This is a genomic window from Streptomyces sp. NPDC047841 (assembly GCF_040704085.1).
GTDB classification, from domain to species: domain Bacteria; phylum Actinomycetota; class Actinomycetes; order Streptomycetales; family Streptomycetaceae; genus Streptomyces; species Streptomyces argyrophylli.
This window is the reverse complement of sequence record NZ_JBEYRP010000025.1, coordinates 55178-101829: the sequence shown is the minus strand read 5'-3', so window position 1 is coordinate 101829 and position 46652 is coordinate 55178. Positions and strand designations below refer to the sequence as shown.

Here is a 46652-nt window from a genome sequence, read left to right as displayed (position 1 = left end):
GTCAGCCCGCCCCCTTGTGGATACCGCATGCACCGGTGATACCGCACAGGCGTCGACCCGTCAGCACCTACGACACCAGGAGTTCAACCTCAGTAACAAGTAGTAGGTGCGGGCGATCTCCACCAGCGCGCCGCGCCCCGTACAGGGCGGCGTACGGGATCGCGCGGCGCACGGCGTCTGGGAACGCCACCGTCGCCTTGCCGAGTTCTGTGTTGCTTGTGTTGCCGTTGCTGGCGCTCGCGGTGACGCGCGGGGCTTTCACACCGGTCCGGTAGGCGCGAAGCCAGGCGGCCCGCTCCAGTGTTACTGACAGTTCATGCTGGGAGGAGCAGTGCACGCCGGGCCGGGCCACGGCCATGAGTGCGTCGTCGGCAGCGAGTGAGGCGTCCGGCTGGTGCAGCCACGCGGACACGGTGTCCTCGACCTTCAGGAGCAGCGACCACGTTTCGGCGTCCTTGGCCGTGGTGGCCAGGCGTACGGCGCCTTGCACGATCGCGTAGGCCTGATCGTCCATGTCGAGCAGCGGCAGTTGGCACAGGGACTCGTACACCGCGTGCACGGACTGCGGGGTGGCACGCTGCTCTGCGCCGCGCACGGCGGCCTGCCCGGAGGTGAGCACATCGCGCAGGCCGCTGTGAAGTGGCGTGGTCCGGTCCTGCGCGGGAAGCCACTGGCGGCCGGCCAGGGTGGCGTGCTCCGGGTTGGTCCCGGTCACCAGGTCGTTGACCTGCAGCGTCTCCGGGCTCGCCCGGGTGACGACGACATCCGTACCGGACACGCGGAGCTTTCCGCGGCCCGCACGCTCGATGTACGCGTCGTCCGGCCGGTCGGCGATGGCCTGCAAAAACCTGGCAACAGCAGGGGTGAGATGAAGCATGAGAACTCTCCAAGTGGTGGCTGTGGCGGGAAGGGAATCGGCCGGCCGGGCGGTGGATGGCAGCCCGGCCGGTGCCGGTCGCTCACGGCGCACGAGAGCGGGTTCGTGGCGGGCGCTCCCGGCTGCTTACCGGGCGCACACGGCGCATGAACGGGGTCGGGTTTCGTGCGGGGCGCTCCGGCTGAACGCAGAATGCGGCAGGGCACGGTCAGCGCCACACCCCCCGGACGCCCGAGCCCGGTTGGGGGTGGGGGGTGGGAGTGTGCGGACGGCCCGCCTGCGGGCGCAGGGCCACGGCGCGGTGCGCGGGACCGCTTGGCCGACCGTTGTGGCGGATGCGGCCAGGTCAGGGGGGCGGCGGTGGGGGCGAGGCGCCGGAGCGCCTGACGGGCCGCCGCGTGCTCGGGGCGGCCCGTCGGGGGGGCTGGTCAGGCGGGTGGGCGGGATTCAGGCTTGGCACCCTCGCTGTTGCCGTCCCCGTTGTCTGCGTGTGCGTTCTTGGCGTCCGGGGGCGTGCTGCGGCCGGCGTGCCAGGCACACGCCTCGATCCCGGTGAGTACGGTCAGCGCCCCGTACAGGCTGGTCCACATCTGCGAGTCGTGCCGGATGTAGCTGGTGGTGGCGACCGCGAGGAACACGGCGGACAGCGCGTACAGGCGGCTGAACGAGCGGTTGTGGTTTTTACGCTGGGGGTGCTGGCCGCGCAGGACTGCGCTGAAGGACCGGCCGGGGTGCGGCTGGAGAGTCACGTCGGCGATGAAGGCGGCTCCTGGCAACAGTCATGCCGGACCCGAAGGCCAGCGGCCCTCATGCAGGACCGCGAAGAAGACAACGGGGCCACCAGAGCGGTGGCCAACCGGGGCCACAGGCGCCAGCGCAGCGGTCCTGCGCGACCTGCTCGGTGTGGTGCACCCGGCGCGTTGCGGCCCCGGTGAGGGCGACCCTGCCGCTTCGGTCCTGTTCGAATCGCTTGCGCTCACATAGACCGGGCCGCCTGCAGAAACCTGACGAGGTAGGGAATCCAGGTCCGCTCACTCGTGCAGGAACGCCGTCAACTCAGCAAGGGGAAGCGATCCGACCGGGCGCCTCGGCGATGTCATGGAGAGCGGAGCACCCGCGAAGTGACGGATGGTGCCGTACGCGCGATGCGGTGATGCACAAGGCAGCAATCGCAGGCTGAGCGGACGTGAGACCCGCGGATCTAGACATGGGGGAATACGACTGCCCGCCCGGGGCGTCACGGCAGCCGTCTACGCAGTAAATGGCAGCCCGCCCGATGTCCTGAAGTGAGGTAGTTGTGGCACATCCGGCTACCCGTCTCGGCTGTTCCCGCGTCCTACACTCACCGCCAGACAGGGTTCAACGGGCGACCTACACAGCGGATGCAGGGCCGTGGGAGGCATAGCCGGACGACGGTCCGCCATGCCCGGCACGTAACGACTCGCGGAAGGAAGACGTCCCGTGATGGGCAACGACTGACTGATGAACCACGCGGAAAAGAAGACCTCCGGCGGCACCGATACCGTCGCGGCGCGCATCGATCCCTGGACACCCACCGTCACCACCCTCCTGAACGAGATCGCCCGGCGGGCACTGCGCGCCCAGGTCTTCGTCGTCGGGTACGGCAAGTACCTACGCACCGGCCGCTGCCACTTGCGTCAGCTCTCCTTGAAGCAGAACGCCACCTATATGCAAGCCGCGATCAACCACCTCAACACCACGCTGCGACAGGCCGCCGAACATGAAGGTGCGGCCTTCGTCGACACCTGCCGGCCAGGCATCGGACATGACATCTGCGCCGCACCTGACGACCGCTGCATCGAAGGCCTGATCCCCAGCCGTCCGGCCGCACCTCTGCACCCCAACGCTGCATGAGCCCAAGCCATCGGCCAGGCCCTCGCCACGGCCGCGGACCGCCTGGGCCTGAGATTCGTGCGCCAGTACGCCGCCGCCAGCCACACCAGGTCCACCAGAGCCAGCCGCCGGAGCCGGCCGCTCTGCACACTACCTCCAGGCGCCGTACCCAAGCCGCCAGCCTGGCATCTGCTCGTCAGTCAGCCGCGGTGAAACGTTGGATCTACTTCACATCGCAGCTGAGGTCACACCCCACGCACGCCCAGCGAACGCATCACCTCACACATGGGTTACGGAGCAATTTCTTAGGTGGCCGGAGGGGCGATGCAACAGTAAGCGCCAGGGGGACCTCTTCGAAACCCCAGGTGTGCAAGCGTCACCTCTTCCTCTTCCGACCGAAGAGTGGTGCCCTTCCCCCTGAATTGTCGCGACGTAAAATCGAGGCGCCTTCGCGTGATGCGTTCGTGTAGCCGTCGGCCCTGGGCCTATCAAAAGCCTGGTTTTCGAGCCTACGGCGAGGCGAACTACTGCGGCCGCGGACGCACGTGTGGGGTCCCGGCGGCCGAATTATCCTGCCTATCGACCTCGGCCGAGCACAGGAGTATGTGGATGACTACCCAAGATTCACCTCGAGAATTGTCAGAGCAACACGGGTTCAGCGACGGAGTGGAGATCGTACACCGTATCTTCAAGAGGCGACGCCATGCGTTTTTTGAGCTCTTGCAAGATATTTCGACTTCAAGCTGGGGCATGCCGTCGCGTTGCTCAGACTGGTCGATACATCAAGTAGTTCGACATGTGCGTGACGCAGCGAAGATCCACGTGGCCAGGTTGCGGGGAAGTGCCTTCCCGTTCACTGATTCGGCGGGGACGTTCGATCCAAAGACGTCACCGTCTGCCTGGTTGACACGATCCGAAGGGGAAACTCCCCATGATACCTTGCTTCAGCTGAGGGAGATTCTTGACGAAGAAAACCGCCTACTCGAGGGTCGATTGAGTCCAAAGGTCGCCGATCTTGTTCCCGGCCCATTGCGCCGCAAGTTGCATTGGTCCGTCAATTCAGTTCATACTCTCTGGGACGCGTGGATGCACGAGCGAGATATCTGCCTCCCGTTGGGCTTGAAGGTGGAGATGAAAGACGATGAAACACGTCTAATGGCCATGTACACCCTCCTGGTGGCAGCCGCTCCGCCTGCATGGGAGGGTGATTACATCCACGTAACTCTGGGATTGAACGGATCACCGGACGGGGCATACAGTGTCAGGCATGAAGGGGACAACATATGCGTCCGGGCAGCTGCTGGCACGCCGGACATCAGTGGCCCCATGGAGACAGTTTTGGACAGCCTTGCAGGCAGGGGTCCTGAACTCAGCGAGGTACTCGGTGCGTCGGGGCCAGCCGTACGGAAACTTGCGATCCTCCGCGCGGTAGCTACTTAGATCAAGGGCTGTGTAAAAGGGCTATGTAATTGGCCCCCGTCGATGGCCTCTGGGCCCTGGCTGCGGCGCAGCAGCCGGGCCAACACCTCCTTCACCGACCCCGAGCACCTCATCGGCACCCTGCGACACGGCCTTCGCGTTCGACTCAAGAGGAGCCATGTCACGATGACCTCGTGCGCAATCCTGGTCCTTCGGCGCGTCGCCGCGTGCTGATCGAGGCCGTGGTCGTGGTCGCGGCAGCTGCGCCGGCTCAGGTGGCTCGGCTGCAACGCCCCTCGACGTCGCCTGACACTTCTGCCTGACTTCGGGCGCTCTTGAGATGGTGCCCTTGCTCTCCATCGAGGACGGCCAGATCCGCTGGTCCGGGGGCTACTTTGTCGACTCGCGGAAGGGCACCGAGGCATGGGGTGAGGTGCCTCGACCACGGACCAGAACTGTCCTCTGGTCGCCCGCACCAGCGTCGCACCCACTCACGGAGAGCGGTGGGTGCGCGTTTCGGGCGGTCATGCCGGCTGTGTGTCGCAGGTGTACAGCGTCGTAGCGCCCAGGGCTGACAGCCTTCGCCTTGAAGGGCATGTATGACTCCGCTCCCGTCCGTCCGGTCCCGCACGCGCCGCGCCGGTGGACGCGCCTCCGCCGGGAGCGGGGTCCGGACGTCCTGATGTGAGGGTGTCATGGCACGCGGAGTAATGCGGCGGCGGCCGAACATCGCCGTAGCCTCATGGGGCCAACGAGCCGACGGCTGCGGCCGCGGCCCGTCTGCTGTCGGGCCAGGAGGCCGGTGTGCCGATTGCCGACGGTGATTCCCGACCATAGGAAAGAAGCGTTCGCCGCCGTGACGTCCGAACCCGGCGACCCCCGGTCCCTCCCGCCCCGGAGCGGCTCGGGGCCCCGCACGCCACCCACGCACGCCTCCGGCCGCCGGCGGGACGTCCGGAGGGACGTCCGGATGTGAACGCCGTCGCCCGGGACCGCAGCGGACGATGGCGCAGAGCGCGGTGCAGGCGCCGAGCTGCGATCCACCTCGTCGGTTCCGGACGCCCGCTCCAGCACCCGCGGGCCGTCCCCGCCGTCGTTGGCGGTCAGCAGTTGCTCCATGGTGTCGCGGTGAGGATCTGTCCGGCTATCGAGGGGCTGGGCGTCGGGGCAACGTCCAGGACGATCCTCCAACGTGATCTGTCCCGGATGTCATCCCCCCCAGCCGGCCAACGTGACAGTGCCGGGCGAATATCCCAGTTACTTCACTGTGCAAGTATTATGCTGATCAACTGTTCCTCCCTCCCGCGTAGGAAGCCACTATGAACTCGCCGTCCCCTCTTGCCCAGACTGCTGGTTCCCACAGCAGCAGTGAGGCACCGCAGATACCCAGCAATCCGTTTGCGCACCTGGACGGTGCTGCAGACGAAGCACAGCGCCGCGTTATCCGCTATCTGGATGCTGCGGCGGCTCATCCCGAGATGCAGCGTATGCGGTCCGCGGCCAATGAGATGTTCGCGCCCGCACCGGGTGAGCGACTGCTCGACGTCGGGTGTGGTGCGGGGGAGGTGGCCCGCCAGCTGGCAGCGCGGGTAGGCGCCGAGGGCTCTGTGGCCGCCGTCGACCAATCCGCCCTGGCAGTTTCAGTCGCCGAATCCAGGCATGACGGCACCTCGGTCGACTACTCGGTCGGTGACATCACGGCTCTTGACTTCCCCGGCGGTCACTTCGACGGAGTACGGTGCGAGCGGGTGCTGCAGCACTTGCCCGATCCCGATGGTGCGATCCAGGAACTGATCCGGGTGACCCGGCCTGGAGGCCGCGTGTGTGTGATCGACACCGACTGGACGTCCTACGTCTGGGACGGCTTCGACCACATGTCCGATGTCGCGGGGCAATTCCCGTTTCCGCACCCTGCAGCCGGCCGCACCGCCCGCGCACGCATGGTGAAGGCAGGCATCAGGGCGACCACCACGCTTCCAGTGACGCTTCGATTCACGGTGCCTGAGGACGCAGCCGCCGTTGTGCCCTTCTTCGATGACGAGGCGCTACGGATCTGCGTCCAGCCGGAGCTGACGAAGCGATTCCTCACCTCGGTCCGTCACTCTGCCGAGCGTGGTGACTTTCTGTTCGCATTCACCATGTGGATCACCATTGGTCGCGTGGCTGCCGCATGAAAGCGGTTCAGACGCGGCTCTGATACGAGGAGTTGTCGCTCACGCGGAAAGCGCGTGAGCGCCGTGATGCCGGCCTGGTAGCCCCGGCTGTCGAAACAGGCGGCTCCGCCGACACGACGCGTCCTCACTTTCGCCGACGCCCTGCTGCGCACGCCGGCTGCCGCCCCATCCGCTGCGTCGTCGGGTCCGCCCGTGGTCGGCGATGTGCTGGCGGATGCAGCGCGGGACGCCTCCCTGGGTGTGACTGACGCTCTACCTGGCTCGGATGGACCACTCCGATGCTGGGCACTGATGCCACGTGCAGCCGAGGGGGCCCGTCAGCTCCGGCCACACGATGCGGCCGGATCCGAAGGTACGCACGGAGGCCCAGGACGGCGACGTCTGCGCCGAGGGGTGCCAAGGTCGGCGGCCTGATGGCGGAGCTGCTCACTGATCAGCATCGCCGGGAAGGAGAAACACCCCGACCAGAGCGGGTCTCTTTGACGGGCTCATCCGTTGATCCTATGCGCCTCTCCGACTAGGTTCTGTCTCTTTGGCCAGCGTCGGGTCCGGATGAGGATGCCGACGAGGTGGAGTGCGGCCTGGTAGGCGAAGGCGAGTTTGTCGGTTCGTGTGGCCAGGCCGCGCCACTGCTTGAGGCGGTTGATGCACCGCTCGACGGTGTTCCGCTGCTTGTAGGCGTCGGTGTCGAAGCCGGATGGACGGCCGCCTTGTCGCCCGCGCCGCAGGCGGTGGCCGATCTGGTCGGACGGCTGCGGGATCACCGCCCGGATTCCCCGGCGCCGGAGGTGGCTTCGGATGGCGCGGGAGGAGTAGGCCCGGTCGGCCAGCACGGTGAGGGGCCGGGTTCGTGGTCTTCCGGGGCCGGTGCGGGGCAGGCGGATGCGGGACATCACGGTCTCGAAGGCGGGTGCGTCACCAGCCTGACCTGCGGTGACGGTGAAGGCTAGAGGCCGTGCCCCGCCGTCCGCGACCAGGTGGACCTTCGTGCTCAGCCCGCCGCGGGAGCGTCCGAGAGCGTGATCGGCGGGCTCACCGGATCGAGCCGCCCCGGAGAGTTCGCGGCCGGGGTCGCCACGGACGGCACGGTCGTGGTGAAGGGACGACCCGTCGGCCCTTAGCCGGCGCGACCCTCTACCGGTTGCCGGGCCAGGTGGCCAGCACAACATCTGCTCAGGGGCAGATGTAAACAAGATTGCCTGGCTGAATGAGGTCGTCCGGGCCGCCGTGGAACCAGCCACTGTTGTCGTAGAGCAGCTTGTAGACGTTGATTCCAAACCTCGCCGCATACTGGGAGAAGGTATCCCCGGCCCGCGAAGTGATGCGGCTGCAGGCCGCCGGGTGTGCGGTGCTCTGGGGGGCCGATTCTGCAGACGCTTCAGTGGCCGCTCCGATCAGAGTGCCGAGCACGATTCCTACGGCCACACCGAAGGACGCAATGACGCGACGTTTGTGCATGATCTCCCCCATGGGCCTGATGGGCGACTTGGTCGTGATCACGGTTGCACACTGCGCAAGGCGTAACAACGGTGATAATGAGCCATCGCTAATTCAGCCTGCCCTAGCGCAAGTTCCATTCCCGCTCCCCCGGGACCCGGCGTGAGGAATGACTTGAACGAAAGGGCAGCAGCCCGGTATTGACACGGGGCTCGCTCAAGGCGTCATGCCGACGTGCAGTTCAACCCAACAGATACCAATACACCGTTGGTGTCCGCGGACACGACGCCACCGGCGCCAAGCGCTCCCACGCCAGTCGGCGGATCGACCCGGCACCACAGCCGCTTCTCGTGGTCGACGTGTTCGATCGCCTCCGGCCCGAGGGGCGTCGGTTGCCTCCAGCTCGCGCCCGGCGACGGGACGCCCGCGAAGCGCACGATCACAGCAGTACCTCCATCTGGCGGAGCCTCCCGCCTCACCCAGTTGGTGGGGCTCAGCGCCCGCACGACAGCACCGGAGTGCCGGCGACGTCCCCGCCCGGCCGCCGGCCTTCGGCGGGTGCGGCGCGGCGGGCCCGGCCGCCGCGCAACCGGACCGAGCGCGCCCCGATCCCCGGCCGCAGTCGCGGCCGTACAGCCCATCCCGCACGTCCCTTACTCCTTCACCCCACCCAGGGCACATGGGCAGAACGGCCGCAACGCGGATGTCAGCGCTCCGATCACAGCGAAATCGCGTGGTGCCCTGCGCGAACGCGAAGGTGGTCCGTCGGGTCGCGCAACAGCAGGCGCAACCTCCAGCGCAACAGCCAGGGGCAACCCTTGTCGCAACCCCGTGCTCCTGGTCGACCGAGGCACCCGGTCACGCGGCCTGGACGGCGCCCTGGGCGCGGGCCAGCTGGCGCAGTTCGCAGCGCGCCGCTGGCACCGAGGGGGCGGTCTCCCAGTAGGGGTGCCACCACAGCCGTACGGACAGGAGCAGCAGGCGGCGGCGCAGGGTGGTGGTGTCGCGGGGGTGGGGTGCGGCGAGCGCGTCGTAGGTGGCGTTCCAGGCGGCTTGCGTCCGCACCAGGTCGTCGGGAAAGTCGGTCACGTCCATACCTGCATTAGATCGCTTGTTCGAATTTTCTGTCATCTCGCACGCGCCGCAGCCCTCCGACCAGCCGAGATCGGGGATGGGCGCCCTGCGAGTGCAGGCGTGGCCCGTCTCCTGGTGGCGCGGTAGCCGACCGGATCGCCGACGCGCTCGGCACGCCGAACGTGCTCGGCGAAAGGGCGAACGTGATGGCCTCCCTGATCCGGCCGTTCATCGACAGCGGACCTGGTCGCCGCCGACAGCCCGCTCGGACCCGAGCAAGCCGCCGCCCGCCCCGGTGTGCGCCGTGCCGGCTTCGACCACGTGCCGCTCGGATGGATCCGCTCCCCGCAGTCGATTGAAGCCCGCTTCGGCGCCTCGCGGGCCGGGGCCGTCGACTGAGCGACGTAGGCCCGGCGACGCCGTACCCGGGACCCGGACACGCGCCTTCGGGTGGGCTGCTCCCTTTGGAGGTGCCCGGTTCCCGGGAGGAAGGTGGGTGGGAGGCAGGGCCGCGTCCCCGCCCCGCCGGCCGGGTGACCGACTCCCGCGGGATCTCACGCGGCCACGGCCCACGGATCGAGGAGGCTGAGGAGATGACAGGTACGGTCGACGCCATCGTCGTCGGTTCCGGTGTGAACGGCCTGGTCGCCGCCGCCGAGCTGGCCAAGGGCGGTTGGTCGGTGGCGCTCGTCGAAGGGAGCCGTCGGCTGGGCGGCTTCATCGCCACCGAGGAGCGGACCCTGCCCGGCTACCTGCACGACACCTACTCCTCGTGGCACCCGCTGTTCGTGTCCGGCCAGGCCTATGCCGCGCTCGGCGAGGACCTGCACCGCCACGGTCTGGAGTACCGCAACACCGACGGTCTCGTGACGGGCACCGTCACCGACGACGGCCGCGTGATCCTCGCCCACCGCGACCCCGCGGCCACGGCGGAGACGTTCGGCCACGCGGAGGACCGGGCCGCCTACCTCGCCATGCTGCAGCGGTTCCTCGACAACATCGACGCCGTGGGCGGCATCCTGGGCGACGAGCTGCGCTCGCCGCGCGTGCTCCGCCACGTCGTGAGACTGCTGCGCCGCGAGCGCTTCGACGGTACCGAGGCATGGCTGCGGGCCACCGTCACCAGCGGCCGCTCGTATTGCCGCAGCGCGTTCCGCGGCGACGAGCCGGATGCGCTGTGGGCGCCGTGGCTGCTGCACGCCGGCCTGTCCCCGGACCACGCCTCGGGCGGCCTGATGCTGCCCGCCATCGCCGCCGCGCTGCACGGTTTCGGCGTCCCTGTCGTGGCGGGCGGCGCCCACCTCTTCGTCCGCGCCTTCGAGAGGCTGCTCGGCGAACTCGGGGTGGACATCCGCACCGGGCAGCCGGTGGAGCGACTGATCCTCACGGACGGCAGGGTCACGGGCGTGATCGCCGACGGCGGGACCATCCGGGCCCGCCACGCCGTCCTGGCCTCCGTGACCCCGACCGCGCTGTACGGCCGGCTGCTGCCGCCGGACGCCCCGGTTCCGCCCGCTGTCCGCGACCGGGCCCGGTACTACCGCTACGGACGCTCCGCGATGCAGCTCCACGTCGCCCTCTCCGCCCCGCTCCGCTGGCACGACGAGCGCCTGGCCGACGTGCCCCTGCTCCACCTGAGCGACGGGTCCGCGAGCACCGCGATCGCGTGCGCGGAGGCCGAGGCGGGTCTGCTGCCGCGCAGGCCCACGGTGGTCGTCGGCCAGCAGTACCTCCTCGACCCGCCGCGCGTGCCCGAGGGCGCGGCCGCCCTGTGGATCCAGCTCCAGGAACTGCCGTACGAGCCGATCGGCGACGCGGCGGGCGAGCTGGACGCGACAGGCCGCTGGACCGGGGAACTGACCGAGGGATACGTCCGCCGGGTCCTCCGACGCATCGCCCGCCATGCCCCGGATCTGACGGACAAGGTGCTCGCCTGGGACGCCGTCACACCGCCGGACCTGGCCGCGTACAACCCGAACGCGGTGGCCGGCGACCCCTACGGCGGCTCGGCCGAACTCGACCAGAACCTGCTGTGGCGCCCCGTGCCCGGCGCCTCCCGGCACGCCACGCCCGTGCCCGGCCTGTGGCACATCGGCGCCTCCACCCACCCCGGCCCCGGTCTCGGCGGCGGCTCGGGACACCTGGTGGCACAACAGCTCGTCCGCCGCACACGCCGGAACAAACGCCGCTGACCCAGACCCGGCGGATGAGGCGGGCACGCGGCCACCGCGTTGTCATGACAAGACCCGGTTCGGCCGGTGCTCTGCGGAGCCCCAACGACTCCGACTCCGCCGGGCCGGCCGATCCGTGGCCGTCAAGTCCGCCGAAAGACAGGTTACTTGGGGCGGCGACCAGACCACCCAGAAGCGGAGCATCAGCGCCACGTCAGCGTCCGTCACTATGGGGTGTCGTCAGGCGTTGCGGCAGGCAGTGCGGGGGGCCTGCGGGTACGGGGCGCGGTTCTGGGGTCGGCCGGTTGGCGGATGCGGCGGGCGGCGGCCAGGAGCCCGGTGACCCGGGCAGGGTCGGTGCCGGTGATGGTGGCGATGCGGTCGATGCTCAGGCGGAGGTCGTCGTGGAGGAGCGCAGTGTCCTCGGCGGGGGTAGGGGTGCGGCCGGCGCGATGGGCGACGGCCCGGGGGGCTTCTCCCAGGCCCAGGCGGAGGGGCACTGCTTGGTCATGATCCAGGTCCAGTTGGAGAAGAACGGATTCCGGGCGCTCGTTTCCGTCGGGGGGGAGGGGTCGTGCTGCGATCCAGGCGCGGTACCGAGATGGCGGCCTCGTTTCCGGTGATCGTGGCCGGGGCCGCGCGGCTGCCGGACGCGACCGCGCTGGACGGCGAACTCGTCGTCTGGGACGCCACGAGGCCTACCGGCCGTCGGTTTCAGTCCGATCATCGGCGCGCGCAGCGGGCTGGTGAGAATCCGTGCCATTGAGACGTGGCTCGGAGATTGCCAGCCGGTACGTGGCCGTGCACTACCCCACCGCCGACGCGGAGTGGGCGGTGGTGGAGCATGCCGACGACGGTGCTGGCGAGGCATGGAACGTCACCTATGCGCACCACGTAGGGCGTCGGCCGCGCTCACTCCGCTGCGGACTACCGCTCTGCGGCCATCAGGTTGCTGCAGGTGACGGTGGGCTCCGCTGGACGCCTGCTCGGCGTCCGCCTCGCAGCATTCGTCGACAACGGCCCGGATGAGAGAACCGAGGGTTGCCCGTGACGACCACGCGCAGCGGGACGGGGAGACGCGCCGGTCCACCACCTGCGGCGATCTCCCCCGGCCAGCAAAGGACGTCGTGCGTGATAGTCCAAACGCTCCTGGTCGGCCGCGGTCGCCGGGGGTGCTGGTTGGCCGGGCCGGTCAGCGACGGGGCACGGCGTTCCAGCTGGCCAGGATCGGCAGGACGCGGGAGGTGGGCGAGTCGGGCTCGGCGGTGTAGACGACAAGGCGCTGGTCCGGTTCGTGAGGCGCGCAGACGATCTCGATGTCGAAGGACATCGGACCAGCGGTGGGGTGCTGGATACGTTTGCTCACTGACGCGTAGTCGCGGACCGTGTGATCGTCCCACCATCGGGCGACGTCACGGTCGGTGGTGCGCAGCTCGTCCATGAGCGCGGTGAGGCGGTGGTCGTGTGGGCGGCGGGCGGTCTCGCGGCGCATGGTGGCGACGGTGGCTGAGGCGAAGTCGCACCAGTTGACGATCCGCTCGCGGGCAGTGGGGTCCTGGAACATGTACGGACGAAGGATGTGCCTGGCTCCAGTGGGCTGCCCGGGACCTCCGTCAGCAGGGCGTTGCGGGCCAGAACCTCGCCGCGATGGCCGAGCAGCAGCACCGGGACGTGGTGGAGGGTGTCCATCAGGCGCAGCAGCCCCGGATCGGGGCGCTGGACCGTGCGCGGGGTCGCCGGCCGGTGCGGGGTGGTGGGCGCGGCCAGGTCGTAAAGGTGGGTGCGTTCGACCTCGCTTAGACGCAGGGTCCGGGCCAGCGCGTCGAGTACGGCGGCAGAGACGTTGGCTTGGCGTCCCTGTTCGAGCCGGCTGTAGTAGTCCGGGCTCACGCCTGCCGCTACGGCCAGCTCGTCCCGGCGCAGTCCCGGCACCCGTCGGGCTCCGGGGAAGGGCTCGATGCCGGCCTGGGACGGGGTGAGACGGTCTCGGCGGGAACGCAGAAACGCTCCGAGCGCGGCGCGGTCGCGTGGCATTTCTCCAGCGTAGGCGCCCCTGGGCACCCCTGACTGGTCCTGCCATGACCAGGTTCATCCTGACCTGGCCCGCTGACGGCGGCCCTCATAGAAAGGGACCCATGACTTCCCTTCACACGAACGACAGCACAGTCCGCACGCAGCTGATGAACCGCTGGATACTGCCCGCAGACGCGACCGACGCCGCCAGGCTCGTCCTGGACGAGACCCCTGTGCCCGTACCGGGTTCCGGCGAGGTTCGCATTCGCGTCCGGGCGATCTCGATGAACTACCGCGACCAACTGATCCTCAAAGGCCCCTTCGGCCGGCTGCCGGCACAGGACCTCGTCCCGCTGTCGGATGTCGCAGGGGAGATAGATGCCGTCGGTCCGCAGGTCAGGGGCTGGAGCGTGGGCGACCGCGTCACCAATCTGCACGTGCTCGACTGGAGCGACGGCCGCCCGCCGGCCGCCATGGGCCTGGGACTGGGCGCCCTGCACGAGGACGGAGTGCTCGCCAAGTACGTCGTCCTTCCGGCCCGGCGCATCATGCGTGCCCCCGCCAACCTCGACCACGCCGAGGCAGCCACCCTGCCCGTGGCAGCCCTGACCGCCTGGAACGCCCTGTACGGAGACCACCCGATCACCGCTGACAGCACCGTTCTGATCATCGGCAGCGGCGGCGTCGCGCTCTCCGCCCTGCAGTTCGCTCGGGCCGCCGGCGCCCGGGTCTACGCGGCCGTGCGCAACGACGCAGCGGGTGAGGCCCTCGTCCGCCTCGGTGCTGCGGGCTACGTCGACAGCACGACCGAACACGACTGGGGCAAGGCGGTCTTCGCGCTGTCCGGAGGCGTGGACAAGGTAGTCGACAGCGTCGGCGTGTCCATCCTGGCCCAGGCCCTGGCCGCCCTCGCACCGGGCGGTGAGGTCGCCACCCTCGGCCTGTTCGATGCGACCGGGGGGCCGCTGGACGGGTACGCCCTGCTCGGCAAACAGGCTCGCATCCGCGGCGTCGCGGTCGGCAGCGAGGCCATGCACCGCGATCTTGTGCGTCACGTCGAGACCCATGACATCCACCCGGTGATCGACCGCCGGATCGACTTCCTCGACGCACCGGCCGCGTACGCGGCTCAGACCGTGGGCGGATTGTTCGGCAAGGTCGTCATCGAACTCGGCTGATCCTGTCGACACCGGCACGGCACAATCGGAGCCGAGCACCCGAGGATGGTGCTTGCCCGCCAAAGCGACTCTCGCCGGCCGGGCAGCCGGATCTGCCCTGCATCGCGCGCGGCCTCACCATCCCGCGAGCCTCGCGGCGCCCAATCCCCCGCATGCCGCGCGACCACCTCCCCCGCTTCTTCCAAGCTGGGGGCGCGTCAAGGACCACCAGCGGGCCCTGGCCGCCACCGCACCACAGACGCACCGAGGACGCGTCAACCACGCACGACAACTCCCCCGCACCGCCGGCAGCCCTCGCCCACCCCAGGAGAGGGCTGCCGGCCACCGGCCGCCAGCCGCCGCCCCTCTCCCGTCAGCGACCGGGCGCCTGGGCCGGGCGCGGGGTCAATGGGCCGGGGTGACGGTGACGGGCACGTCCGGACACTGGTCGAGCACCTCGGCGATCGCGGTCTTCTCGTCGGTGTCGACGCTCAGGGCCCAGCGCATCTTGGTGGCCACCCAGTCGGTGACGTACTGGCAGCGGTAGCCGGCGGCCGGCGGCAGCCACGTGGACGGGTCCTGGTCGGCCTTCGACCGGTTCGAGGCCGCCGACACCGCGATCAGGGCGCGGTCGTCGCCGAGGTCGTTGGCGTATGCCTCACGTTCCTGCGCGCTCCAGTCGGAGGCGCCGGAGTCCCAGGCCTCGGCGAGCGGGACCAGGTGGTCGATGTCCAGACCGCCCGGCCCCTGGACAAAGCGGTCGTCGTACGGCGAGAACCACACTCCCCCGCTCAGCCGGCAGCTCGCCCCCTGCTCCGGGGCGACGACCACCTCGGCTTTCAGCACCTCGGCGCGGGTGTTGCAGCCGTCCTTGTCGGCGTCCGCGCCGTGCTCGAAGGCGTCGCACCGGTAGCCGGAGATGGGGGCGAGCCATAGCCGCCCCCGGGGCGGTACGTAACGGGGGCTCACAGCCGCGTACGGACGGCGATGCGGTCGTTGCCCGAGAGGGCGACGATGGCACGCAGCAGGCTTCGCAGCCGTCGTTCGTCGGGGGTGGGTCGGCAGTACACCGGCACGCACCTCCGCAAAGATCGACAACTGCCAGATCGGAGTGTTCGCCGCCTACGCCGCCGCCTCCGGCCGGGCCCTGGTCGACCGGGAGCTCTACCTGCTCAAGTCCTGGACGTCCGCTCGTGACCGCTGCCGGGCGGCGAAGATCCCGGACGAAGGCGGCTTCGCGACCAAGGGAAAGCCGGCCCAGGAAGGCCCGGTCGTGATCGTTGTCCTCGGTCGGTCCCGCCTTGGCCATCCGTCGTGCCTGGCAGGAGCGCTCCGTCGTGAGGAATCATCAGGCAGCGGTGTCTACGGAGTCGCCCACGGTCGGCACCCGTGATTGCCGGGACGACGGCGGCTCAGACGGCTGTCCGCGCGGCAGCCGCTTCAGACATCGCCGGGGAGGCGTGGAACAACGCGTGGACGGCGGCGGTGACCTGGGCGGCGACCACCTCTGGGGTGGAGGCGTCGAGCTTGCCGTCGAGGTGCAGGAAGGCCAGACCGTGGACGAGGGCCCAGACCGTGGTCGACAGGGCCTCCGCGTCTGCGCCGGGGAAGGTGGTGTGCACGATGCCGCGGACGTACTCCGAGATGGCGGCGGTCGCGGCTACCCGTTCCTCGCTGGTCGGGTCGCAGGGCTCGGCGAACATCGCCCGGAACAGGGCGGGGTGCTCAAGCGCGAACTGCACGTAGGCGACGGCGACCGCGGCGAGCTCGTCGGGCGTCGAGGGTGCGGGGTGGGCCTCGGCCAGCTGTCCGGCGAGTTCGCGGTAGCCCTCGGCGGCCACGGCGGAGACGAGTGCGTCACGGTCGGCGTAGTGGCGGTAGGGGGCGGTGGGCGACACTCCGGCGCGCCGGGCCACCGCGCGCAGCGAGAGGTTCGCGCTGCCGTCCTCCTCAAGGAGTTCGCGCGCTGCGCGGACGCAGGCGGCGCGCAGGTCGCCGTGATGGTAGCTGCCGGTCTGCGGCACGGGTCACACATCCTTAATGTCGGCGACGCTCGCGTTACCTCTTCGATGTAAACGTCGCATACATCGTAAGTGATGGAAACGCAAGAGGAAACCGGGGACCGCGTACGTCACCGTCACCGCCGTCCCGAACGGGCCGCCCGCCCTTCGCGGTGGCCCGACGGGCGCCGTTCGACAGCCGCTGGTCAGCGGATGCCGGCCGCCTTGAGCATCTTGAGCGATCCGGTAAGGAGGGTGGCCCAGGTTTCGGGGCTGATACCCGAAGGCGGGTAGAAGCCCTGGATGCGCTGGTGGGCGACGGTCTGGGGTTCGGTGTACTTGAGGATGCCGTCGGCGCCGTGGCGGCGGCCGAGGCCTGAGTCCCCCATGCCGCCCATGGGGGCGTCGATGCTTCCCCACGCTGCGGCGAAGGCCTCGTTGACGTTGACGGTGCCGGCGTGGACCCGGGCGGCGACGGCCCGGCCACGGGCTCCATTGCGGCTCCAGACGCTGCCGTTGAGGCCGTAGGCGGTGGCGTTGGCCAGGTCGACGGCCTCGTCGACGTCGCGGTAGGTGTAGATGGAGACGACGGGGCCGAAGGTCTCGTGGGAGTGGAGCGTCATGTCGGGGATGACGCCGGTGAGGATCGTCGGTTCGTAGAACAGTGGCCCGAGGTCGGGCCGGGCCTTGCCGCCGGCGAGGACGGTGGCGCCCTTGGCGACGGCGTCGTCGACGTGTTCCGTGACGGTCTTCAGCTGGGAAGGGGTGGTGAGGCTGCCGACGTCGACGCTGTAGTCGTACGCGGCGCCGATCTTGAGCTTCTTGGTGCGGGCGACGAACGCGGCGACGAACGCGTCACGGATGGACTCGGCCACGTAGAGCCGCTCGACGGAGACGCACAGCTGCCCGGCGGAGGGGAAGCAGGCGGCGACGGCGCCGGCGGCTGCCTTCTCGATGTCGGCGTCGTCGAGGACGATCATGGGGTTCTTGCCGCCGAGTTCGAGAGAGGCGCCGATCAGGCGTTTGCCGGCGTCGCTCGCGATCTGGCGCCCTGTGGCGGTGGAGCCGGTGAACATCACGTAATCGGCGTTGTTCATCAGCGCGCCGCCGATGGAGCTGCCCCGGCCGATCACCATCTGCCACACGTCCTTGGGCAGGCCGGCCTCGTACATGAGGTCCATCGACCACAGTGCGGTGAGGGCGGTCTGGGTGTCCGGCTTCTGCACGACGGCGTTGCCGGCCATGAGGGCGGCGACGGTGTCGCCGGCGGCCATGCTCAGCGGGTAGTTCCACGGCGAGATGACGGTGACCACGCCCTTGGGGTGGCGCAGCTCGGTGGTGTGGGTGAGTACCGGTATCGCGCCGCGGCGCCGCTTGGGGCGGAGGTATTTGGCGGCGTTACGCGCGTAGTAGCGGGAGACGACGCCGATGTCGACGACTTCGAGGAACGCGTCGCGGCGGGTCTTGCCGTTCTCGGCCTGCATCAGGTCCAACGCCTGATCCTGGCGGGTCAGGACCAGGTCGTGGTAGCGCAGGAGGATCCTCTTGCGCTCCGCGATCGGCGTGGCTGCCCAGGTCTTCTGCGCGATCCGGGCTCGGGCGAACGCCGCCTCGACGTCGTCGGGTGTGGAGACCGGGAAGTCGGCCAGGGGGGCGCCGGTGTAAGGCATCGTGGTGGTGACCCGTGCGGCATCCGGTGCGGCCGAGACTTGAGCGGTCAGCCGCTGGAGGAAGGCCGAAGTGACGGATGCGGGAAGTCCCGGACCGCGGGCAGTCGTCGGGCCGGCAGGTGCGCTGGGCATGGCGTGCTCCTCTGCTATTTGCCGCGGCTCTGAATCGAGATGGGGACCGGCATGTGCAGGGCGGCCTGCCCCTCGGTCATGACGTCGAACTGGATGGCCCGCTTGGGCTTGAGCGACCGCAGGTCGTCGGACATACGGCCCTCGCCGAGTTGGAGGGCGATGCCGCTGGTGCGGCGCGTCGTGCCCGCGCTCAGGACGTTGGTCTGGTTCAGCGTGGAGTGCCACGCGCCGTCGATCGTGGTGTACGACGTGAGCGAGCCGACGCGCTCCCCGCTCGGGTAGGCCCTTTGGGCGGGGGTGTTCGCCAGGAGCGAGAGGTCCACTCCGCCGGTGTCGTTGGCCACGCGTGCGGTCGTCCGGTGATGGTCGGCATCGACGTCGAGGTCGGTGACCCACTTGGGAAAGCCGTAGCCGTAGTGGCCGCGGACCTGCGCGATCTCCGAGCTCACGGGAAGCGACAGGACGTAGGAGTGCAGGTGTTCGTTCTTCAGGCCGGAGACGAGGTCGAAGAAGCCGAGCTTGCCGTGGCGCGCGGGCTTGACGGCGATGCCGACGGCCGCCTCGGTGTAGAAGTCGATGTCGCACACGTCATAGCGGAAGAACATGACCGAGACCAGGCCCAAAGCGGTTCCCATCTCCAGCGGCGACAGTTCCTCGGGCAGCCGGGCGCGAATCGCGCGGGACGGTGCGAGCATCGTGAGCCGGGCAGTCGAGATGGTGTAGTAGAAGTTCGGGGTGATCGTGGGGCCGATCGGGGAGTCGACCTTGGTCTTGGGGAGCTTTCGGAAGAAGTCCACGCCGCTGACGCGCGGGTCGCGGGCGATGGCGTCGAGGTCCGGATCCATGCGGTAGCGGTCGTACAGGCCGCCCTGGGGGACGTTGACTTGGCGGCCTCTCAGGTCGACCTTGACGGTGTCCTTCTGAGTCGAAGACAAGGCGGAACTCCTCACTCTGATGTAAGCAATGCATACATGACTGTAGGGGCGCGATGTATGCAGCGTCAACACCGAGGTTCGGTGGTTGCGCAGACGAATTCGAACGGTCATAAGCGGCAAGGGCAGGCGGATGCTGAGGCCGCTCTCGTGCGGCACTGTCGGCCTACTCGGCCCTCATCGACCGAGCTGCCGGTACGCGGTGGAGATGATGTCGGCCCACGCTGCGGTCACGGCTCCTGGCAGGGGCGCGAGCGCGCGTTCCCTGCGCCGGACTCGGCGGACAACGCCCGCGCCGAGACGGATGCAACCGGTGAATCGCTGTCGCCTGATCGACCGTCACTCGCCTCCTGGCCGAAGTTGTGTACGAGTTCTGGGAACACCGGCGCAGAAGTCGTCGCCCGAAGGCTGTCCGGGTCCTTGCAGCTGTCGGAGTTCGGGACTGCTCCTGCCATCTCCTACTTCCTGCGCACTTCCTGCGTACTTCCTGCGCCCGCGCCGGCGCGGCCTCCCGGGCGCTTTGGCCGGGCCCATCGGGCGGGCTTGTGCCGCCCGAACGCATCACGACCACACGGGCGCGGGCGCTTTCGCATCGGTCCGCGGCGAAGTGACGCCGTTCAGGACGCACTTCGAGGCTGCGACAGCCAAGCGCGGTAGCCGCGCAGGGCCTTGCGCTGCCGGCGCTGTTCGGAGATCAGGGCGATCGCCGGGTGGGTGCCGGGCCGGGGGCTGCTTCCGCGGGCGAGGCGGCGCATCTGGTGGCGTACCAGAGCCATACTGGCGGCGGACGCGAGGGCCTTGTCGGACCAGTTCACCGGCCGCATCCGCCGGTCGGCCTCGCGGCCTTGGCGCCAGCGGTCGGGCAGGTCCGGGGAGACGGCGAGGGCGGTGCCCATGCCGATGACCGCCACGCCACTGTCGAGGACCCGCTCGGCGGTCGCGCGCCTGGTGATGCCGCCGGTGAGCATCAGGGGCAGTGGGCTCGTCTTGACCAGGTCCCTGGCGAGGTCGAGGAAGTACGCCTCACGGGCCTGGGTGCGGGTGCCGGCGGAGCGGCCGGTCATGGCGGGGCTTTCGTAGCTGCCGCCGGAGAGTTCGACGAGGTCGACACCGAGAGGTTCGAGCATCTCGATGACCTGGCGGGCGTCGTCGGCGTCGAATCCGCCGCGCTGGAAGTCGGCGGAGTTGAGTTTGACCGCCACCGCGAAGGAGGGCGAGACGGCAGCTCGGACGGCGCGGACGATGTCGAGCAGCATCCGGGCGCGGTTCTCCAGGGATCCGCCCCACTGGTCGGTGCGCTTGTTGACCAGGGGGGAGAGAAACTGCGAAAGCAGGTAGCCGTGTGCGGCATGGATTTCGACACCGTCGAAGCCGGCCTTCTCGGCACGGTGGGCGGTCACTGCATACCGTGTCACGGTCTCGTTGATCTGCTGCGGGGTCATGGCCGTCGGTCGACCGAAGCGGCTGCTGTGCTTGCCGAGGTTGACGCCAATGTCGGTCGGCCCCCACACCACGCCGGGCATGTCTGAGGCCACCTGGCGGCCGGGGTGGTTGATCTGCATCCACATCGCACCGCCGCCGGACTTACCGGCCCTCGCCCACTCGATGAACGGTTCCAGGGGCGAGTGCTCGTCGAGCACGACACCGCCGGGGCCGGTCAGTGCTTCGGCGTGAACCATGACATTGCCGGTGATCAGCAATCCCGTGCCGCCGGCGGCCCAGCGCCGGTACAGAGTGAACAACGGCCCGTCGGGGCGCTGGCCGTACGCGGCCATGTTCTCCTCCATCGCCGCCTTCGCGATCCGGTTCCTCAGTATCTGCCCGGAGCGCAGGGGCAGCGGCGAGAACAGCTCGCTGGTCATACAGGTTCTCTCTTCCCACTTGATCGCCTACGATGTTTGCGCCACTTACATTAGCAAGCTAATGTAAGTGCTGTAAACATTGGCGGATGTGGGCCGCACCGCAGACAACGGCGCGCGCCTGACCGCCGGCATGTCCATCGAGCTGAAGAGAGCGCCGGAACTCGGCGGGCATGCTGCTGGCGACGGGGTGATCGCCCTGCGGATTGGGGTGATGGCCCTGCGGTTGCGGAGAGAGAAGGATCCGCGCCGCCGGCCACCCAGTCTGGCCGGGCGCCCACACCCCTTCCCGCTCAGAGGAGGGCGTGAGGCCCTTATGGGTCATTTCAGTCGATATATGCGCTCTGATGCGTGCATCGGAACGTCGGGGAACCGTCCCGGCAAGAGGAGGTCCGTTGTGACCAGGGTGTTGTTCGTTGTGTCCGCGGCCGATCGGTGGACTCTGCGGGACGGAGAGGTACATCCGTCGGGGTTCTGGGGTGAGGAACTGGCGATGCCGCACAAGATCTTTTCCCGTGCGGGGTGGGAGATCACGATCGCGACGCCGGGCGGGAAGACCCCGACACTCGACCGGCTGAGCATGTCGAAGACGGCGGGATGGCCGTGGAAGCTGCGACGGGTGGCCGCGTATCTGCGTTCCGTCCAGGACGAGTTGAACAGCCCGAGGTCACTGGACGAGATCGCTCCGGATGACTTCGACGTGGTGTTCTACCCGGGAGGGCACGGTCCGATGGAGGACCTGTCGGTCGACCCGATATCGGGCGCGCTGCTGACCCGAGTGCTCGCTTCGGGGAAACCGCTCGCGTTGCTGTGCCACGCGCCGGCGGCGGCGTTCGCGGCGAAGGACGAGGACGGGACGTGGCCGTTCACGGGGTACCGGATGACAGGGTTGTCGAACCTGGAGGAGAAGTTCAACAGTTTCGGCCGGAAGGCCATCTGGTTGCTGGAGGACCGGCTGCGGGAGAGCGGCGCGAAATACTCCAAGGCGCGGCTGCCGCTGCGGCCGTACGTGGTGGTCGACCGCAACCTCTACACGGGGCAGAACCCGGCGTCCTCCGAACGCCTCGCCGAGCGCATCGTCGCCGACGTCGGCGCGGCGGCGAAGGTCCGCTAGCTACAACTCGCGAGTCCGTCGCGGCCGACGTCGCCCCCGTGCGGCGAGCCGGCTTGGCCCTCGGCACGCCGACCACTGAGGCGCCGGCGATGGCCCAGTTGCGCGTCTCTTCGGGACCGTACCGAGTCCTGAGGTCGCCGACTCCCGCGCGCGTGGGGCACCAGGCGCTTACGCCTCCATCCTCACCTTGTGCCTGGGGCACAGCAGCGGGGGTACGGGGCGCTTTCCCGACAATGTTGACGGCGTATACTTCACGACGTAATGTATACACCGTAAACATTCTGGCTGTCGGGCGCTCTTCCCGGGCCCTCGGAAGCCCTTCGTCTCAGTCGTTGCGAACGGAGAGTTCTCGTGAAAGCTGTATCGATCAGGGAGCACGGTGGTCCTGAGGTCCTGGAGTGGATCGAGGTCGAGGACCCGACACCCGCGGCCGGCGAGGTCGTCGTCGATGTGGCGGCCAGCGGCCTGAACCGGGCGGACGTCATGCAGCGCTGGGGGCTCTACCCGCTGCAGCCCGGCTGGTCGCCGTACCCGGGCCTTGAGGTATCCGGCCGCATCAGCGCCGTCGGCGAAGGAGTCAGCGGCTGGCAGGTGGGAGATGAGGTTTGCGCGCTGCTGACGGGCGGCGGCTATGCGCAGAGGGTCGCGGTTCCCGCCGGGCAGCTCCTCACGATCCCCAAGGGCATCGGCTTGGTGGAGGCGGCGGGCCTTCCCGAGGTCACCGCCACGGTCTGGTCAAACGTCGTCATGACCGCCGGCCTGAAGGCAGGGGAGACCCTTCTGGTGCACGGCGGCGCCGGCGGTGTCGGCACGATGGCGATCCAGATCGCCAAGGCCCTGGGCGCTCGCGTCGTCACCACGGTCGGCGGCCCGCAGAAGGCCGCCCAGGCCAGAGAACTGGGCGCGGATGTGGCGATCGACTACCGCACCGAGGACTTCACCGAGCACGGCCCCTATGACGTGATCCTCGACATCGTCGGCGGCGACTACCTGGAGCGCAACGTTCATTCCCTGGCGGCGGACGGGCGACTGGTCGTCATCGGTCTGCAGAAGGGTCTGGAGGGCCGACTCGATCTCGCCGAGATGGTGTTCAAGCGGGCCTCCGTGCACGGCACCACTCTGCGGACCCGCTCCAAGGCAGACAAGGCCGAGATCGTGGCCGAGGTTCTGAAGAACGTCTGGCCCATGATCGAGAACGGCACCGTGAAGCTGGTCGTCGACCAGACCGTCTCGATGTCCGACGCCGCCGAAGGGCACCGTCTCATGGAAGCCGGCGGCCACCTCGGCAAGATCCTCCTCGTGAACGACGACAACAGATGACGCCGGGCTGCCGCGCGCCTTCGCCACGCACATCGAGAACGGCGATCCACTGCGGCGATGACGGCAGCGTCAACTGACCGGCTACGGCGAGGCGAGCATGCCGCCGGCCTCCCCGGCAGCCGGGACGCGGAACGGTCACATCCCTGGGCCGACCCGGCCCGCGCGCCGCATGTGGCGGTGTCGAGGGTCGTCGACGCCCCGCGTGAGAAGCCGTACGCCTTCCATCCCGACGGCCTCTGGGCCCGCCGCGCTCCTTCTTCCAGCCGATCGAAGGCATGCCTCGCCGGGCTCGTGACTGGGTTCTACGGCGGGGCCTCACCGGGCAAGCGCAAGTCTGAATGCGGGCGGCCCCCCGGCTCAGTCGACTCCTGGGGCCGGTCGTCGGACGCCTTCCCAGGCACGGACCCGCCAGGAGCGCCGCATCGATGTCTGTCGTCGCGCGCGGACCGGGGAGGGACCGACCCGTCAGCTCGTCGACGCGCCGGAGACGGTAGCGGACGGTGTTGGGGTGGACGGAGAAGCTGCGGGCAGTGGCGTCGGCTGAGCCGCCGGAGACGCACCAGTGCTCCAGTGCACGGGAGGCGGGAGCGTTCAGCGGCCGGCAGGTCGAGGACCGGCCGGAGGGTCACTTACACCAGGCGGGCCGCCTCGGCCGGGCACCGCGGCCACGACCATCACCAGCGGCTCATCGTCGAACCGTGCCGCGCCGGATCCGGCGCCCGGCAGCGCGGCCAGGGCCAGACGGGCGAAGCGCATGTTCTGCGGGGCGCTTTGCAGCGGGAGGAAACACAGGCGGAGAAACCGTTCCCCCGCAGACCGAGGCCGCCGTGACCGACGGCTGGCTGCCACCATGGCGGGTCTTCCCGGCCCTCGTGAGCGGGTTGCGATGGGCGAATCGGGCCTGAAGGATGGATCCAGTCCCTACTGCGCCTTGGCCGCCATACGCAACAGCCGCACCATGAGGCGGCGTGAAGGGGCGCCTGCGCCCGTGACATGGAGCCGACATGACTGATCTTCCTCCTCCGATCACCCCCTATCTCGAACCGGCCGCGAAGGAGTTGTGCGAGGCGACGGACCCGCATCCGCGGATCTACGAGGTTCCCCCGGAGAAGGGCCGTGACATCCTGCTCGGCCTGCAGAGCGACCTCAGCGTGCCGCGCCCGGAGGTAGACGAGGAATGGGTCGACGTGGACGCGGGCAAGTGGGGCACGGTCCGCACCCGCATCATCCGGCCCAAGGGATCGTCGGGACCGCTGCCCGTGGTGTTCTACATCCACGGCGCCGGCTGGGTCTTCGGCGACGACAAGACCCACGACCGCCTCTTCCGCGAGCTCGCGGTCGGCGCCGGAGCAGCAGGCGTCTTCCCGGTCTACGACCGCGCGCCCGAGGCAAAGTACCCTACCCAGGTTGAGCAGAACTACGCCGTGGGCCAATGGGTCATGGAGCACGGCGCGGAGCACGGCTTGGACACCTCACGCATCGCCGTCACCGGCGAGTCGGTGGGCGGCTGCATGTCGGCGGTTTTCGCGCTGATGAACAAGGAGCGCGGCGGGATCGACCTCAAGGCGCAGGTACTGCTCTACCCGGTGACGAACGCCGACTTCGACACCCCGTCCTACCTCCAGTTCGCCGAGGGCTACTACCTCACCCGCGACGGCATGAAATGGTTCTGGGACCACTACTCCGAGCCGAGCCAGCGCACTGACGTGTACGCCTCCCCTCTTCAGGCCTCCCTGGACCAGCTCAAGGGCCTGCCCACCACCTTGGTCATCACCGATGAGGCCGACGTCCTTCGCGACGAGGGCGAGCAGTACGCTAACAAGCTGCGCGAAGCGGGCGTGGACGTGACCTCCGTCCGCGTGGCGGGCATGGTCCACGACTTTCTCCTCCTGGACAGCCTGCGCGACACCCGCGCCGCCAACGTCGCCCGCAAACTCGCCGTCGACGCCCTGCGCACGGCACTCCACGACAGCTGACGCGCACCGCACGTCCGACCCGGCAGTCCTCGGCGCCACGCAGATTCACAAGTTCGGACACGCGAGTGCAAGGAAGTGATCATGGAAGGGGGATCAAAAAAGTCCGATGACTTGCCGCCTGACCTGGAGCGGCTGCGCACTTTGCGGGTGTGGCACGCGATGTGGCTGGCACGCATCGACCGCAAGATGACGAGTTAGTGCGTGATAGCGGGTGAGGCGTCGTGCCTGGCCGCTGGCATGATCCGTCTATGGCGATCAAGGTCAATCGGGCGCTGCCGGCGCACCGGCTGTTCACGGGGATCTCTCGGAGTCATCTCGCGCTCCTGGTGGAGGAGTTGGCGGTGCCAGCGTCTCCCACCGGCCGCGGTAGGGAACACGGACCGTGCCTCCGGCGCCCTGGTAGCCCTTGTCGGCCCGGCAGTTGACGTCGGCTGCGGCAAGCGCGTCGACGATGCCGTGCTCGCGGGCCGCACGGACGTCGTGGACGGCCCCGGGCAGGGCCGGCGAGGCCCACAGCAGGCGGCCGGAAAGATCTGCGATCACCTGCACGTTCATCCCCGTGTTTCTTCTGCTTGCCCGAGTAGAAAAGCCGGTCGGCGGCGATTCGGTCGATCGGCAGCAGCGTCCCGTCCAGCAGGACGAACGCCTTCATCGACGCTGCCCGGACCACCTCGGCGAGCGTCGGGGCAAGGGCGGCCAGAACCTCAACTGCCTCGGTGACGTAGCGGTACGCAGTGGTGGTGCCCACGCTGAACCCGGCCGCGAGCTGCACGTACGGATGACCGTTGCGGAGATGGGCGAGGGCGAGCAGAGCCTGCCGACCTGCACTCAGGCGCCGCCAGGGGCTTCACCCGTGTGTCAGGTCAACCGGCAGGCTGTCGAAGCAGAACGAAGACCTCCTTGGCTACCGGTCTGGCGCATGCGAACCCCGACATCGTGGGTCTAGATGGTTGTCCTGACGGGTGCACTGCTGCGCCCGTGGCGTCGACCGCTGAGCTCGGCGTCGAGTGTCTCCTGAGCCACGCGCATGGCCTCGGCGTATACGGGGTCCTGCAGCCGCTTCCACATCTCGCCCTCAGAGACGTCCTCAACGCAGCTGACCACCCACCAGATGTTGCCGAAGGGGTCCTTGATACGCCCTCCGCGCTGTCCGAAGGCGTCGTCGGCCAGGGAAGTGACGACATGGCCGCCGGCTGCGACGGCCTGTGAGAACGCCTCGTCCGCATCGGCGACAAACACGCGCAGCAGGCTCGGCATGGCGGGCCAGTCCGTGTGTCGGTCGAAGGCCAACACGACGGTGTCGCCGACTCGGATCTCAGCGTGACCGATCAAGCCATCCTCGGTCGACACCCGCCCGAGTTCCTCGCCCCCGAACGCCTGGGTGACGAAGTCGAGGAAGGCCCCCGTGTCGTCGGTGACGACCCAGGGCGCAACGGTGGTGTAGCCCTCCGGCACGGGGCTCGTCTGCTCGGGCATCGCGGTCCTTTCGCTGATGTTGGTTGCCGGCAGCGACGATAGGCGTGAGATAGGTCAGCTTCTGTCCTAAGCGGCGGTGAGCTTGGGGCGCAACCGGTACTACCTCACGACTGCTCGCGCTGCTCCAGACCCCGCCTTTGACCCCTGCCCCCGTCAGCCGGAGGTTGGAAAACGCTCAGTGACTGACCGCACGGCGCATGGCATCGGCGACATTGCCCCAGCCCCAGTCGACCTGGGTCTGCAGCTGCCCGATACGGCCACGGTAGTTGTCCAGCCGGATCTCCTCAAAGAACGGCTCACGCCCGCTGGAGAAGATCACGGGCACCGTGCCGTCGTCGTCGAGGTTGGCCTACAGAGCCAAGACGCGTTCGGCGAAAGCCTGCACGGCGAACGACTCGTACAGCTCCTCCATGTGCCAGTCGTGATCCAGGATGAGGTAGACGGCAGCTCGCAGCCCCGTAATCCCTCGGTCGGCGAGAGCCTGGCCAGCCTGTCGTGCGGGAGCCAGCAGGCTGGGAGCTTGTCGCTCCACCTTCGTCAGGTCCACCGCAGCGGCCGTAGTCCTGCGTGTCTGCGCGGGAAGCGGCACGGCAGAGGGCTCGGGATCGACATCGACGCCGTAGTCGGTCGCCAGTCCCGCAAGGCCGGAGGCGTAACCCTGCCCCCCGGCTCGGACCTTCCAGCCCTCACCGCGGCGGTGTAGCTCCGCGAGGACCACGGCCGTTTCCCCCGCCTCCAAGTCCGGTGCGGTGAGACGGCGCCTGGCTGCAGCTGGGTCAGCACTCACCACAACGACTGCCCGGTGTACGTCTGCGAGTAATCGTCAAGAATCGTGGACCGGTGGGCGGAGGTGAGGGTGTGGGTGCTCTCGTTCTTCGTGATTCCGTCGATAGTTCGGTGAGGGCCGAACCGTCTGGCCTATAGCGTGCGGGGTCCTGTGCGGGAGATGCCCGCGCTCATGACGCTGGAGGCCTCCTGTGCCGGAGACGGACCTGAAGCAGCAGCTCGTCGAGCGGTTCCACGAGGTCAACGGTGATCACCCGATGACCGATGTCGATGACGAGTATGTCAGCGCGCAGTTCGTTGTCCTGGAGGAACTGTGTGCAGTCCATGGTCGCGACGTCGATGCGGTCCGTCGGCTGATGCTGGAGCAGCGTCTGCCGCTTCCGGGATATCTGCGCTCCGACGGTGCTGAAATGGTGCCGGCCGACCTGTTCGCTCTCGCCGACGAGGCCGGCGGCGTAGACCTGCTCGAAGCGTGGTTCACCGCTCACTGGGCCGACCCGATCACCGGGAAGGCGGAGTGGAATGCGTATCTCAGCGGACAGTACGTGTGTCTGCACTCGGTGACGCCGGCCACCATTCAGCGCAAGGATTACCTCACGGCCGCCATCGCTGCCGCGGCGAACGAGCCGGATGCCGGTTCAGTGGGCTGGTCTGCGCGGCTGCACGCTCTGGTTGACGAACTCGACACGCTGGAACCGGCGTTCACCGCCTACGACCGTCTTCGGTTCGGCGGGCCCACGTCCAGGGACACCTGCATCGACGACGTGCGCGCCCGCTTCCCACGCCCGTGAGGCTGGACTGGATGGTCGGCTGTTCGGGGCAGCGCAGCGGCGCACTGTGTCCGCACCGTCGGGCGCATGGGCGCAGTCGGGCTCGTCTGCGGCACAGCCTTCGGATCGTGTTGTCTTGGCGCCGATGTACTCCGCAGCCCGTGACCCGTCGGCGAGTGCGGACCTGTCGCGGTTGTGCCGCTGCTTTGGTGGCTGTCCGCTGTTGCGAGGTGGCGCCTGTGGTGTGCGAGGTGACGCCGTGCATGCTCGGTGCACGGCCCATGGCGGTGCCCGTGCGGTGTGATCAGTGGCTGGGCAGGCGTGTGGCCCTGAGCCCGTCGAGAGGGTACTCCTGGGGCAGGTGGGCCAGGTCGCCCGGCACGGTGATCAGCACGGTGATCGGCCGGGACGTGCCCGCGGCGAGGAACTGGTCGCCCACCGAGCTCAGGTACGCCTTGCCGTCCTGAGCGATGACATCAACGCCGGATGCTTCGGCTTTCGCACCCTTGACCGTGGGCAGGTCGAAGGAGAGGCGGAACTCCCTGACGTCCTCCGCCGTGCCGCCGTCCTTGCTGACGGCGGTGAGCGTGAGGTCGAAGCTGTAGACCCGGCCCCGGGGTTCGCTGTTCTCCCATGTCCCCTTGAACTTCTTCGTCACCACGATCTCGTCGTAACTGGGCGCAACGGGCAGAGGGGTGATGCGCCCGGCCCCGTTCACGATCTCCAGGTCGCCGACGGACACCCTGCCCCGTCCGATGCGCTGCGAGTGATGGATCTCCGTCGTGGTCAGATCGAGGTGGTTGACGTAGCCCGCGGAGTCGACCGCGTAGAAGTTGCCGTCCTGGTCGAAGAAGGTGGCCGCGTACGCCTTGCGTGAGCCTGCCGCGGCGCTGGCCTGAGCGGGCGGGAAGACACCCTGCTTGAGGACGGTCTTCATAGGCTGCCGGCCCGGGTCGACGAGCAGCAGGTCGCCGTTGTCGCCCTCCACCGAGTACAGCCGTCCGTCCTTGGGGTGGTAGGCGAAGTCGTCCCACCGGCCGCCACCCGGCGTACTGCGGGGCGTGGCCGTGCCGGCTGCCACGTCGATGGCGTAGCTGGGCGTGTCGGGGTTGCTGACGACGAAGAGATTCTTGCCGTCGGGATCCATGTCGCCGTCGAACCAGGGCCCGTTCGCCAGCCCGTCGATGGCCTGCTCCTTGAGGGTGCCGGCCGCCACGTCGATGGTGATGAGCTTGTTGCGGCTCACCGCCAGCAACAAAGGCTCCTTGTCGTCGCCGCGATACTGCGTCCCCATAGCGGTGTAGCCGCTCTCGTAGGGCGCGACGTTGTCCACGACGCGGGTGTCGCCGTCGATGGGGTCGAAGCGGTAGATCCGGGTGCTGGTCCTGCCGACGGCGAGACACACCTTGCGGTGAGCCATGAAACCGAGCGTCCTTCCACGCGACTTGATGGACGCTTCAAGGTCTGCCCCCACTCCACCCCCGCAAGCACGCAAAGTGTCCGTTCGAACACAATGCGCCATGTAGCCGGCGACGCGTGCGCCACCCGTTAGGGTGACATTCCGCGTCTGGCCAGTTGCTGTGGGTACGCGACGGAAGTACACCCTTCCTGCGCCGCTACCATCCCCACCGCATGGCCACCGTCTGCCATACGGACCGCCGGACCCGCGCTCTGACCTACGCCGGCGCCGGCCGTCCGCCGCGCTTGCTGGTCCACCCCGACGGCACCAGCACTTACCTCACCGCCCTTCGGTCCCGTCCGCAACATCTGCTACCGGCAGGCCGGCACCACGTCGAAGGAGAACGACAGTTTGCTGCTGTAGACCGACGGGCTGATCCAACGCTGTCGCGGAGGATCTCGCCACAGGAATGGAACAGTGGAGTATGCCCAGTAGTGTCCGGCCCCCACGGTGGGGTGAGCCCGGTCCGAGGACGGTGGCGCGCGGCGGAGCGGGGACCGCACCGCACCAGACGACTGGTACAGAGACGGCATGGGGGATCGTGAATGGGCCAGCAGCTAACCTTGGTGCCCGTGGTCCCGGCACTCGTCCATGGCCCTTGCTCTTCAGGTATCGAGGTGTGCTCAGCGTGCAGGACGTCCGGTTCGACCTGTCGGCCTTCGGTCTCAGTGAGACAGCGCGATGCACCGCCCACGTGCGGATGGCCGTCAGCCGTGCGCCCTCCCAGGACGCGGCGGCACAAGCGATCGCCGATTTCTTCTACGACAGCCTGGTCGATGGGCGCGCCGGGCGCGCGTGTGCTGCGGTAGGCGCTTTCCTCACCGGGCCCTGGAATGCCGTCGCCCCAGTGTCCGAGCGTCCAGGGCGGCGTATGTTTCTCGCCGGTTTCCGTGGCCCCCACGTCCACTCGCCCGGCACGGAGGATTCCAGCCCGCCGGCCGTGCCGTCGCTGTCGCCTGGCGCCTTCGAGAAGGCACCGGCGCTGTACTCGCTGCTGGAACGCCTGGGAGTCACGGCCGAGGACACGAACGGTTCGGCGCCCCCCGTGAGCGACGTCGACGTCGTGCACCTGCCCGGGGGTCAGGTGGACGGCTTGGAGGAACTCCTTCCGGGACAGGACGTCCGTTCCGCTCTCGTCTTCGGTGGAACCTTGTCGCCGGGCGAGCGGTTCGCGGTGGTGCTGTTCTCCCGTGTTCCGCTGTCCGGCGAGGTCGCGACGCTGTTCCGCACCGTAACCGGCAGCACGCGCCTGGCGCTTCTGTCCGCCGGGCAGCCGTCGCCCACCGTGGAGGCGGACGCGGCTCGCTCCGTCCTCGAGAGCATGGAGCATCTGGTCGAACAGCGGGCCGGGCACCTGCAGACCGTAGTGGCCCGGCTGCGCTCCGCCACGACAGACTTGCAGCGATCCCAAAGGGAGCTGGAGCAGCGGGAACGTGAGCTCCGCGAGGAGGCGGCGATCGTCGAGCTGCTCCAGGAGGTGGGGAGCACCCTGGCGGCGGAACTCGACCTCGACGCGCTGGTCCAGCACGCGGTCGACGCCGCCACCCGCCTGTCCGGGGCGGCGTTCGGCGCCTTCTTCTACAACGTCCTGGGCGAGACCGGAGAGTCGTACCTGCTCTATGTGATCTCCGGTGTGGACCGGTCGGCCTTCGACAAGTTCCCCATGCCGCGTAATACCCAGGTGTTCGAGCAGACCTTCCGGGGCTTCGGCGTGGTGCGGTCCGACGACATCACCGCCGACCCGCGGTACGGACACAACGCACCGCACCACGGCATGCCGGAAGGGCATCTGCCGGTGTGCAGCTACCTGGCCGTTCCGGTGATGTCCCGGGGAACCGTGCTCGGCGGCTTCTTCTTCGGCCACCCGGAGCGGGGGGTCTTCACCGAGCGACACGAGCGCCTGATCACCGGTGTCGCCGCGCAGACCGCCGTGGCGCTGCAGAACGCGCAGACGTACCGCCAGGAACGCGAAGCGGCCGCAGCACTGCAACGCCACCTGCTGCCGGCCCTGCCACGCGTCGACGGGGTGGCCAGCACATGGCGATACCTGCCCGCCGCACGGGACCGCGGTGCCGGCGGTGACTGGGTGGACCTCATACCGCTCCCGGACGGCGAAGTGGCGCTGGTCGTCGGTGACGTGATGGGCAAGGGCGTCAGAGCGGCGGCGGTCATGGGCCAGATCCGCACCGCCTGCCGTGCCTACGCGCAGCTTGGTCTCGCTCCCGCCGACGTGCTCCAACAGCTGAGCGTCCTGGTGGACGACATCGCCCCCGGGTCCATCGCCACCTGCGTCTACGCGGTGCTCGACACACGCCGGGACCGGCTGCGCGCGGCCGTCGCCGGGCACCTGCCACCAGCCCGGCGCGACCCGGCAGGCAGCGTGACGTTCCTGGACGAGGAGGTGGGACCGCCACTGGGCGTGGGCAGGCACCGCTATACGGAGCAGGAGACCCCACTGCCGCCCGGAGCGCGCTTGCTGCTGTACACGGACGGCCTGGTCGAACGCCGCGGGCGCCCCATCGACGACGGCCTGCGGCAGTTGCGGGAGCTGCTGGCCGGGCCCGTGGGCGAGATCGAGGCGGACTGCGACTCGTGGCTGGACGCCCTGGCCGGCGGACAGCACGACGACGACATCGCCCTGCTGTACCTGCACCGGCCCGAGGACGCGTCGCACCAGGTGGTGACGGTCGTACGGGACTACGCCCCGGTCTCCAGCGCCGTTCCCGACGCCCGCAACCTGGTGGCCGACGTCATGCGCCAGTGGGGTCTGCAGCACCTGGCGAACGACATGATGCTGATCGCGGACGAGATGGTCGCCAACGCCGTCCGCCACGCCAAGACACCGCTGCGCGTCGAGCTGCGGCGAGCCGGTGAACGTGTCGTCCTGGAGGTCACGGACAGCAGCCCTGAGGAGCCACGTCTCATCGTGTCCCAACCCGGGGATTTCGGACACCGGGGCATATTCCTGATCGACGCCATCGCGACACGATGGGGCACCCGTTGGATCGACGGAGGGAAAGTGGTGTGGGCGGAGATCAAGATCTCGTGACGATCCACCCCGGCCGGCTCCTCGGCCGGCCCAGGAACAATCAGCCGACCCGTTCACCCCGGACACGGAAGAGACGCCCTCGATGATCCCCTCCCCCGGCCCCGGGGCTCGCAAGCCCTCCGACAGTTCACCACCGGTCGGCTCCCGGAGTCTGGTCCCGCCCGGCCCGACGCTGAGCCTCGCTTCGCACCGCGGTCCACGACACACGGTCGTCGCCGTGGACGGTCCTATCGACTACCACACCGCGCCACAGCTACTGGGACATCTCACCACCACGGAGCTCCAGAATGTGCCCCTGCTGATTCTGGACCTGGCCCGCGTGAACTTCTGCGACTCCAGCGCTCTGGGAGCCTTCGTCGACATCCACCGCCGCCGTGCGGACGCGGGGCACCGGTTCGCGTTGAGCGGCATACAACCCGAGGTCAGACGCATCCTCGAACTCACCCGTCTCGCTTCCGTCCTGCCGCTGTATGAGACGGTCGAGGACGCGCTCTCCGGAGACTGACTCGGTCACCCGACGGCCGGCCACCCACCCAAGGAACTCGACGTGCTGGCCAACACCCCGAGGCTTCGCCCCACCGGTGGCGGGCCACACGGCTCCCCTGCGGTCGCTGTCGACCGCAGCCAGTCAGGCGTCGAGGCACCGGTGGCCGTAGGGATTGTCGACCAAGTGGATGCAGGTGCCGTCCGGTCGGCGGCGCAGCACGTCGGACGACACGCCGCTCATGTCGAGCGCCGTGCCGTCGGGCACGGTCGCCTTATGGGTCCACTCATCCGCCCAGGCGACGATGTCCCCGGTGGCAAGACCGACCGGCCCAGCGATGCGCCCGCGGGTCCGGGCGCGCGCTGACGTAGGCCGAGACCGCAGTGCGGGTGCCCTCCGACCCCCGCACGTACGCACCCGGCCCGGTGACGTAGGCCGAATCCGGGTCGAAGCAGACGCATCGCATGGAGAACACCGTGCCGCAGCCGCTGCGGCACCCGAAGCCCTCACCGCGGCCGGACGCCGTCGACTCCCCATGGTGAGCCCGGCGACGCGGTCGAGTGGCGAGCACCGGACGCTGCGGCCACGGCCAGGCCGGAGGAAGCTGCATGCGCTCCCCCGGCGGCCGTTCGGCCACCGGCACCGGGTTGCTGTCCGCCTGCCGGGCCGGTGGCGGACGGCTGGGCCGGTCCGGGCGCGAAAGAGGCCTCCCCGGCGAGGCTTCGGACCCGGTGCAGGATGCCGTCGACCACCTGGCGATGAATCGCGCCACCACCCGCAACGGCGAGGCCGGCAAAAAGCGGTTCAGACGGCGTCGTGGGCGCCCTGGTGGGCGCTGAGCGCGTCGGCAGTGCTCGGGTAGTGGGGCAGGAGGCTGTCCACTCCGGTGAGGGTGAGCATGCGCATCAGCCGGTCGGGGATGGCCGCCAGGGTCAGGGAGCCGCCGGCGTCCTGCGCGCCGTGCCAGATGCCGATCAGTGCGCTGAGGCCGGCGGAGTCGCAATAGCCCACACCGGACAGGTCCAGGATCAATTGGTGGTGGCCCTGGTCGATCAGCTCCAGCGCGCGGGTACGCAACCCGGGTGCGGTATGCAGGTCGATCTCGCCGGTGACGTTGGCGACCGCTGCGGGACCGGAGGTGGCGGTCAGGGTCAGCTCGATGTCGTCGGTCATGGTGGGTCAGTACTCCTCGCCGGCGGGCGCGGCGGCGGTGTGTGCGGTGGATCCGGCCCCCGTCGCGGCGGCGGCCTGGTCGGGAGTGGGCACCGACAGCGACAGTAGAGCGACGTCGTCACTCGCGCCCTCGGGCAGGGCGTCCAGCAGACCGACGGTGTCCTGGATCAACTGCGCCGCCCCGCACGAGGCGGGACGAGCGGTGAGGAAGGCCGTCAGGCCCTCGTCACCGAGCATGGTGCCGGCGCTGGTGTGTGCCTCGGTCAGGCCGTCGGTGTAGAGGAGCAGGGCCTGGCCGGGGGCGAGGTGGAGGGTGGTGGAGGCGAAGCGGGCGCCGGGGAAGGCCCCGATGAGCATGCCGCCCTTGGGATGGACCGCTTCCACCCGCGTGTGGGTGGCGGACCCGGCTTCGGGCGGGCCGGGGCTGAGGTGGTAAGCCGGGGGGTGCCCACCGGTGGCCAGCTCCACGGTGAAGCCCCCGGCCGCGTCAGGTGTGAGGGTGGCGAAGAAAGCTGTGCAGAACCGGCTGCCCGCCCACACATCGGCCAGCAGGGCGCTGTTCAGAGACTCAAGTACCGCAACGGGATCGTCCGTGTGCTGGGCGGAAGCCCGCAGGGTGTAGCGGGCCAGGGAGGTGATAGTGGCCGCCTCGGCACCCTTGCCGCACACGTCCCCCAGGAACAGCCCCCACTTCCCGGCGGGCAGGGGGAAGACGTCGTAGAAGTCGCCGCCCACGTCGTGCGCGGACGCGGTGTGATAGTGACAGGCCAGCTCCAGGCCGGGCACTATCGGCAGTGTCGGCGGCAACAGAGTGCGCTGCAGGGTGGAGGCGAAGGAGGCGATCGCCGCCTTGTCCCTCTCCGCCTGCTCCCGGGCCGCCCGCTCAGCCTCGGCGGCCCGCTGCTCCTGGCGCACGGTGCGCAGCGCGGACAGGCGCAGCTCCATCTCGTCCAACACGATCGCCGCCAGATCGGTCAGGGTGGCAGTCTGTTCGGAGGTGATGGAGCGGGGCTTGGTGTCCAGGACGTTGACCGTGCCCAGCTTGTGCCCGTCCGCGGTGGTGATCGGCGCGGCGGCGTAGAACCGAACCCCCAGCGGGCCGGTGACCAGCGGGTTGCCGCAGGCGACGTCGTCGAGCAGAGTGTCGGGAATCACCAGCGCATCGTCGCGCAGCACCGCGGAGCCGCACAGGCCCGGGTCCCGGCCGATCTCGCTGACCCCGTCCAGGCCGTGCGCGGCCTTGAACCAGATCCGGTCCTCGTCCACGATCGTCACCGTCGCCACGGGGACGTCGAACAGCCGGGCTGCCAGCGCGGCCACCCGGTCGAACGCCCCGTCGGGCGGGGTGTCGAGGATGTCGTAGCGGCGCACCGCCTCCATCCGGCCGACCTCGACGACCTCGTCGGGCACCAGATGCAGGCGCTTGTCAGTAGCGCCGACCTCGGATGCCGAAGCCTGCTCGGGCATCGGCCTTCCACCTCCCTGACCTCCCGCGGCCGCTGGGCGCGACTCGGGCCAGCGGCAACCCTATGCGGAACGAGTGTGCGAAGGCCACCGGGTGCCATCCGGCGGGACTCTCCCGCCTCACCTCTTGGCGGGCCTCAGCACCGGGAGGACAGCATCGGGGCGCCGGCGACTTCCGTCCCGGCTCCGCCACCCGGCTGACGGCGGCGAGGCGCGACGGGCGTCGGCCGACGCGCAACCGGCTGAGCCCCCGGTCCCCGGCCGCGTCGCCCATCCCCGCCGCCCCTTCCTCCTTCACACCAGCCAAGGAATACGGGCAGAGCAGCCACACGGGGATGTCAGCGGGCCGACCACGAGGAAGCCGCGTCGTGACCTGTGCGGACACGGGGACGGTCCTGCGGGCCGCGCGACAGAGGAGCGGAACGAAGCGCGATGGTTGGAGACGAGTCGGCGGGTCAGCGATCGCCGGTGGGGGCGTGCAGGACGCCGGCGCTGTCCGGGCCGACGGGGGCTAGCGACGGCGCCTCGGCGGCGGCAAGGCTTTCCCGGGCCGCGGCGACGACCGCGTCCGCGGTGAGCCCGAACTGCTCGTACAGCACGGTGTAGGCCGCGCTGGCGCCGTAGTGGTCAAGGCCGACGATGCGGCCGACGTCGCCGACGAACTCCCGCCAGCCCATGGGCACGCCGGCCTCGACGCTCACCCGGGCGCGCACCGCAGGCGGTAGCACCTGCTCGCGGTAGGCCCGGTCCTGGGCCGCGAACCACTCCCAGCACGGCAGTGACACGACCCTCGTCGGGATGCCGTCGGCCTCCAGCGTCTCCCGGGCGGCGACGGCGATCTGCACCTCGCTTCCGGTGCCCATCAGAATGACCTCAGGACTGCCGCTGGAGGCTTCGGCCAGCACGTAGCCGCCCCGGGCGACGCCCTCGGCCGACGCGAACTGCGTGCGGTCGAAGACGGGCAGGTTCTGCCGGGACAGGGCGAGTCCAGCCGGGCGGTCGTTGTGCTCGAGGATGGTGCGCCAGGCCACCGCGGTCTCGTTGGCGTCGGCCGGGCGGACGAAGTCCAGGCCAGGGATGGCCCGCAGCGCCGCGTAGTGCTCGATGGGCTGGTGGGTGGGGCCGTCCTCGCCCAGCCCGATGGAGTCGTGCGTCCACACGTAGGTGACCGGGAGCTGCATGAGCGCGGCCAGCCGCACCGCACCGCGCATGTAGTCGGAGAAGGTGAGGAACGTGCCGCCGTACACGCGGGTCCCGCCGTGCAGCGCGATGCCGTTCATGATCGCGCCCATGGCGTGCTCGCGGACGCCGAAGTGCAGCGTGCGCCCGTACGGGCCGCCCGACCACATCTTGGTCTGCCGGCTCTCGGGCAGGAACGAAGCCTCCCCCTTGACCGCGGTGTTGTTGCTCTCCGCCAGGTCGGCCGAACCACCCCACAACTCCGGCAGGACCGGGTACAGGGCGGCGAGGACCTCGCCGGAAGCCTTCCGGGTCGCCACGCCCTTCGGATCGGCGTCCCAGACCGGCAGGTCGTCCGCCCAACCCTGCGGCAGCCGACGGGTGGACAGCCGCTCAAGCAGCGCGGCACCGTCGGGGTTGCCGGCCCGCCACGCGTCGAAGCGCTGCTGCCACGTCGCGTGCGCCTGCGCGCCGCGCTCGGCGACCCGGCGGGCGTGTTCGAGCACCTCCGGGTCGACCTCGAAAGTCTTGTCGGGGTCGAAGCCGAGGATCTCCTTGGTCGCCCGGACCTCGTCCTCGCCCAGCGCGGATCCGTGGGCCGCGCCGGTGTTCTGCTTGTTCGGCGCGGGCCAGCCGATGATCGTGTGCAGCACGATCAGCGACGGGCGGCCGGTCTCGGCCCGGGCAGCGGCCAGCGCGCCGTCGACCGCGGCCAGGTCCTCGCCGTCGTCGACGTGCTGCACGTGCCAGCCGTAAGCCTCGTACCGCTTGCCGACGTCCTCGGTGAACGCGATGTCGGTGTCGTCCTCGATCGAGATCCGGTTGGCGTCGTAGACCAGGACCAGATTGCCCAGCTCCTGAGTGCCGGCCAGCGATGACGCCTCGCCGCTGACGCCCTCCTCCAGGTCGCCGTCGGAGGCGAACGCCCAAATCGTGTGGTCGAAGACACTCTCGCCCTCGGGGGCGTCGGGGTCCAGCAGACCGCGCTCGCGGCGGGCGGCCATCGCCATGCCGACGGCGTTGGCGACGCCCTGGCCGAGCGGGCCGGTCGTCGTCTCCACCCCCGGTGTGTGGTTGACCTCGGGATGGCCCGGGGTCGCAGAGCCCCAGGTGCGCAGCGCCTGAAGGTCGGCCAGGTCCAGGCCGTAGCCGGAGAGGAAGAGCTGGATGTACAAGGTGAGGCTCGAGTGCCCCATCGACAGCACGAAGCGGTCACGGCCGACCCAGTTCGGATCGCTCGGGTCGTGGCGCAGCCACTTCTGGAACAGCAGGTAGGCGGTGGGGGCCATGCTCATCGCGGTGCCGGGGTGGCCGTTGCCGGTCTTCTGTACGGCATCCATCGCCAGCTCGCGCACGGTGTCGATCGCGCGGCGGTCGAGATGGCCCATCCCCTCGGGGAAGGTGGGGTGCGGCTGGAAGGGGTTGGCGGTGGGTGCGTCACTCGCGGCCTCGGCGGGTGCCTCGGGGCGGGTGCTCTTCGCCTCGGTGGCGGGGTCTGCCTCATTGGCGGTCATCGGTGGCGGTACTCCCTTGGGGGTGGGACGGTAGATGCTTTTCACCGCGCGGCGGTATCGGGCACCGCAACCGGGCGGGCCCGGCGACGGTGGGGGCGTCAGGCGAGTGGGGTGTCGTCCAGCGCCTTCGCGAGGTCGCCGGGGGTGTCATAGAGGGCGATGGCGCCGGCCTTCCGCAGCTCGTCGTCCCCGAAGCCGCCGGAACGGACGACGATCGCGGGCATCCCCGCTCTCTTGGCCGCCTCAACGTCCCACACCGAGTCGCCGACCATCACGCTCGACGCGTCGGGTGGCGCTCCCGACTTCTTCAGCGCCACCTGCAGCAGATCCGGCGCCGGTTTGGAGGACTCCACATCGGCGCTGGTGGTCCAGTCGTCGACGATGTCACGGGCGTCCAGCATGTCCAGAAAGACCTCCACGTGACGCTGCTGAGCAGAGCTGGCCAGCACCAGGCGGTGACCGCGCTCTTTGACCGCCACGAGGAGATCGCGAGCACCGGGCAACGGCGCCATCTCCTCCAGCAGCTCGTCGACCTCCCTGCCCTGCTGCTCCCTGGCCCGGTTGCCCACCCGGCGCTCCAGTTCCTCGCCGCCGACAGCGGTGACCACCTGATCCCCGCCCATCCCGATCAGCCGGTGCAACCGCCACACCGGATAGATCTCGCCCACCGAGCGCAGTGCCCGGTACCAGGCGAGGGCGTGGTGGTAGTTGGAGTCGATGAGTGTCCCGTCGATGTCGAGGACGGCGATGGCGGATGCGGTCACGCTCACCGGTTACCCGCCGGCCCGGTACCCACACGGAGACCGCGGAACCAACAAGGCGATCGTCGGTACGGTGGCTCCCCGGCACTGTTGCTCAGCAGGTGTGACCACTTCATTCCCGTCTCGCGCACGCCCGCGCCCCGCCCGCCGGCCGCAGCATGGCCAGGTCAGGCACCGGCGTTCGCGGTGCGTCTTTCGGAGTGGGGCCGTACCAGTCCAGGCACAGGACGGTGGCGTCATCTTCCACGTGGCCGTCGCACGCTTCGGTGACCGCGCTGACCATGGCGCGCACGGCCTCACGTGCGGGTTCGGCGGCGGTGTCACGAAGGAACGCGGGCAGGTCGACGGCTTTCGCTTGGCGATCCTGCATGCCGTCGGTGTAGAACACCAGGCGGTCACCGGGGCGCAGGTCGAGGTCCTGCACCCGGTAGGCACCCTGCCAGGAAACACCTAAGGGAAGATCCACGTGCAACTTGATCTCCTCAACGGTGCCGTCGCGCAGCCTCAGGGGCCAGAGGTGGCCGGCGTTGACGAGCTGGGCGCCGGTGCCGTCCAAGGCGACGCGCAGCATCTGGCCGGTGGCGAAAGTGCGGCGGCCATGGTCGAGGAGGGCCTGGTGGGTCTGGCAGGCCTGTCCGGCGAGGTCGGTACCGGCGCGGCGGGCGCCGCGGGAGGCGTTTACCGCCAGGGTGGCCATGAGGGAGGCGTCGGCGTTGTGGCCCATGGCGTCGGTGATGGACAGGTGCAGGGTGTCCTCGTCGAGGCTGTAGTCGCAGGTGTCACCGCTGATGCCGGAGGCCGCGACCAGGGCACCGGCGAGGACGAACTCGAGGGCCTGGCAGGAGGGCGCCGAGGGCGGGAGCCGACGCTGGATCTCCGCTGCCGGGCTGACCGAGGCGGTGCAGTCGCCCCGGTGGAAGAGGTCGGTGAAGAGACCGGCCGGCTGTCGGTCGTGACCACCGTCGCCGATGGCATCCGCGTGCTGACCCTGGCCGGAGAGATCGACCACCACACCGGCGACACCCTCCGCCAGGCCCTGGACGCCGTCGGCACTCCCCCTCCGCGCATCGTCGTCGACATGCGCCAGGTCACTTTCATGGACTCCAGCGGCATCAACATCTTCATCGCCGCCCACCAAGCCAGGAAATGCTCCGCACGCTCGGCGAGCACCCGGGTCACCGTGTCGTCGTCCGGGGAGGCGCTGCCGAACCGCATCGGCAGGACCACGTCGCCGTCTCCGGCTTCGGCCGGTACCCGCTGGTGGGCGAGGAGATCACGGCGCTTGAGCCGCAGCTGTTCGGGGGTGTCACCGACGATTGCGGCCAGCTCGCCCTGGCGCAGCACCCGTACCGGCCGCGGAGGGTCTCCGATGCCCTCCAGGTCTTCACGGAGAGGGGAAGGTGAGGAGCGGGTGATCCCGTAGTCGCAGATACTCAGCTGTCATTCCCCTCTCCCGCGCGCGGTCCGGTCGCCCTGACGTTCCCGGCCCGTGTGACGTGCCTGCTGGAAGGCGCCGGAGTCCTGGGCGCCGGGCAGGGCCGGCTTGTCCTTGTCGCGGGCGCCGGACTGTGTGAGCTCCGTGAGCCCGGCCGGTTTGCCCGGCCCCGCTTCCAGATCGAGGCGGTTGCACGCCTCGGCGAAGCGGAGGTAGGTGTCGACGCTCGCGACCACGACCCGTACCTCGATCTTCAGGATCTCGATTCCGAGAAGGGAGACCCGCACGTACGCGTCGATCACCAGCCCCCGGTCGAGAATGAGTTCCAGAACGTCGTAGAGGCCGCTGGAACCGCCTCCGCCGCCCTGCTGTGGCGCGACGGTCATCACGACCAACCCCTTGCCGTCTGCCTCTGCGCGGTCCCGTCGACGCCGTCCCTCACTGCGACGCAGGCTTACCTGGTCGAGTAGCCGCAACCACCTGTGAACAAACACACGTACGAGCCGGTCAAGCTCCGCGGCACCGCGACGGTCTCGGACTGAGTCCGTCCCTGGACTCGCCTGCTCGGGTCGGTGGGCGGTTTCCAGGTACGCGGTTGGCCCCGAGTTCCCGCACGAGGGCGGTCAGCTCGTGCCGCGACAGCTCCTTGTGCTTCTTCGTCCTTGTGCTTCTTCGTATGCCGGCGATCGAGCTGGACGCCGAGATGCCCTGCTGGATCAGACGCCCGCGCTGGCTCTGGAGACCGTTCGGGATCTCTACTTGATGGTCACCTTGAGGATGCGGTCCTTGCCGGCGCCCTGGTCGGTTGTGCCCATCCAGAGCTGGTCGGCGCCGGGAACCTTGGCGATCGCCCGCAGCCTGCCGTACGTGCCGTTGTAGTAGGAGGTGGCGTGCTCGACGTTCTGGCCGGTGGCGTCGATCGGCATCCGCCACAGTCGGCGGCCGCTCAGCGTGGTGGCGTAGATGACGTCGTTGACGACCGCGATCTGGGCAGGTACGCCTCCCTTGTCCGGATCCCAGACCATTTTGGGGTTCGTCATGCCGGAGGCGGAGCAGTTGCCCTGGCAGGTCGGCCAGCCGTAGTTCTTGCCCGGCTTGACGAGGTTGAGTTCGTCCCACTCCTCCGCGCCGATCTCGGTTTCCCACAGTCGTCCGGAGCGGTCCCAGGCCAGTCCCTGGGGATTGCGGTGGCCGTAGCTGTAGACGCGTGTCCCGAACGGGTTCCCGGGGGCCGCGGTACCGTACTTGGTGATCCGCAGGATCTTTCCGTTGAGCGACTTCTTGTCCTTCGCCAGCTTGCGCTCCGAGGCGTCACCGGTGGCGACGTACAGGTATCCGTCGGGTCCGAAGGCGATCTGCCCGCCGTTGTGCCTGGTGTCCTTGGGGTCCCTGCGGATTCCTGTCAGGATCGGGGTGGAGTCGCTCAGTCCGGTGCCGTCGAAGCGCATCCTGACGACGCGGTTGTCCTTGGCCGTGGTCTCCATGAAGAACACGTCCTTGTCGGTGGTCCCGTTCCAGGTCGGGGACACGGCGACACCCAGCAGGCCCCCCTTGTCCCGTGAGTCGCTCCACACCGCGCCCGGCACGGTGCCGACCTTCTTCTTGGCGCCGTCCCGGGCGATTTTCCAGACCACGGCGGTGTCACGTTCGGTCACCAGCGCCGCCTTGTGATCCCGGAGGAACGAGATCCCCCAGGGTGTCGTCAGCTTGTCCGCGAGCGTACTGATCCCTGCCGGTGCGCCACCGGCGCGTGGCACACCGGCTCCGCTGTCCTGCGGATGGGGGACGATGTGCGGTTCCGTAGCCGTAGCGGGCGGCCCGGACACGCCGACGGCCATGATGGCAGCGGCAGCGGTGAAGGCGCTCATACCCGGACGGACCCGTTGCAGCATTGAAAGCGACGAGCGTGACATTCTGTTGCCTTTCCTACTGTGAAGCGACCGCTTGATTCCTGCCCTGAATGCAACGGCCGACTGCAATACCAGGGGGATGATGTTTAGTGCTGCGCCGCATCGCGGGAATCAGGTGAAGAGGACGTGGTCCTGACTCATTTCCCGAGCCTCACCCCCGAAAGCATGTGCAGCAGTATTGGTCCAGCCAGTTGACGGACCGTTTACCGCGCCGCGGACAGCGCACATCAGTGAGCTTGCGGGCTGACTCGTCAGCCACCGGACACCAAGCGCCGAGAGGTCCCTCCCACGAGTGACCGCAGTCATGCAGGTGGGCGCGGTACGGACTACACCGCTTCAGAGGGGCGGTTCTGGTTAATGGCCCGATGGGACGGTGCCGGGCCGCCAGACGGCCCACGCGGCTGCGAATCGTCTACTGAAACTTGAAACTCGTGATGCCGAGTGGCGCAAGCCCCGTAACCGGTCGGTGCATGCTATGGCCGATCCCATGGTGCCCTATTCGGACCAGTCCATTTGTGAGGCCTCCGTCAGGCGCATTAGCTTCAAGAACATGAGCATGTGTGCAGTCCGGCTAACAGGCCGCGCAACGGTGCTGGCGAGCGTGCTGAGTTCCCTCCTGGTCGCCGGCATCAACAGTCAAGCCGACGCCACCGCCCCACACGTGAGGCTGTATGTCCTGGGTGACAGCCTTGCCGGCGGCAGCTCCCAGGGCGGTAAGGGATCGCACGGCTGGCCCTCGCTGGTCGCTGAACAGCTGGGACTGACGCTGCGGCTCGACGCCAAGGGCGGCACCGGCTACACCACTGGTGGCCGGCAAGAAGGCGGACGGCCGTACACCCAGCGGATCAAGCAGGCCATTGCCGCGAAGCCGGACGTGGTCGTCGTCGAGGGCTCCCGCAACGACTCAAGCCCGACGAAAACCCGAGCCGCCGCGGTAGACACCCTGCGCCGACTGCGTGCAGGGCTGCCCCACGCGCGCATCCTGGTCATCGGGCCGATCTACTCGTTCCGGCGACCGATCGGCTCACACCCGATCGACGAGGCGGTCTCGGCCGCGGCAGAGAAATTCAACCTGCCGCACCTGTCGCCGGTGCACCGTGGGTGGTTCACCGGATCCGCCCATCAGTACATCGGAAGCGACGGTGTGCACCCGACGGACGCCGGCCACGCATATCTCGCCAAGCGGATCCGCCCCGAATTGTCACGGCTGTTGCATACGTAAGACCAGGACGGTGTCGATCCACTACGTGCCCTGCGATCGATCCGGGCCACCCGTCCGGACGGCGGCCCCATCTACTCGATCCTCGACAACCTCTCCGCCCACCTGAACTGGAAAATGCGGATGGGCGGCAAAGAACAAGGTCGAACTGTGCTTCACCCCGACCTACGCATCCTGGGCGAACCCCATCGAGGCCCACTTCGGGCCGCTGCGGCAGCTCACCCCCGGCCAACTCGCATCATCCGAACCACACGATCCAGACCCGGGCCCTGCACGCCTACCTGCGCTGGCGGAACAAGAATGCCCGCCACCCTGACGTCCTGGCCGCCCAGCGCAAGGAACGCGCCCGCATCCGCAGCGAGAAGGGCCTTCGCTGGGGAGGCCGACCACCACTCGTTGCCTGACCAAGCAGCCTAGTGCGCCGTCTGCTCGAGTCCACCGGCACGGAGGGCATCCTCGATCTCGCCAAGCTTCGCCGACGACAAAACTCCCACCTGTTCGGTCAGATCTTCCTGGGCCAGCGTGACCAGCCAAGTGCACGGGACAAGACCGGGACGTGGCAGCGCCACTCGAAGGACGCCCTCGAGAGGAAGCCCCTCGGGCGCCCCCACTGCCACCTCGACGGCCACACCGCTAATCTCGGTCCCCGCAGGAGCGACGACCTGCATCGCTCGGAACCCGGACGCTTCGTCTCCTGACAGCAGTACTACCGGCCGCCGCTCGTCAAAGTCCGCCAACCAGACCTCGCCGCGCTGCATTTACCCTCCCGACGCGGGATCGCGGGGGAACCTTGCACGCCCCGGACCGAACACCTCATTGTCGGCCATAATCCAACCAGTCCAGCGGTCGCAGCGGCCAGCGAACCCGGTGAACCTTCGCGGTCACAGCACTAGGTGCGTCGTCACAGTCGCGCTCTACACCACGGCGTACTTCGACGCGGTCCCCGCCGCGAACTCCCGAGGTCGACTGGGAGCCGCTGCGCGCGGAGGGCAAGGGCCGCGGTCCCCGCTCGCCGCTCTGCAGCCCGCCCCGGCCTGATACGGGCTGCCGGTCGACGACGCCGCCCCTGCCCGGATCCGGCGGGGGCGGCGGCTTCCTGGGTGGTCAGCTCCTGCGGCGGGACAGGCCGCGGAGCTTGCCCGGCTCCTGGTCACGGTCGTCCTCCGGCTCGGGTGACGCGGCGCGGGCGTCCGGCATGCTCCCGTACTCGCCGATCAAGCGGCGACGGGCTCTTTGAGGTGGCCGTTCATCTCCCAGCAGGCCCGGTGCCCCAGCCAGGGCAGCGCCGGGGTCAGCCTGACGGCGAGGCCGTCCAGGACGCAGGTGTCGTCGCTCACGTCTTCCACCAGGCGGATGCTCATCTCACTCCTCACCCGTTCGCGAGCCGGGAAAGCGCCCGGCACACAGCCGCAGGTGGCGGGCTGGGAGCACACCGGCGGGCACAAAACCGCAGGTGGAACGGCCAGGGAAGGCGAGGGACGGCCGCGCGGACACCGGCTGCCGCTCCCCCGGCATCCCAAACCGGCAGAGCCGCAGGGACGTGACCGCCACGCACATGGGCCAAAATGGGACCCCGGCCCGATTCCGGCGGGCCGGGGCTCCACGGTGAGCGGTCGGCCGCGGCCTAGTACTCGTCGTGGTGACGCTTGACCACACGGAAGCTGGCCACCACACCGTCCTCGATGTCGATGCCCTCGGTGCAGCCCGGCTTCACGCCGTAGCTGGAGCTGTGCGGGCCGACGGTGGCGATGGGAGCACCGTTGTCACACACGGCCCCGCGGAAGACCTCCACGGCCTTGCGGCTTTCGTTGCGGACGTTGAAAGTCTTCGCGCCCAGACCGCTGACCACGGTGATGCAGTCACCGGGACGGGCGGAGTACGACCGCTCGTTGATCTGGATACGGCCCTCGTCCTCGCCCCGCCCCTCGTTGTCCTCGTCCTTGTCGTTGTTGCCCCGGCCCTGGTTTCCCCGGCCCTCGTTGCCCCGGCCCTCGTTGCCCTTGCTGTTGTTGCCCTCGTTGCCCTTGCTGTTGTTGCCCTCGTTGCCCTTGTCGTTGCCGTTGCCGCTGCCGCCGGTCACGGCGGCAACGGCGGCCGGGGCCTCCTGGGCCACCGAAGCGGAAGCGGCCGAGGCATAGGTGATGCCGGTCGCGGCCAGAGCGGCGGCAGCCGACACAGCGGCGGTGACCACGGTCGTACGGAGCTTCATCTCACGATCTCCTGTCGCACAGAGAGACGCCGGCCCGTCGGCCGACTCGTGAACGAACTTAGCCACAACCGACACGACGGGCATATCGGAAGATCGGGGACCCAGCTCCAAACAGGGTATTCTTGGGTCTTTCACCGTGAGCTGACACAGAGTCACATGAGCCAGCAGAAAGACAGATTGACATATTATTAGGCTTTCCAGGTGACATCCTGACACCTCCTCACTCCCGTGACGACGGCGCGTCGCTGCGGCCGCGATGAACTGAGCCGTGTTAGAGGGGGGCCGCATCGGAGCCTGCCGACAGGCCTCACAACCCGGCGAGATCGCAGAGCACCCCGGTCACACCCGGCCTCCGGCGCCATGCACAGACGGACGAGCCGGGACAGCGGCCGAAGCCCTCCGGCCACCTGCATGCGCGACGCCCCCCGCCTGCAGATACGCCGCGGGCAGTCGTCCGGCAGATGTCCGGATCCGTGATCCGGCGGGCGGGTTCGGCGACTGGCTGCCGCTCAGCGACAACAGTGGTCCAGCAAGGGTCGACAGGACCCAGCCACACGTCCTGATCGTCTTCGGCTGCCTCGCTGG

38 protein-coding genes and 8 pseudogenes are annotated in these 46652 nt (G+C 69.1%); 16 read left to right on the top strand and 30 right to left on the bottom strand.

Annotation, left to right across the window (positions count from 1 at the left end; all coding sequences use genetic code 11):
- Positions 1-67: 67 nt before the first annotated feature.
- The gene (locus tag AB0947_RS33665) at positions 68-877 is read right to left on the bottom strand and encodes a hypothetical protein (protein ID WP_366754156.1); all 810 of its coding nucleotides are present in this window, start codon (positions 875-877) and stop codon (positions 68-70) included.
- A 428-nt stretch (positions 878-1305) separates the two neighbouring features.
- Positions 1306-1626 carry a hypothetical protein gene (locus AB0947_RS33660; RefSeq protein WP_366754155.1) on the bottom strand — a complete coding sequence of 107 codons (321 nt, stop codon included), beginning with the start codon at positions 1624-1626 and terminating at the stop codon, positions 1306-1308.
- A 733-nt stretch (positions 1627-2359) separates the two neighbouring features.
- On the opposite strand from AB0947_RS33660, the gene AB0947_RS33655 reads away from it, so the two are divergent.
- The 3 genes from AB0947_RS33655 (at position 2360) to AB0947_RS33645 (ending at position 6324) form a co-directional block, all read left to right on the top strand.
- Positions 2360-2752: a hypothetical protein gene (locus AB0947_RS33655; protein ID WP_366754154.1), complete on the top strand. Its 393-nt coding sequence runs from the start codon at positions 2360-2362 to the stop codon at positions 2750-2752.
- 435 nt (positions 2753-3187) lie between these two features.
- Complete coding sequence (locus tag AB0947_RS33650) at positions 3188-4171, top strand: maleylpyruvate isomerase N-terminal domain-containing protein (RefSeq protein ID WP_366754164.1); 984 nt, start codon at positions 3188-3190, stop codon at positions 4169-4171.
- A 1298-nt stretch (positions 4172-5469) separates the two neighbouring features.
- A complete protein-coding gene (locus tag AB0947_RS33645; protein WP_366754153.1) occupies positions 5470-6324 on the top strand; it encodes a methyltransferase domain-containing protein in 855 nt (284 codons plus the stop codon).
- Positions 6325-6812: 488 nt separating this feature from the next.
- On the opposite strand, the pseudogene AB0947_RS33640 reads toward AB0947_RS33645, so the two are convergent.
- The 3 genes and pseudogenes from AB0947_RS33640 to AB0947_RS33630 form a co-directional block, all read right to left on the bottom strand.
- Positions 6813-7343 (bottom strand): annotated as a pseudogene (locus AB0947_RS33640) (IS5 family transposase); the annotation flags it as partial.
- Positions 7344-7497: 154 nt separating this feature from the next.
- Complete coding sequence (locus AB0947_RS33635) at positions 7498-7824, bottom strand: hypothetical protein (protein WP_366754152.1); 327 nt, start codon at positions 7822-7824, stop codon at positions 7498-7500.
- 795 nt (positions 7825-8619) lie between these two features.
- A complete protein-coding gene (locus tag AB0947_RS33630) occupies positions 8620-8856 on the bottom strand; it encodes a hypothetical protein (RefSeq protein ID WP_366754151.1) in 237 nt (78 codons plus the stop codon).
- 572 nt (positions 8857-9428) lie between these two features.
- Between AB0947_RS33630 and AB0947_RS33625 the strand changes: the two genes are divergently transcribed.
- Both AB0947_RS33625 and AB0947_RS33620 read left to right on the top strand, forming a co-directional pair.
- Positions 9429-11027: an NAD(P)/FAD-dependent oxidoreductase gene (locus AB0947_RS33625; RefSeq protein ID WP_366754150.1), complete on the top strand. Its 1599-nt coding sequence runs from the start codon at positions 9429-9431 to the stop codon at positions 11025-11027.
- 580 nt (positions 11028-11607) lie between these two features.
- Positions 11608-11772, top strand: coding sequence for a hypothetical protein (locus AB0947_RS33620; RefSeq protein ID WP_366754163.1), 165 nt, complete (start codon positions 11608-11610; stop codon positions 11770-11772).
- Positions 11773-12198: 426 nt separating this feature from the next.
- On the opposite strand, the gene AB0947_RS33615 is transcribed toward AB0947_RS33620, so the two are convergent.
- Together AB0947_RS33615 and AB0947_RS33610 are read right to left on the bottom strand one after the other, a co-directional pair.
- Positions 12199-12570 (bottom strand): hypothetical protein, encoded by a 372-nt coding sequence (locus tag AB0947_RS33615; protein WP_366754149.1) that lies wholly within the window; start codon positions 12568-12570, stop codon positions 12199-12201.
- A 269-nt stretch (positions 12571-12839) separates the two neighbouring features.
- Positions 12840-13040 (bottom strand): annotated as a pseudogene (locus AB0947_RS33610) (helix-turn-helix transcriptional regulator); the annotation flags it as partial.
- A gap of 101 nt (positions 13041-13141) precedes the next feature.
- On the opposite strand from AB0947_RS33610, the gene AB0947_RS33605 reads away from it, so the two are divergent.
- A complete protein-coding gene (locus AB0947_RS33605; protein ID WP_366754148.1) occupies positions 13142-14197 on the top strand; it encodes an NAD(P)-dependent alcohol dehydrogenase in 1056 nt (351 codons plus the stop codon).
- Between the two features lie 384 nt (positions 14198-14581).
- Here the strand turns inward: AB0947_RS33605 and AB0947_RS33600 are convergent, their stop codons facing one another.
- Positions 14582-15097 (bottom strand): HNH endonuclease family protein, encoded by a 516-nt coding sequence (locus AB0947_RS33600; protein ID WP_366754162.1) that lies wholly within the window; start codon positions 15095-15097, stop codon positions 14582-14584.
- A 120-nt stretch (positions 15098-15217) separates the two neighbouring features.
- Here AB0947_RS33600 and AB0947_RS33595 point away from each other — a divergent pair.
- Positions 15218-15437, top strand: a pseudogene (locus tag AB0947_RS33595) (transposase); the annotation flags it as partial.
- Positions 15438-15588: 151 nt separating this feature from the next.
- Here AB0947_RS33595 and AB0947_RS33590 read toward each other — a convergent pair.
- From AB0947_RS33590 to AB0947_RS33575, 4 genes are all read right to left on the bottom strand, one after another.
- On the bottom strand, positions 15589-16200 hold the full coding sequence (locus tag AB0947_RS33590) for a TetR/AcrR family transcriptional regulator (RefSeq protein ID WP_366754147.1): 612 nt from the start codon (positions 16198-16200) through the stop codon (positions 15589-15591).
- A gap of 182 nt (positions 16201-16382) precedes the next feature.
- Positions 16383-17978, bottom strand: coding sequence for a succinic semialdehyde dehydrogenase (locus AB0947_RS33585; RefSeq protein ID WP_366754146.1), 1596 nt, complete (start codon positions 17976-17978; stop codon positions 16383-16385).
- Positions 17979-17992: 14 nt separating this feature from the next.
- The gene (locus AB0947_RS33580) at positions 17993-18913 is read right to left on the bottom strand and encodes an acetoacetate decarboxylase family protein (protein WP_366754145.1); all 921 of its coding nucleotides are present in this window, start codon (positions 18911-18913) and stop codon (positions 17993-17995) included.
- 614 nt (positions 18914-19527) lie between these two features.
- The gene (locus AB0947_RS33575; RefSeq protein WP_366754144.1) at positions 19528-20772 is read right to left on the bottom strand and encodes an NADH:flavin oxidoreductase/NADH oxidase family protein; all 1245 of its coding nucleotides are present in this window, start codon (positions 20770-20772) and stop codon (positions 19528-19530) included.
- 394 nt (positions 20773-21166) lie between these two features.
- On the opposite strand from AB0947_RS33575, the gene AB0947_RS33570 reads away from it, so the two are divergent.
- Together AB0947_RS33570 and AB0947_RS33565 are read left to right on the top strand one after the other, a co-directional pair.
- Positions 21167-21883: a type 1 glutamine amidotransferase domain-containing protein gene (locus AB0947_RS33570; protein WP_366754143.1), complete on the top strand. Its 717-nt coding sequence runs from the start codon at positions 21167-21169 to the stop codon at positions 21881-21883.
- A 351-nt stretch (positions 21884-22234) separates the two neighbouring features.
- Entirely contained in the window at positions 22235-23203 is a 969-nt protein-coding gene (locus AB0947_RS33565; protein WP_366754142.1) for an NAD(P)H-quinone oxidoreductase, read from the top strand.
- On the opposite strand, the gene AB0947_RS33560 is transcribed toward AB0947_RS33565, so the two are convergent.
- Positions 23145-23774 (bottom strand): helix-turn-helix domain-containing protein, encoded by a 630-nt coding sequence (locus AB0947_RS33560; RefSeq protein ID WP_366754161.1) that lies wholly within the window; start codon positions 23772-23774, stop codon positions 23145-23147. The genes AB0947_RS33565 and AB0947_RS33560 overlap by 59 nt on opposite strands.
- 433 nt (positions 23775-24207) lie before the next feature.
- Between AB0947_RS33560 and AB0947_RS33555 the strand changes: the two genes are divergently transcribed.
- Positions 24208-25179 carry an alpha/beta hydrolase gene (locus tag AB0947_RS33555; protein WP_366754141.1) on the top strand — a complete coding sequence of 324 codons (972 nt, stop codon included), beginning with the start codon at positions 24208-24210 and terminating at the stop codon, positions 25177-25179.
- Positions 25180-25492: 313 nt separating this feature from the next.
- On the opposite strand, the pseudogene AB0947_RS33550 reads toward AB0947_RS33555, so the two are convergent.
- From AB0947_RS33550 to AB0947_RS33535, 4 genes and pseudogenes are all read right to left on the bottom strand, one after another.
- Positions 25493-26026, bottom strand: a pseudogene (locus tag AB0947_RS33550) (transposase family protein); the annotation flags it as partial.
- Between the two features lie 95 nt (positions 26027-26121).
- The gene (locus AB0947_RS33545; protein ID WP_366754140.1) at positions 26122-26655 is read right to left on the bottom strand and encodes a VOC family protein; all 534 of its coding nucleotides are present in this window, start codon (positions 26653-26655) and stop codon (positions 26122-26124) included.
- 175 nt (positions 26656-26830) lie between these two features.
- Complete coding sequence (locus tag AB0947_RS33540; RefSeq protein WP_366754139.1) at positions 26831-26974, bottom strand: hypothetical protein; 144 nt, start codon at positions 26972-26974, stop codon at positions 26831-26833.
- A 30-nt stretch (positions 26975-27004) separates the two neighbouring features.
- Positions 27005-27442 (bottom strand): TerD family protein, encoded by a 438-nt coding sequence (locus AB0947_RS33535; protein ID WP_366754138.1) that lies wholly within the window; start codon positions 27440-27442, stop codon positions 27005-27007.
- 190 nt (positions 27443-27632) lie between these two features.
- Between AB0947_RS33535 and AB0947_RS33530 the strand changes: the two genes are divergently transcribed.
- The gene (locus tag AB0947_RS33530; RefSeq protein WP_366754137.1) at positions 27633-28232 is read left to right on the top strand and encodes a DUF6058 family natural product biosynthesis protein; all 600 of its coding nucleotides are present in this window, start codon (positions 27633-27635) and stop codon (positions 28230-28232) included.
- A gap of 283 nt (positions 28233-28515) precedes the next feature.
- Here the strand turns inward: AB0947_RS33530 and AB0947_RS33525 are convergent, their stop codons facing one another.
- Positions 28516-29631 carry a hypothetical protein gene (locus AB0947_RS33525; RefSeq protein WP_366754136.1) on the bottom strand — a complete coding sequence of 372 codons (1116 nt, stop codon included), beginning with the start codon at positions 29629-29631 and terminating at the stop codon, positions 28516-28518.
- A gap of 979 nt (positions 29632-30610) precedes the next feature.
- On the opposite strand from AB0947_RS33525, the gene AB0947_RS33520 reads away from it, so the two are divergent.
- Together AB0947_RS33520 and AB0947_RS33515 are read left to right on the top strand one after the other, a co-directional pair.
- On the top strand, positions 30611-32719 hold the full coding sequence (locus AB0947_RS33520; protein ID WP_366754135.1) for a SpoIIE family protein phosphatase: 2109 nt from the start codon (positions 30611-30613) through the stop codon (positions 32717-32719).
- Positions 32720-32801: 82 nt separating this feature from the next.
- Complete coding sequence (locus tag AB0947_RS33515) at positions 32802-33224, top strand: STAS domain-containing protein (protein WP_366754134.1); 423 nt, start codon at positions 32802-32804, stop codon at positions 33222-33224.
- Between the two features lie 123 nt (positions 33225-33347).
- On the opposite strand, the gene AB0947_RS33510 is transcribed toward AB0947_RS33515, so the two are convergent.
- The 6 genes and pseudogenes from AB0947_RS33510 to AB0947_RS33485 form a co-directional block, all read right to left on the bottom strand.
- On the bottom strand, positions 33348-33470 hold the full coding sequence (locus AB0947_RS33510; RefSeq protein WP_366754133.1) for a hypothetical protein: 123 nt from the start codon (positions 33468-33470) through the stop codon (positions 33348-33350).
- Positions 33471-34007: 537 nt separating this feature from the next.
- On the bottom strand, positions 34008-34376 hold the full coding sequence (locus AB0947_RS33505; protein WP_366754132.1) for an STAS domain-containing protein: 369 nt from the start codon (positions 34374-34376) through the stop codon (positions 34008-34010).
- Between the two features lie 6 nt (positions 34377-34382).
- The gene (locus AB0947_RS33500; protein WP_366754131.1) at positions 34383-35843 is read right to left on the bottom strand and encodes a GAF domain-containing SpoIIE family protein phosphatase; all 1461 of its coding nucleotides are present in this window, start codon (positions 35841-35843) and stop codon (positions 34383-34385) included.
- A gap of 452 nt (positions 35844-36295) precedes the next feature.
- The gene (tkt, locus tag AB0947_RS33495; protein ID WP_366754160.1) at positions 36296-38407 is read right to left on the bottom strand and encodes a transketolase; all 2112 of its coding nucleotides are present in this window, start codon (positions 38405-38407) and stop codon (positions 36296-36298) included.
- A gap of 224 nt (positions 38408-38631) precedes the next feature.
- Positions 38632-39297, bottom strand: coding sequence for an HAD family hydrolase (locus AB0947_RS33490; protein ID WP_366754130.1), 666 nt, complete (start codon positions 39295-39297; stop codon positions 38632-38634).
- Positions 39298-39406: 109 nt separating this feature from the next.
- Positions 39407-40225: pseudogene (locus AB0947_RS33485) on the bottom strand (PP2C family protein-serine/threonine phosphatase); the annotation flags it as partial.
- Between AB0947_RS33485 and AB0947_RS33480 the strand changes: the two are divergent.
- A pseudogene (locus AB0947_RS33480) lies at positions 40208-40378 on the top strand (anti-anti-sigma factor); the annotation flags it as partial. The pseudogenes AB0947_RS33485 and AB0947_RS33480 sit on opposite strands and share 18 nt — an antisense overlap.
- Before the next feature lie 59 nt (positions 40379-40437).
- Here the strand turns inward: AB0947_RS33480 and AB0947_RS33475 are convergent.
- The 3 genes and pseudogenes from AB0947_RS33475 to AB0947_RS33465 form a co-directional block, all read right to left on the bottom strand.
- A pseudogene (locus AB0947_RS33475) lies at positions 40438-40731 on the bottom strand (GvpL/GvpF family gas vesicle protein); the annotation flags it as partial.
- A gap of 3 nt (positions 40732-40734) precedes the next feature.
- On the bottom strand, positions 40735-41115 hold the full coding sequence (gene gvpJ, locus AB0947_RS33470; RefSeq protein ID WP_366754129.1) for a gas vesicle protein GvpJ: 381 nt from the start codon (positions 41113-41115) through the stop codon (positions 40735-40737).
- Between the two features lie 369 nt (positions 41116-41484).
- Positions 41485-42567 carry a PQQ-dependent sugar dehydrogenase gene (locus tag AB0947_RS33465; RefSeq protein ID WP_366754159.1) on the bottom strand — a complete coding sequence of 361 codons (1083 nt, stop codon included), beginning with the start codon at positions 42565-42567 and terminating at the stop codon, positions 41485-41487.
- Positions 42568-43114: 547 nt separating this feature from the next.
- Here AB0947_RS33465 and AB0947_RS33460 point away from each other — a divergent pair.
- Together AB0947_RS33460 and AB0947_RS33455 are read left to right on the top strand one after the other, a co-directional pair.
- On the top strand, positions 43115-43861 hold the full coding sequence (locus AB0947_RS33460) for an SGNH/GDSL hydrolase family protein (RefSeq protein WP_366754128.1): 747 nt from the start codon (positions 43115-43117) through the stop codon (positions 43859-43861).
- A 27-nt stretch (positions 43862-43888) separates the two neighbouring features.
- Positions 43889-44262 (top strand): annotated as a pseudogene (locus tag AB0947_RS33455) (transposase); the annotation flags it as partial.
- Positions 44263-44271: 9 nt separating this feature from the next.
- On the opposite strand, the gene AB0947_RS33450 reads toward AB0947_RS33455, so the two are convergent.
- The 3 genes from AB0947_RS33450 to AB0947_RS33440 all read right to left on the bottom strand — a co-directional run bounded on the left by AB0947_RS33450 (position 44272) and on the right by AB0947_RS33440 (position 46067).
- On the bottom strand, positions 44272-44616 hold the full coding sequence (locus AB0947_RS33450; protein WP_366754127.1) for a type II toxin-antitoxin system PemK/MazF family toxin: 345 nt from the start codon (positions 44614-44616) through the stop codon (positions 44272-44274).
- 456 nt (positions 44617-45072) lie between these two features.
- Positions 45073-45219: a hypothetical protein gene (locus AB0947_RS33445; protein WP_366754126.1), complete on the bottom strand. Its 147-nt coding sequence runs from the start codon at positions 45217-45219 to the stop codon at positions 45073-45075.
- Between the two features lie 263 nt (positions 45220-45482).
- Complete coding sequence (locus tag AB0947_RS33440) at positions 45483-46067, bottom strand: hypothetical protein (protein WP_366754125.1); 585 nt, start codon at positions 46065-46067, stop codon at positions 45483-45485.
- Positions 46068-46652 lie beyond the last annotated feature (585 nt).

Bases quoted from the DNA above. Each gene is read 5' to 3' on its own strand.
- AB0947_RS33605 (WP_366754148.1), top strand. From the start codon at position 13,142: ATGACTTCCCTTCACACGAACGACAGCACAGTCCGCACGCAGCTGATG.
- AB0947_RS33645 (WP_366754153.1), top strand. From the start codon at position 5,470: ATGAACTCGCCGTCCCCTCTTGCCCAGACTGCTGGTTCCCACAGCAGC.
- AB0947_RS33665 (WP_366754156.1), bottom strand. From the start codon at position 877: ATGCTTCATCTCACCCCTGCTGTTGCCAGGTTTTTGCAGGCCATCGCC.
- AB0947_RS33575 (WP_366754144.1), bottom strand. From the start codon at position 20,772: ATGACCAGCGAGCTGTTCTCGCCGCTGCCCCTGCGCTCCGGGCAGATA.
- AB0947_RS33450 (WP_366754127.1), bottom strand. From the start codon at position 44,616: ATGCAGCGCGGCGAGGTCTGGTTGGCGGACTTTGACGAGCGGCGGCCG.
- AB0947_RS33650 (WP_366754164.1), top strand. From the start codon at position 3,188: ATGCGTTCGTGTAGCCGTCGGCCCTGGGCCTATCAAAAGCCTGGTTTT.
- AB0947_RS33440 (WP_366754125.1), bottom strand. From the start codon at position 46,067: ATGAAGCTCCGTACGACCGTGGTCACCGCCGCTGTGTCGGCTGCCGCC.
- gvpJ (WP_366754129.1), bottom strand. From the start codon at position 41,115: ATGACCGTCGCGCCACAGCAGGGCGGCGGAGGCGGTTCCAGCGGCCTC.
- tkt (WP_366754160.1), bottom strand. From the start codon at position 38,407: ATGGGCCATCTCGACCGCCGCGCGATCGACACCGTGCGCGAGCTGGCG.
- AB0947_RS33525 (WP_366754136.1), bottom strand. From the start codon at position 29,631: ATGGCTCACCGCAAGGTGTGTCTCGCCGTCGGCAGGACCAGCACCCGG.
- AB0947_RS33545 (WP_366754140.1), bottom strand. From the start codon at position 26,655: ATGCCCGAGCAGACGAGCCCCGTGCCGGAGGGCTACACCACCGTTGCG.
- AB0947_RS33505 (WP_366754132.1), bottom strand. From the start codon at position 34,376: ATGACCGACGACATCGAGCTGACCCTGACCGCCACCTCCGGTCCCGCA.
- AB0947_RS33630 (WP_366754151.1), bottom strand. From the start codon at position 8,856: ATGGACGTGACCGACTTTCCCGACGACCTGGTGCGGACGCAAGCCGCC.
- AB0947_RS33615 (WP_366754149.1), bottom strand. From the start codon at position 12,570: ATGTTCCAGGACCCCACTGCCCGCGAGCGGATCGTCAACTGGTGCGAC.
- AB0947_RS33655 (WP_366754154.1), top strand. From the start codon at position 2,360: ATGAACCACGCGGAAAAGAAGACCTCCGGCGGCACCGATACCGTCGCG.
- AB0947_RS33500 (WP_366754131.1), bottom strand. From the start codon at position 35,843: ATGCCCGAGCAGGCTTCGGCATCCGAGGTCGGCGCTACTGACAAGCGC.
- AB0947_RS33445 (WP_366754126.1), bottom strand. From the start codon at position 45,219: ATGAGCATCCGCCTGGTGGAAGACGTGAGCGACGACACCTGCGTCCTG.
- AB0947_RS33465 (WP_366754159.1), bottom strand. From the start codon at position 42,567: ATGGCCGTCGGCGTGTCCGGGCCGCCCGCTACGGCTACGGAACCGCAC.
- AB0947_RS33515 (WP_366754134.1), top strand. From the start codon at position 32,802: ATGATCCCCTCCCCCGGCCCCGGGGCTCGCAAGCCCTCCGACAGTTCA.
- AB0947_RS33460 (WP_366754128.1), top strand. From the start codon at position 43,115: ATGGCCGATCCCATGGTGCCCTATTCGGACCAGTCCATTTGTGAGGCC.
- AB0947_RS33625 (WP_366754150.1), top strand. From the start codon at position 9,429: ATGACAGGTACGGTCGACGCCATCGTCGTCGGTTCCGGTGTGAACGGC.
- AB0947_RS33555 (WP_366754141.1), top strand. From the start codon at position 24,208: ATGACTGATCTTCCTCCTCCGATCACCCCCTATCTCGAACCGGCCGCG.
- AB0947_RS33585 (WP_366754146.1), bottom strand. From the start codon at position 17,978: ATGCCCAGCGCACCTGCCGGCCCGACGACTGCCCGCGGTCCGGGACTT.
- AB0947_RS33620 (WP_366754163.1), top strand. From the start codon at position 11,608: ATGGCGGCCTCGTTTCCGGTGATCGTGGCCGGGGCCGCGCGGCTGCCG.